41 protein-coding genes, 1 tRNA gene and 2 pseudogenes are annotated in these 53,670 nt (G+C 58.1%); 19 read left to right on the top strand and 25 right to left on the bottom strand.

Annotated elements, in window-relative coordinates; translation table 11 throughout:
• Nucleotides 1-388 (bottom strand): annotated as a pseudogene (locus PH5382_RS17485) (hypothetical protein); the annotation flags it as partial.
• Nucleotides 389-570: 182 nt separating this feature from the next.
• Between PH5382_RS17485 and PH5382_RS17480 the strand changes: the two are divergent.
• Genes PH5382_RS17480 through PH5382_RS17470 form a run of 3 tightly spaced genes read left to right on the top strand, consistent with a single transcriptional unit; the run spans nt 571 to nt 5,694 of the window.
• The gene (locus tag PH5382_RS17480) at nt 571-2,277 is read left to right on the top strand and encodes an ABC transporter transmembrane domain-containing protein (RefSeq protein ID WP_082645744.1); all 1,707 of its coding nucleotides are present in this window, start codon (nt 571-573) and stop codon (nt 2,275-2,277) included.
• Entirely contained in the window at nt 2,274-4,364 is a 2,091-nt protein-coding gene (locus PH5382_RS17475; RefSeq protein ID WP_058335679.1) for a peptidase domain-containing ABC transporter, read from the top strand. Before PH5382_RS17480 ends, PH5382_RS17475 begins: the two co-directional genes overlap by 4 nt.
• Before the next feature lies 1 nt (nt 4,365).
• The gene (locus PH5382_RS17470) at nt 4,366-5,694 is read left to right on the top strand and encodes an HlyD family type I secretion periplasmic adaptor subunit (protein WP_058335678.1); all 1,329 of its coding nucleotides are present in this window, start codon (nt 4,366-4,368) and stop codon (nt 5,692-5,694) included.
• Nucleotides 5,695-6,015: 321 nt separating this feature from the next.
• On the opposite strand, the gene PH5382_RS20200 is transcribed toward PH5382_RS17470, so the two are convergent.
• Nucleotides 6,016-6,261, bottom strand: coding sequence for an FAD-dependent oxidoreductase (locus PH5382_RS20200; RefSeq protein ID WP_058335677.1), 246 nt, complete (start codon nt 6,259-6,261; stop codon nt 6,016-6,018).
• A gap of 597 nt (nt 6,262-6,858) precedes the next feature.
• On the opposite strand from PH5382_RS20200, the gene PH5382_RS17460 reads away from it, so the two are divergent.
• Complete coding sequence (locus PH5382_RS17460) at nt 6,859-7,287, top strand: hypothetical protein (protein WP_156414954.1); 429 nt, start codon at nt 6,859-6,861, stop codon at nt 7,285-7,287.
• Nucleotides 7,288-7,390: 103 nt separating this feature from the next.
• Here PH5382_RS17460 and PH5382_RS17455 read toward each other — a convergent pair.
• From PH5382_RS17455 to PH5382_RS17440, 4 genes and pseudogenes are all read right to left on the bottom strand, one after another.
• Nucleotides 7,391-8,136: pseudogene (locus PH5382_RS17455) on the bottom strand (ZIP family metal transporter).
• A 733-nt stretch (nt 8,137-8,869) separates the two neighbouring features.
• Nucleotides 8,870-9,892 (bottom strand): 50S ribosomal protein L11 methyltransferase, encoded by a 1,023-nt coding sequence (locus PH5382_RS17450; protein WP_231751926.1) that lies wholly within the window; start codon nt 9,890-9,892, stop codon nt 8,870-8,872.
• A gap of 464 nt (nt 9,893-10,356) precedes the next feature.
• Nucleotides 10,357-10,998: a DUF1826 domain-containing protein gene (locus tag PH5382_RS17445; RefSeq protein ID WP_231751925.1), complete on the bottom strand. Its 642-nt coding sequence runs from the start codon at nt 10,996-10,998 to the stop codon at nt 10,357-10,359.
• Complete coding sequence (locus PH5382_RS17440) at nt 10,998-12,209, bottom strand: GTP-binding protein (RefSeq protein WP_058335675.1); 1,212 nt, start codon at nt 12,207-12,209, stop codon at nt 10,998-11,000. The genes PH5382_RS17445 and PH5382_RS17440 overlap by 1 nt, the downstream gene beginning before the upstream one ends.
• Nucleotides 12,210-12,741: 532 nt before the next feature.
• Here PH5382_RS17440 and PH5382_RS20195 point away from each other — a divergent pair.
• On the top strand, nt 12,742-13,065 hold the full coding sequence (locus PH5382_RS20195; RefSeq protein WP_231751924.1) for a hypothetical protein: 324 nt from the start codon (nt 12,742-12,744) through the stop codon (nt 13,063-13,065).
• A 39-nt stretch (nt 13,066-13,104) separates the two neighbouring features.
• Here the strand turns inward: PH5382_RS20195 and PH5382_RS17430 are convergent.
• Nucleotides 13,105-13,191: transfer RNA gene (locus PH5382_RS17430), tRNA-Leu, on the bottom strand.
• Nucleotides 13,192-13,430: 239 nt separating this feature from the next.
• On the opposite strand from PH5382_RS17430, the gene hemN reads away from it, so the two are divergent.
• The 4 genes from hemN (at nt 13,431) to PH5382_RS17410 (ending at nt 17,659) form a co-directional block, all read left to right on the top strand.
• Nucleotides 13,431-14,786, top strand: a complete 1,356-nt coding sequence (gene hemN, locus PH5382_RS17425; protein WP_058335685.1) for an oxygen-independent coproporphyrinogen III oxidase — start codon at nt 13,431-13,433, stop codon at nt 14,784-14,786.
• A gap of 174 nt (nt 14,787-14,960) precedes the next feature.
• Nucleotides 14,961-15,773: a UDP-2,3-diacylglucosamine diphosphatase gene (locus PH5382_RS17420; protein WP_058335673.1), complete on the top strand. Its 813-nt coding sequence runs from the start codon at nt 14,961-14,963 to the stop codon at nt 15,771-15,773.
• Between the two features lie 15 nt (nt 15,774-15,788).
• Entirely contained in the window at nt 15,789-17,006 is a 1,218-nt protein-coding gene (locus tag PH5382_RS17415; RefSeq protein WP_058335672.1) for a BtaA family protein, read from the top strand.
• Between the two features lie 5 nt (nt 17,007-17,011).
• Nucleotides 17,012-17,659, top strand: a complete 648-nt coding sequence (locus PH5382_RS17410; RefSeq protein WP_058335671.1) for a class I SAM-dependent methyltransferase — start codon at nt 17,012-17,014, stop codon at nt 17,657-17,659.
• Nucleotides 17,660-17,826: 167 nt separating this feature from the next.
• Here PH5382_RS17410 and PH5382_RS17405 read toward each other — a convergent pair whose 3' ends face one another.
• The 5 genes from PH5382_RS17405 to PH5382_RS17385 all read right to left on the bottom strand — a co-directional run bounded on the left by PH5382_RS17405 (nt 17,827) and on the right by PH5382_RS17385 (nt 25,477).
• Nucleotides 17,827-20,337, bottom strand: a complete 2,511-nt coding sequence (locus PH5382_RS17405; RefSeq protein WP_058335670.1) for a GcvT family protein — start codon at nt 20,335-20,337, stop codon at nt 17,827-17,829.
• Nucleotides 20,338-20,551: 214 nt separating this feature from the next.
• Nucleotides 20,552-20,932 (bottom strand): hypothetical protein, encoded by a 381-nt coding sequence (locus PH5382_RS17400; protein ID WP_058335669.1) that lies wholly within the window; start codon nt 20,930-20,932, stop codon nt 20,552-20,554.
• A gap of 128 nt (nt 20,933-21,060) precedes the next feature.
• The gene (locus tag PH5382_RS17395) at nt 21,061-22,470 is read right to left on the bottom strand and encodes an FAD-binding oxidoreductase (RefSeq protein WP_058335668.1); all 1,410 of its coding nucleotides are present in this window, start codon (nt 22,468-22,470) and stop codon (nt 21,061-21,063) included.
• Nucleotides 22,471-22,629: 159 nt separating this feature from the next.
• Entirely contained in the window at nt 22,630-24,450 is a 1,821-nt protein-coding gene (gene ggt / locus PH5382_RS17390) for a gamma-glutamyltransferase (RefSeq protein ID WP_058335667.1), read from the bottom strand.
• A gap of 40 nt (nt 24,451-24,490) precedes the next feature.
• Complete coding sequence (locus PH5382_RS17385; protein ID WP_058335666.1) at nt 24,491-25,477, bottom strand: 2-hydroxyacid dehydrogenase; 987 nt, start codon at nt 25,475-25,477, stop codon at nt 24,491-24,493.
• 242 nt (nt 25,478-25,719) lie between these two features.
• On the opposite strand from PH5382_RS17385, the gene PH5382_RS17380 reads away from it, so the two are divergent.
• Nucleotides 25,720-26,193, top strand: a complete 474-nt coding sequence (locus tag PH5382_RS17380) for an SH3 domain-containing protein (protein ID WP_231751927.1) — start codon at nt 25,720-25,722, stop codon at nt 26,191-26,193.
• 63 nt (nt 26,194-26,256) lie between these two features.
• Here PH5382_RS17380 and PH5382_RS17375 read toward each other — a convergent pair whose 3' ends face one another.
• The 3 genes from PH5382_RS17375 to PH5382_RS17360 all read right to left on the bottom strand — a co-directional run bounded on the left by PH5382_RS17375 (nt 26,257) and on the right by PH5382_RS17360 (nt 31,696).
• A complete protein-coding gene (locus tag PH5382_RS17375) occupies nt 26,257-28,908 on the bottom strand; it encodes an AAA family ATPase (RefSeq protein WP_058335664.1) in 2,652 nt (883 codons plus the stop codon).
• Nucleotides 28,905-30,068, bottom strand: a complete 1,164-nt coding sequence (locus PH5382_RS17370; RefSeq protein WP_058335663.1) for a metallophosphoesterase family protein — start codon at nt 30,066-30,068, stop codon at nt 28,905-28,907. The genes PH5382_RS17375 and PH5382_RS17370 overlap by 4 nt, the downstream gene beginning before the upstream one ends.
• Nucleotides 30,069-30,250: 182 nt before the next feature.
• Nucleotides 30,251-31,696 (bottom strand): glycosyltransferase, encoded by a 1,446-nt coding sequence (locus PH5382_RS17360; protein WP_082645742.1) that lies wholly within the window; start codon nt 31,694-31,696, stop codon nt 30,251-30,253.
• A 356-nt stretch (nt 31,697-32,052) separates the two neighbouring features.
• Between PH5382_RS17360 and PH5382_RS17355 the strand changes: the two genes are divergently transcribed.
• Nucleotides 32,053-34,266, top strand: coding sequence for an NADP-dependent isocitrate dehydrogenase (locus PH5382_RS17355; protein ID WP_058335661.1), 2,214 nt, complete (start codon nt 32,053-32,055; stop codon nt 34,264-34,266).
• 436 nt (nt 34,267-34,702) lie between these two features.
• Here PH5382_RS17355 and PH5382_RS17350 read toward each other — a convergent pair whose 3' ends face one another.
• Complete coding sequence (locus PH5382_RS17350) at nt 34,703-35,194, bottom strand: GNAT family N-acetyltransferase (protein WP_231751923.1); 492 nt, start codon at nt 35,192-35,194, stop codon at nt 34,703-34,705.
• Nucleotides 35,195-35,229: 35 nt separating this feature from the next.
• The gene (locus PH5382_RS17345; protein ID WP_058335660.1) at nt 35,230-35,541 is read right to left on the bottom strand and encodes an ETC complex I subunit; all 312 of its coding nucleotides are present in this window, start codon (nt 35,539-35,541) and stop codon (nt 35,230-35,232) included.
• Nucleotides 35,542-35,823: 282 nt separating this feature from the next.
• Between PH5382_RS17345 and uvrB the strand changes: the two genes are divergently transcribed.
• Together uvrB and PH5382_RS17335 are read left to right on the top strand one after the other, a co-directional pair.
• Complete coding sequence (uvrB, locus tag PH5382_RS17340) at nt 35,824-37,986, top strand: excinuclease ABC subunit UvrB (RefSeq protein WP_156414956.1); 2,163 nt, start codon at nt 35,824-35,826, stop codon at nt 37,984-37,986.
• Nucleotides 37,987-38,185: 199 nt separating this feature from the next.
• Nucleotides 38,186-38,665, top strand: a complete 480-nt coding sequence (locus tag PH5382_RS17335) for a YdcF family protein (protein WP_058335658.1) — start codon at nt 38,186-38,188, stop codon at nt 38,663-38,665.
• A gap of 13 nt (nt 38,666-38,678) precedes the next feature.
• Here PH5382_RS17335 and PH5382_RS17330 read toward each other — a convergent pair whose 3' ends face one another.
• The gene (locus tag PH5382_RS17330) at nt 38,679-39,068 is read right to left on the bottom strand and encodes a hypothetical protein (RefSeq protein ID WP_058335683.1); all 390 of its coding nucleotides are present in this window, start codon (nt 39,066-39,068) and stop codon (nt 38,679-38,681) included.
• A gap of 306 nt (nt 39,069-39,374) precedes the next feature.
• Between PH5382_RS17330 and PH5382_RS17325 the strand changes: the two genes are divergently transcribed.
• Nucleotides 39,375-39,983: a hypothetical protein gene (locus PH5382_RS17325; RefSeq protein WP_058335657.1), complete on the top strand. Its 609-nt coding sequence runs from the start codon at nt 39,375-39,377 to the stop codon at nt 39,981-39,983.
• Between the two features lie 70 nt (nt 39,984-40,053).
• On the opposite strand, the gene PH5382_RS17320 is transcribed toward PH5382_RS17325, so the two are convergent.
• Nucleotides 40,054-40,461: a universal stress protein gene (locus tag PH5382_RS17320; RefSeq protein ID WP_058335656.1), complete on the bottom strand. Its 408-nt coding sequence runs from the start codon at nt 40,459-40,461 to the stop codon at nt 40,054-40,056.
• A 145-nt stretch (nt 40,462-40,606) separates the two neighbouring features.
• Entirely contained in the window at nt 40,607-40,933 is a 327-nt protein-coding gene (locus PH5382_RS17315; protein WP_058335682.1) for an antibiotic biosynthesis monooxygenase family protein, read from the bottom strand.
• Between the two features lie 152 nt (nt 40,934-41,085).
• Here PH5382_RS17315 and PH5382_RS17310 point away from each other — a divergent pair, with 152 nt between their 5' ends.
• On the top strand, nt 41,086-41,865 hold the full coding sequence (locus tag PH5382_RS17310; protein ID WP_231751922.1) for a hypothetical protein: 780 nt from the start codon (nt 41,086-41,088) through the stop codon (nt 41,863-41,865).
• A gap of 64 nt (nt 41,866-41,929) precedes the next feature.
• The gene (locus PH5382_RS17305) at nt 41,930-42,433 is read left to right on the top strand and encodes a HugZ family pyridoxamine 5'-phosphate oxidase (protein WP_058335654.1); all 504 of its coding nucleotides are present in this window, start codon (nt 41,930-41,932) and stop codon (nt 42,431-42,433) included.
• Between the two features lie 52 nt (nt 42,434-42,485).
• Here PH5382_RS17305 and PH5382_RS17300 read toward each other — a convergent pair whose 3' ends face one another.
• The 3 genes from PH5382_RS17300 to PH5382_RS17290 form a co-directional block, all read right to left on the bottom strand.
• Complete coding sequence (locus tag PH5382_RS17300; RefSeq protein WP_058335653.1) at nt 42,486-44,771, bottom strand: glycosyl hydrolase family 28-related protein; 2,286 nt, start codon at nt 44,769-44,771, stop codon at nt 42,486-42,488.
• Nucleotides 44,772-44,974: 203 nt separating this feature from the next.
• Nucleotides 44,975-46,612, bottom strand: a complete 1,638-nt coding sequence (locus PH5382_RS17295) for a lysine--tRNA ligase (protein ID WP_058335652.1) — start codon at nt 46,610-46,612, stop codon at nt 44,975-44,977.
• 126 nt (nt 46,613-46,738) lie between these two features.
• A complete protein-coding gene (locus PH5382_RS17290; protein ID WP_058335651.1) occupies nt 46,739-47,632 on the bottom strand; it encodes a LysR family transcriptional regulator in 894 nt (297 codons plus the stop codon).
• Nucleotides 47,633-47,747: 115 nt separating this feature from the next.
• Here PH5382_RS17290 and PH5382_RS17285 point away from each other — a divergent pair, with 115 nt between their 5' ends.
• The 3 genes from PH5382_RS17285 to PH5382_RS17275 all read left to right on the top strand — a co-directional run bounded on the left by PH5382_RS17285 (nt 47,748) and on the right by PH5382_RS17275 (nt 51,036).
• A complete protein-coding gene (locus PH5382_RS17285) occupies nt 47,748-48,242 on the top strand; it encodes a cupin domain-containing protein (protein WP_058335650.1) in 495 nt (164 codons plus the stop codon).
• 159 nt (nt 48,243-48,401) lie between these two features.
• Complete coding sequence (locus PH5382_RS17280; RefSeq protein ID WP_058335649.1) at nt 48,402-48,833, top strand: tellurite resistance TerB family protein; 432 nt, start codon at nt 48,402-48,404, stop codon at nt 48,831-48,833.
• 154 nt (nt 48,834-48,987) lie between these two features.
• A complete protein-coding gene (locus PH5382_RS17275) occupies nt 48,988-51,036 on the top strand; it encodes a molybdopterin-dependent oxidoreductase (protein ID WP_058335648.1) in 2,049 nt (682 codons plus the stop codon).
• Nucleotides 51,037-51,080: 44 nt separating this feature from the next.
• Here the strand turns inward: PH5382_RS17275 and dacB are convergent, their stop codons facing one another.
• Both dacB and PH5382_RS17260 read right to left on the bottom strand, forming a co-directional pair.
• Nucleotides 51,081-52,589, bottom strand: a complete 1,509-nt coding sequence (dacB, locus tag PH5382_RS17270) for a D-alanyl-D-alanine carboxypeptidase/D-alanyl-D-alanine endopeptidase (RefSeq protein WP_058335647.1) — start codon at nt 52,587-52,589, stop codon at nt 51,081-51,083.
• A 240-nt stretch (nt 52,590-52,829) separates the two neighbouring features.
• On the bottom strand, nt 52,830-53,438 hold the full coding sequence (locus tag PH5382_RS17260) for a nicotinate-nucleotide adenylyltransferase (protein WP_058335645.1): 609 nt from the start codon (nt 53,436-53,438) through the stop codon (nt 52,830-52,832).
• Nucleotides 53,439-53,670 lie beyond the last annotated feature (232 nt).

Genomic DNA, 53,670 nt, shown 5'->3' with positions numbered 1-53,670 from the left:
CCACCTCGAACCGGTCATCCGAGACCTCGAAGGTATGGCTGTCGCCTGCGTCCGGATCCACCACCGAGACCGTGCCGACAACCGCCCCGACGGCGTTTTCCGCAACCGGGGCCCCGTCCAGCGTCACCGCTTCGGGGGCTTCGTTCACATCCGTATTTTTGATCTCAGGCGGAGTGGCTGCCGGTTCAGTCGGCGCGCCGCCTTCATAGGCGCGTTCAAGGGCCTCACCAGAAGCCCCTCCTTCACCCGTATGCAGCGTACTGCGGCTTGGGTCATCGCTCAGGTCATCAGCGTTTTGAGATAACAGGGTGCCCAGATCTTCTGGCTCCTCCTGCTCTCCCGGCACCGAAATCAGATATGGGTCGACTTCGTTTTCTGTATTTCCCATATCTCAAGGGCCTCCCAAATGCCGATAAAAGTCTCTGCCATAGGAATAACCTTTCAAACCCTTAAATCTTACTAAACACTTGCAGTTAAATACAATTTTCACGACTTTCCCCACACGCTTAACTTGCAGTTTAAACCTGTCGCGCTCTATGGGGGCAGCGAATTAACTGGGCGGTGAACGAAATGAGAACGCAGGGATTTATCGGCCGGACCTCGGCGTGGAAAATCGATATTCCCTTGGGGGCCGCGTCGGTTTCCTTGAATGTTCTTTCCCTGCTGATGCCAATTTCCATTTTGTTGATTTTTGACCGGGTCATCCCGTTTCAGTCTGCCGAAACCTTGAGAATGCTCACTCTGGCGCTACTGATCAGCACCGCAATGGAGCTTATTTTGCGTTGGACCCGCTCTGTTTTGCTCAATGTTTCGGCCGAAGAGGCCGCCATCTCAAACCACCACCGCTTCATGTCCAGGGTCCTGCAAGCCAACACGGTCGACTTTGCCAAAGATCCGGGCAGCTCTTACATCGAGCGCTATGCCGCAATCGGCCAGCTCAGGGATCACCACGCAGGCCAGAATCAGACACTGGCCATTGATCTGCCCTTCACCTTGCTTTTTGCGCTCATGATTGGACTGATTGGCGGCGGGTTGGTTCTGGTGCCGGTTGGCGCCTTTTGCGTGGCCCTTATGTTTACCTTCTTCATGAAACGCGCCCAATGGGCGCTGTTTGGCGCGCGCAAGAAACTGGACACGCGCCGATATGCATTCCTGTCCGAACTGCTGTCTAACATGTCGACAATCAAAGCCAACAGAATGGAGCGGCAGATGGCCCGGCGCTTCGAAATGCTGGAAGACCAAACCGTTGATATCAGCAGAAAACTCATCCAGTTTTCCGGTCTGGCCCAAAGCTTTGGCGCCGTTTTTTCGCAGTTGACTGTGGCATCGATGGGGCTGTTGGGCGCCTATCTGGTCATTACCGACATGATCGGCATAGCGGAACTGGCGGCCTGTATGCTGCTGAATGGTCGGATCATCCAGCCCCTGACAAAATTGATGACCCTTTGGGTGCAGTCGGAAAGCCTTGCCGTCTCCCGGGCCCGCTTGGATGAGATGGAAGCTCTTGAAACACAATCCGAGACACTGCCCGACGCGCAGATTTTGCGCGGCGACATCTTGGTACAGGGGCTCAGCATGAAGCGGCGAGACCGCACAGGTCGCTCCTTTGCCAACGCCAGCTTTCATGTACCTCAGGGCTCGACAGTCTTGGTCAATGCCCGTGACGCCTGGATGATAAGGGCTTTCTTCAGTGCCCTGGCAGGTCAACGCAAGCCGGACCGGGGCGAAATACTGATTGGTGACATTCCCGCATCCCAGCTCACCGCCTGGCGCGGCAAGGATGCAATGGTCATCCTAGAGTCGGATCCCGCAATTCTGTCCGGCACCTTGCTAGAAAATCTCAGCGCCTTTGGAGGTGTCGCGCAAATCGAACGCGCCAAGCATTTTGCTGCAGCCCTCGGCCTGGAAGAGCGCATTCACCGTCTGCCCAAGGGCTACAACACCAAGCTCAATACCGGAACCAGTTTCGAGAGAGATCCCGTCAACCGACAGCTAATTGCGCTGACACGCGCGCTGGCCGTGCAACCCCGGGTGCTGTTGATGAACGAACCCAGCGCTATTTTGGACACCCCGGAGCGCCATGCTCTGGCAACATGTCTGCGGTCACTCAGCCCGCGACCGACAATCCTGATGGCCAGCCCAGATCCGCGCTTGAAACATCTTGCGGACGACACCGTCATGCTTGAGGCCGAAACCGCCGCAGAAATTGCGGCCTGGGATGCAGACGCCGAACAAGAACGCCTGGATGCAAACACCCAGAGAAAGGGAGCGGCATGAATACCCTGACGACCCAGTCCGCAAGCCGCTTGCTGCAACAGCTTCTTCTGGTTGGAGGTTGGAGAAACAGCGAGGAGACCATTCTGGAAGCCTTTCCGCATATGTCGAAAAGCCTGCATCCGGAAGAGATCGTTGATACGCTGGACAACCTCAAGATCCCCTACACCAAGATCCGTTGTGCTGAACAGGACATCACGGCTGACGAATGCCCAGCACTGGTCATACCTGAAACCGGGGCATGTTTCATGGCTCTCGGCAAGGAGGGGGACGCGCTGGAAGTCTGCTACAGTCAGGACGCGGACACAGAGCTGCGCAAGCCTTCGCATCGCACCTGTCTGGTGGTGCGCATAAACCGTTTTGCCCATCGGCGTTCAGAGAACGAATTTGCAACCGTGCGAGATTCCTTTCGCGAGCTGAGGCCTATGATGCCCTGGCTTCTGGCCTCCTCCCTGTTGACGAATTTTCTTGGACTGCTGGCGCCGCTGTTGATCATGGCCATCTACGACCGGGTCATTCCTTCGGGATCCGTCAACATGCTGGCGTCACTGGTGGTTGGTGTGATCGTAATCGGGGCCTCCGATTTCTGCTTTCGGTATGCGCGCATCAGGGCTTTGGCCTATGTCGGGTGGCATGGGGAAAGGCAATTGACCGTTTCCCTGTTTCGCAAGCTGATGGCCCTGCCTCTGGCCCAACTGCAAAAATCAGACATCAACCAGCAGCTGGCCCGTTTTCGTCAATTCGAAGCGCTGCGCGAAGTTTTCACCGGCCAGATCATGACCACGCTGATTGATCTGCCCTTTGCACTGATCTTCTTTTCGGTCCTCATCTACCTTGCCCCTCCGGTAGGGCTGTTGACGCTTGGCCTTGCGGTTTTTCTGGTTGTACTTGCTGTCATAACCATCCCTCACCAGCAGCGACTGGATCAAAATGCAGCCGAAGCGAACGCGGCGAACCAGTCTGTGGTCCATGATGCCATTGCGAACCAGCGGGCCATCGCCAATCTTGGGGTACAGAACCAGTGGCTTGAGCGGAGCATACCGCTGGCAAAAGTCGCCGAACGCAGTACCCGGCACGCTCGACAGTTCCAGGCCTTTGTCCAGTCTATGGCCCAGACAGTAGCAGCCCTCGCAACCGTTGGAGCCGTCGTTCTGAGTGCACAGGGCGCATTGGCCGGAGAGCTGAGCTTTGGCGCCTTGATCGCCTCTATCGCACTCGTTTCAAAGGTGCTTGCGCCGCTTCAGGCGCTGTATTCAAACATGCCGCAGCTGCTCTCATTCCGGAGCAGCCGCACCCAGGCTGACCGCATGCTGAGCCTTACCGAGGAAATGGAGTTGGGGCTTGAACAATCCCACCAGAAAACACTGAGCGGCGCGATTAGTTTTGCTTCGGTAACCCATCGCCCTGACCCGTTGAACGCGCCGGTTCTGTTGCAGGCAAGTTTCAAATGCGAGCCCGGCGAAGTGGTTCTGATCATGGGCAGCGATACCTCTGCGCGCACAGCAGTCCTAGACCTGATCGATGGTCTCTATACGCCGCTGGCCGGTACGATCGAACACGATGGCATTGATATTCGCCAAATCGCCATGGACGAGCTGCGCAAATCCGTCACCTATGCAACCTACGATAAATCCCTTTTCTATGGCACTGTTGCGCAGAATTTCCGTCTTGCCGCGCCGTCGCTGTCTGATGCAGAAATCGACGACGCACTCGTCGGCATTGGACTAAAGGACGATCTTGATCTGCTGCCGCAGGGGGCCGATACGCGCCTGACCGATACGGTTCTGGCAAACCTGCCAGAAGAAGCCGTCAAATCGCTGACCTTGGCGCGTGGCATGGCACGCCCCTCCTCAATCCACCTCTTCTCGGAGCCGACAAACGGCTTGGACGACTTGCGCCGCGATTGTTTCAAGGAGTGGGTGAAAAACCAACGCGGTCACAAAACAGTGGTCATTGCGACCGCTGACCGCTCCTTCATTCAATTCGCGGATCGTTTCATTTTCCTCAACGGTGACAGAATCGCCGTTCAGGACACCGGGGCCGCCGGGCGCAAAAAAATCGAAGCCGTCTTGAAAACTTTCGGAGCTTAAAATGAATAGTTTTTCCAACAAGAAACCAGCAGTCGGCCCAATGGAACGCGCCAAGCGGAAAAAACATGCTCGTCCGCCACGCTTTGCAGCGCTCCTTTCCCTGACGTTTTCTGCCATGGTCGCCATCCTCGTTCTGCTGGCCAGCCAGACGGATGTGCCGCAAATCACCCGAGCTCCCGGGACCATCACCCCTCTCGGCGACTATCACGAAATCGAAAGCATGGAGGGCGGGATTGTCCAGACCGTGCACGTGCGTGACGGCCAAACCGTCGAAGCCGGGGATGTGCTGATGGTGCTTAAACATCCCGACCTGAAACAGCAAAATGACGTTCTGAGCGGGCAATTTACGGCCGTTGAACATGAGCTTGATAATGCAAAGGCCATTCTCGCGGCCCTCAACCACAGCTCTTCTTTGACCTTAGCTGACATTCGCGATCTGGAAACTCATGGATTCTCCGGCGCCTCTGCGGCACTGGAGCTGTATCTTGAAAGCCAAAAAATCCAGAAAAGCTCCATTGCCCAGCAAGAAGAAACCCTGGAGATCCTGCAGGCTGCGGTGAATTTCAGTTTGGAACGCGTGAATAAGAAAGAAGAAATTCTCCAGAAATACGCAAAGCTATATGATCGCGGACTGAAGCCAATCAATGAGGTTCTGGAAGAAGAAGACCGGCTGGACAGCCTGCGCGCTGCAGCTTCAGACGCCCATGTGCGCCTGGCTGAAGCCAAGCGAGATCTGAGTTTGGCTACGGCAGCACTTGCGACAGAAACACTGACCCTGCGCGAAGAAGTTCTTACTCAGATCACTGAACTGGATCGGGAACTGGGGCAGCTGAAGGTCTCGCTGGCAACCGTGGTGGCCAAACTGCAGGACCTGCGTCTGGTGGCACCTGCACGCGGCGTTGTGCAATCCGTAATTCATCCGAACCCGGGCGAAGTCATTGCCCCGGGCGAGACAATTTTCGAGCTGCTGCCGACCCGGCAGGCGCTTGTTGTCGAAGCTCGCATTCCGAATTCCGAGGTTGGTCATATCGGCTCCGAACACCCGATCTCCGTCAGTATCGACACCTACGACGTCCGCAAATTCGGCAAGGTTCAGGGGCGGCTGCAATCCGTCTCTCCGTTGCCTTTGGTCGACGAACGCACCGGAGAGACTTATTTTCGCGCCTCCATCGAGCTGGACGACACCCGTGTCGGAACCGGTCACTTTCAGCGCCCTCTGCAGGCCGGGATGACGGTCGTGGCCGAGATGACAACCGGTGAAAAGACCTTGCTGGCCTATATGCTGAAGCCAGTCCAGCTGACCATGGAACGCGCCTTTAACGAAAGATGACCTTGCTAAGCAGAACCAATTATAGGCGGCCCAAGTCTTGGTTTGGTTTACGGTCGGCTTAAAGTTGGGGCACCGGGTCGGCCATCACTTTTCCGGTAGTGGGGCCCAGCTGGAAACCATGGGCTGAATAGCCAAAGGCACGGAAGCCACGGTCCGTATTCGCGGCGGGGCTGATAACCGGCAGATTGTCCGGCGTGCAGATTGTCCTGTATACAGGTCTCGAGTACGGTCCGCATCCGGTTGACCGAAGCCCGCGCCCCCTTGGCCCCGCCGCCAATCAATACGATGCCATTGTCGACTGTTTGAAGCTGAGCTGACGGCTCACGGCGCCGACGGCAGGTCCGGCGAAATGCGGCATGCGGGCCGTGATCCTGGGGGCCGCATGGCTGAGAGGCCCTTCAGCGATGTCACGGCCAAGCAGTCGCACCCTCCGGCATTCACCCCAGAAGCATGCCGCGCCTCGTTGTCCTTTTCCAAGACAATGACAGAAACACTCTGTTTTGCCAGATGATAGGCAGTGGCACATCCCTGAATGCCACCAACGATGATCAGAACACCCAAATTCATTCTACGCGCCCCCTGCCGACAGGCCCGATACAGATCTCAAAACGGCTGCTGATTTGAGCGGGTATCCAATGACCGCTCTGCTGCAATTGCGACCCGGCTACTGTCTGCGGGTGTATCCGGTCACAACCCCGACCTCTTCCCGCTGTGTTCCGAAAGATTCAGCCCCGTGTTGTCCTCAATGCCTCTATTCTCCAACCTTCCCCCGTCTGCCCATACAAAGAGTTTTGCCGCCTTCTTGTGTCAGGAGCTGCATCACATTCATGAGATGGTGTGCAGGAGATGGTGTGGCAGACGGTGAGCTACCGGTAATTGCCTGCTCCCGTTGGCTGGCGTGGCGCGATTTCTGCAGCCTTCCTGCACCCTAGCTATCCCCCAGGCCCGGTCCTGCCCGCTCAACAAGGTTGTTTCTTGGCCTGTGCACTCACGAATTGACAGAGGTCAATTCCAACCCTGCAGGGCGTGGCATAGTGGGGCGGTCTGATCTCCGATGACCCATTCCCCGGCCCAGACTGCCATTTGCAGCCCGCCCAGATGGAATACATCCCTCAGGATCATCGGCTCAAAACCGATCGTGATAACCAGCAACAGGAGGACGCAATGCCTAAACTCAACGATGCAACCAGCGGAATGCAAGGCATGATAAAATCTGCCCAAACCATGTTTGCCGCTGCACCTATGACAGGGGCGCAGAGCACACATTTCTGGCAGGCACAGGAACAATTTCTGGAGAAGTTTGAAGACTTTTCAACCGCTTGGTTCAAGCGGCGTCATGATGGAACACGGGCTGCACTTGAAGCAAGCAGGCAGCTTGCGGATGGAGCTATGCAGAATCCGCAAGCCGCAATGGGCATCCTTACGGATTGGCAGGCCCATTCGATGGAGAGGCTCGCTGAGGATGCGAAAGACTGCACCGAAATGCTGACACACTGCGCTGGTGCTTTTGTCACCAACGAGGTTGAGGCGATTGAGGAAACCGTCGAGACCGCGAAGCGGGCGGTGAAATCGGCAAAATCGGAACCAGTCTGAAAGCTGCCCGGCGTGGTCCAAAATGATTTGAGTCATCAGCAACGGCACCCGCAGGACCAAAGAACGGCCACATTGGCCCAACTCACCCGCCAATCGCCCCAGTCTAGCTGAGGCTCACATCCGGAAAAAGTATCAGGACCAGCCCAATCATCAGTCCGATTGTTGCCGCGTCCTGATGCCCGCGCCTGTGTGTTTCAGTTATGATCTCGTGGCTGATCACATAGATCATCGCGCCAGCCGCAAAGACCATCCCCCAGGGCAGGGTCAGCTCGGATACTTCCACTGCAGCCGCTCTGACTGCGCCCGCAATGGGCTCAACCAGTCCAGTCAGCGCGGCAGCCACAAAGGCATAGTGTTTCGAGCAGCCTTCGCTTTGTTGCGCAAGCGCCACCGCGAGACCCTCCGGAGCGTTCTGCAAACCGATACCGATTGCCAGTTCTAGCCCCCCTGAGTTGTTCCCACCGCCAAAACCAATGCCAACGGCCAGCTTCTCTGGAATGTTATGAATGGTTATGACAATCACGAAGAGCCATATCTTTTTGAACGCATCGCGAGATGGCCCCTCCCTTCCCGTCCCGACACGAAATGCCTGGATGGGACGGCGCGACCAATGGCAAGAATAGCGGCGCCCCCAAGCAGTATCCCGGTCACGGCGATCAGTGCCGGTTGCCATCCAAGCGCCATAAAGGTGTTCGGACCCCTCAAGACTGGGGCCACACGACTGGGGATGATAAGCGAACAAAACGAGGCCGCGAGCATCGCGCCAGCAGAAAACTCCAGCAACACATCCTGTGTTCGTGCAGTCACGCGACGTTCAACAAGCACAGGAAAAGCGCCAATCACCGTCATCAATCCGGCGACTGTGATTCCCAGAATCCCGGCAATCAATGGCGTTATGATCCACTCTTTAGCTTAGCGCTGCAGATATCAGACGGGCCCAAATTCAGTCCCAAGTGATACGCCAATCAAACAGAACTGAGGCTCTAGGCTCATTGATTGCAGCCAGAAATACCTTTGGGTCTTCTCTGCTAACAGGCGATGCATAGCACCGCCGAAGCGCGAGACTAGTCGTCGCGTTCGGGCTGAGTGAAGTCGTTCAGGTCTCCGGTCAAGAGGCCTTCACCCAGCTAAACAAAAGAACGAGGCTGGACCGCACTGCATCCAAATGCATCGGCTTAAGTGGCTGGTTTGCAGGTCAGGAAGCGTCACCCGGAGACCGAGAACTCATAGGTGCAGAAAACGTCAACGACCGTTCGCAGCCGATTTAATTGAAGCCTCCAGCGCAGCAGCGGTGGTTTTGTCTGACAACATTTGAAATGTTCGTATCTTCTGCTTTCGGTCCACACAGATAGCTTGCCATTGCCAGAATGTCCGCAGCTCTTTTCACTAGGCAGCCCGCGTGGCGGTGCCCTGCAGCAGGCGCACATGTTGCGCAAACAGGCCGCAAGTAACGCTTTCGCCCGGCTTGGGGCCCAATAGGAGATTTGCGACGGACACCGATCAGCAGAGGGCACGCCATCTGATTGCCGCGCCTGACACTGGCAATAGTTTAGGGATGGCATGTCCCATTCCTGCACTTGTTCTAGTGGTAAGAATGACCATTCCGAGCATCTGTCGGGTGCCATTTCGACTGGGCCATAATGCTAAGGTCGCAATCGTCTCGCAGGGGTGGCTGCGTATGTAAGGCTTGTTTCGCCCGCAGGAGGGCCTGGGTCGCATCATCCGTGCCGGAAACAGGCGCGTGCACGGACAAGCTCAGCTGCGCCGAGTCATGCTGAGCCGTCACTTTGACGCGGTCACCCGCCAAAGCAGATCTGGGATGATCCAGCAGGAAAGCCGTTCGTCCCCAATGGCCGCTGGACTGCAATCCGTTTGTCACTATGATGTCGGGCGCCAGTTCCATCTCAAAACTAACAAAGACGGCATGAATGGTTCCGCAACCGGAACAGCTAAGGGCTTCTGTTGTGCGCGCAGGTCTGACATTTGGCTTGGTGAAATCAAACTGAAACAGATCTGTCGCAGGTCCCAGCGGGCGCAACCCACAGGCCGCAAAATCGTTCGGCGTAATCTGCGCGACGCTGGCCAAGTGATGAAACCCACTCAGGTCAAACCCTTCTGCCTCTAGTGGCTGCCACAAATCCAGGAGCTGGTCGCTTTCGACGAGCTGCGCAAACAGTGTTCCCCTTTCGGGAACCGCCCGCGCATCCGGCTTGGCCAGCGCGGATATCGCATGCGTGAGTGTCGCAAGTGCTCCCTCGCCAAGCAGAACGGTATCGACGATTTCCGAAATCACCACATCCGCCAGTTCCGGAATGTCCACACCAATAACTAGATTGTGCGACAGTTTCGGAATAACGGTGATGCGATCACTGAGCCCGTTCTTTTCGATGACCTTGAGTGCCGCCTGCGCGATCAGAGGCTGCTGTTCGCAGGTATAGACATGTTTTGCACCGGCACGTGCCGCCAGCATTGCTGTCAGCCCGGCACCGCAGCCGATATCAAGGACCACGTCACCGGGCCTTACCTTTGCTGCAATGGCCTCGGCATAGGCACTGTTACGCGCCGTGTCGGCCAGCATTGGAAAATGCCAACGGGGAACGAACATCTGATGAAGCCGCTCCTGCAACACCTGCGCTTCGTGATGGTGGGGATCTATGGTGAGAGCTGCCGAAAGAAGCTGCGATGTCTGAATGCCGCCATCAGTTAAGGGTTCAGCTTTTGCAAGCTGGACAAGGCTGTCTGCTTCTCGAGCACCTTGGTGATGCTCTTGAAACTCAAGGCGCCTTGGAGAAGCGGGCAGTGGCTGTTTTTCTAACAATTTTAGCTTTCCTCATTTTAAGCAAATGCTGTCGATTGGCATATTCACCATGAGCATCTAAAAATTGGTAAAGGAAAGCCTCGGCGGAACAGGGAATAACTCGTTGTTCTTGCTCCTGCCTTTGAGCCTCCGCGCACGAACTGCTCTCCCAACACACGCAGCGGGCAGTTCTAATCCTACCTCCGAACACTCTCCGTTTCCCGTAATCTCTGTTTGAAAGAGAGAGCTTTTGCCAGGCAGCTCAGGAAAGCTCAAATCTCGTCTGCGGGATCAGTTATCGGGTCAATAACAATGACCAGACGCGTCTCGCCCGTGCCCTGAATAGGCGGCGAGCGGTGCAGAATGCCAGACCGGGGCTTCTCTTGCCATTGCGTCCCACGCAGAAGGATCGGTGCGCCTGTGGGGACAGTGAAAATGCGCTGCGGATCATCGATGTCTTGTTCGGTTCCGAATTGCGTTCCAGTTCCGCGATAGGTGCAGACGAGCCGTGCGGTCACGGCGTCAACATGGAACTTGCGGCACGCATTCGTCGTCACCACGTCGAGGCGCAACCTCAAGTTCCGCGCCTGCATCAGGTCCGCGAAAACCTCGGCCAGCGCGGCAATGTCATCGATCAGGTTCTTGCGCTCCTTGCAGTCAGGGGTTCCCTGGCTGATGCAAATCTGATGAACAGTGTCTCGCACACAGTGCGGGCGCAGGATCGTTCGACCTTTCGGCAGATGTTTGGGATCAAGCTCATCGATCCAGGATTGGAATGACGGCAAGGGAGACCTTTGCCAGATAGCAGCAGCACATCCCGGGCGGTGAATCGCCGATAAACCTGTGGCGGTTTCAGTGACACTGACTCCGGCGGGGATGTCCTGCATCAGCTGGCGCATGATGGCTGCTTCCATCAGCCCTGCCCCCAACGCGGGAAAGGATCGGACAGATTGGCCCATGTATCAGGCAAGAAATCATCCGCGTCGACCAAAGCGGCGTTCAACCGATGGCAGATGGCAGCGCGATCCAGCCCGACGCCAATAAAGACAAGCTCTTGCCTGCGGTCACCCCAGGGTTCCGACCAGTTGCGGGCTATTTCAGCCTGCGCCTGCGGGTGGGTCGGAAGACGATCTTCGGGTACTGACGCCCACCAGCGGCCTAAGGGCGTGATGGAAGACAAAGCACCTGCCAGACTATATTCTGCCGCCCAATCCGGGCGCGTGGCGATCCAAAAATGCCCCTTGGAACGGATCACGCCAGGCAGGTCACCATTCAGCACCGCATGAAGTCTTTGCGGGTGAAACGGTGCACGGGCGTGGTAGGTGAAAGAGGTGATCCCGTATTCTTCATCTTCGGGCGTGTGGTTGGCAAAACCGTAAAGCTCCTTGGCCCACATTGGATGCTCATGTGCGGTGTCAAAATCGAACAGACCGGTGTCCAGAATGGCCTCGGCTGGCACCTGCGAGTGATCTGTTTCGAGGATCTTGGCATCGCCATTTAAGCTGCGGATGATCTGTCGTGCACTGTCCGTACGCGCGCGCCCGGCATCCGTGACCTTATTAAGAATGACTACATCGGCAAATTCGATCTGTTCAGTCAGCAGGCTAACTAGGCTGCGGTCATCCTGGTCACCCAAGGATTCCCCTCGATCCGTTAGGAAGTCATGGCTGGAGAAATCCTGAAGCAGATTCACCGCGTCCACGACCGTGACCATCGTATCAAGGCGGGCTACATCCGAAAGACTTTGCCCCTGTTCGTCGCGGAAATCAAAGGTGGCAGCCACAGGCAGTGGTTCGGAAATTCCGGTGGATTCAATCAACAAATAGTCAAAGCGCCCCTCTTCGGCCAGTTGCCGGACCTCTTTCAGCAAGTCGTCCCGCAGGGTGCAGCAAATGCAACCATTCGACATCTCGACAAGTTTTTCCTCTGACCTCGACAACTCTGTGCCTTCACGCACCAGATCAGCGTCAATGTTTACCTCGGACATGTCGTTCACGATGACCGCCACGCGACGCCCCTCGCGGTTGTTCAGCACACGGTTCAAAAGCGTAGTCTTCCCGGCGCCTAGAAAGCCGGACAGGACTGTTACGGGAAGGCGGGTATCTGCTAGCCGACGGTCTTTCAATGGTTTCTCCTGGATGCTGAAGTTTGGAAATTAAAAATATGTAATAACATTACATATAGTTTGTGCAACCCGCCAAAATGGTATCGAACAAACTATGCGCAGAACCTAAGGACTTTTGCCTGGACTTGCCTAGAAGTTACAAAACGGCTCACGGTAGGATCCGGCCATCTTTCCGGGGTGATTTTAGTAGGTGGACCGCGCAATATTGGCAAAGAAATGTACTGCCTTCTTCGTATATAAATTCCAATTTCAGCGCGAGGCCGATGTAGGGGTTAATCCGCATACTAGCCAGTCCATGTACAAATCATCGAAGGACTGCCCTCAGACGAACCTGTCGCCTCGATTGTCGAAGAGGCGTTCGAAGGCTATCCGCGCTGAGAAAGTTGAAGCTGGGTTTGAGAAGGTTCTGAGCGCCACGACTCCAACCGAAAATATTCTCGCAGTGGCGATGTCGATGCTGAGCGACGCATCAAGCCAGAGTTAAGAACAAACCAAACAGGCCAAAACTGCTCTGAAACGCAAAATCACTGAGTTGGATAAGAAGCAGGACGCTATGGTGGAGCGGTTGGTCGAAACATCGAACCCAAAAGTCATCGCAGAACTCGAAACCAAGATTGCAAAGCTGGATGAAGACAAGCTGCGCATGAGTGAGAAAATCACGCAAAACTCAAAACCGAAGGCGAGCATGGGTCAGATTTTCGAACTTTTGCGAGAGCTCCTGTCAAACCCTTGGAATATCCACGATAAGGGGCCGTTGGAAGTGAAGAAAACCATCCTCAAAACAGCATTCAAAGCACCTTTGGCCTATGACCGCCAAAACGGTTTTCGAAATCCGCAAGTGTCTGTAATATTTTAGTTTTTTAGTTTTTGAGATTATGTACATCTGAATGTAAAATGGTGCCCAGGAGAGGACTCGAACCTCCACATCGTTGCCAATACTAGCACCTGAAGCTAGCGCGTCTACCAATTCCGCCACCTGGGCAGGTGTCGTGAGGGGGCGTATATGCGGAGTCGCACAGAGCGTCAAACGGAAATCACCCGGTGATAGGAAAAAAACTTGCGTCATTCCACCCCTCCCTGATGCTCGGAGAATTCATTCGCCTTTTCAGTCCACTAGCCATCAGCATTCCTTCCTCAATCCGAAATTGGAGCCAGGCTGACAATGTCTTCTATTTGATCCTGCGCAAAGAACGGACACAAAAAAAGAGACAGATGGGAGTCATGAAACATATTGATCGCCTTGCTGCTCTTGGGCTGTTTGACAGCCGTGTGCCCCGCTACACATCCTATCCAACCGCGCCGGTTTTCAGCCCTGCTGTAGGCCCGGAGATGCAAAAGCACCAATTGGCGGCGCTGGATCCTGCCATTCCGGTTTCGGTCTATATCCATATTCCTTTCTGCGAGCGGCTCTGCTGGTTTTGCGCCTGCCGCACCCAGGGAACCCAGTCTCTCAGCCCAGTCGAAAGTTACATAGCCACCCTTGAGGCAGAACTGGCGCTTTTGGCACAAACCCTGCCTGACGGGCTGCAGATGGGGCGGCTACATTGGGGCGGTGGCACGCCGACTATTCTGCCTCCGGAACTAATCCACCGGCTGGCGCGGGCGGTAAAATCAGTGTTTCCACACACAGCCGACTGGGAATTTTCTGTGGAAATTGACCCCACATTGGTGGACCGAGACAAGATTGCGGCACTGGCTGCCGAAGGCATGACCCGGGCCAGCATCGGCATTCAGGATTTTGATCCATTGGTGCAGGAGGCCATTGGTCGTCAGCAACCCTATGAAGACACTTTGGCCTGCGTGGAAGATCTGCGCGCCGCTGGGATCACTTCACTCAATGCGGATCTAGTCTATGGGTTGCCGCATCAGACCAGCCGTCGCATGGGGGACACGCTGGACAAGGTGCTCAGCCTCAAACCAGATCGTATTGCGCTGTTTGGCTATGCGCATGTGCCCTGGGTTGCCAAGCGGCAGAAACTGATCGACGAGGCCGTGCTGCCCGATGATCTGGCCCGTCACGCTCTGGCTGGGCAGGCCAGTGACGCCTTTGCAGAGGCTGGCTTTGATGCGATTGGCATCGACCACTTTGCCCTGCCACAGGACAGTCTGGCCGAGGCCGCAAAGACCGGGCATCTGCGGCGCAACTTTCAGGGCTATACCGAAGACACCTGCCCCACTCTGATTGGTATCGGCGCCTCGTCGATATCGCGCCTGCCTGGCGGCTATGTCCAGAATGCACCCGCAACACCTGCCTATGTCAAAAAGATCGAGGCAGGCACGCTGGCAGGCAGCCGTGGTCACGAGATGACCACCGAGGATTTGATGCGCGCGCGCGCCATTGAAATGATCATGTGCGATTTTTCACTGGACCTGCCTGCCCTGCGCCAGCAATTCGGCATGCTCTGCGATACGCTGGCTGCTGACATTCACAAGGCAGAAGCCCGTTTTGGAGATTTGATCGCCACTAAGGATGGCAAAATGGAGATCATGCCTGCGGGGCGGGCGCTGACGCGTCTCATCGCCAGTCTTTTTGATGCGCATATGCCTGCGGATGCAAAGTTCAGCCGAGCATCGTGACTGCATGGAGCGATAAAGGCTTCTGTTCTTTCATAAAAAAAACCGAACTTCAGGCGTCACTGCCCCGAGGTCCGGCAATCTGGTCGACGATTTTCTATGAGAAAAGCTGCGTCACGGTTCTGTTAACCTGACGCGATATGCCTGCCCTCAGCGAAACAAGCTGGGACACGCAAGGTGAAATACCGCAGCATTTTCCTTTCTGACATTCATTTGGGCACACCGGGCTGTCAGGCCGAACTGCTGCTCGACTTTCTCACCAAACACGAAGCCGAAACCTACTATCTGGTCGGGGATATCGTTGATGCCTGGCGCATCCGGCGCAAAGGTTTCCTGTGGCCACAGGCCCACAATGATGTGGTGCAGGCCCTGCTGGCCAAGGCGCATGATGGCGCCGAGATCTACCTGATCCCCGGTAATCATGACGAATTCCTGCGCTCTTATCTGGGTACGCATTTTGGCGGCATCGAGGTGGTCAACACCGCCGATTTCACCAGCGCCGATGGTCGCCGCTATTTGGTGACCCATGGCGATCAATTCGATTCTATCGTGGTCAACGCCAAATGGCTCGCCCATCTGGGGGATCGCGCCTATGATTTCATTCTTTGGCTCAACACCCGGATCAACCGGCTGCGTCACCTTTGGGGTGGGCAGTATTGGTCGCTGTCCAAATGGGCAAAATATCAGGTCAAACAGGCTGTCAACTTCATCAGCGAATACGAAAATGTCCTGACAGCTGAAGCCCGACGTGGCGGCTATGACGGGGTGATCTGCGGCCACATTCACAGCGCTGCGATCCGCGACATGGACGGCATCACCTATGTAAATACCGGCGACTGGGTCGAAAGCTGCACAGCCGTGGTCGAGTTGGAAGATGGCCGCCTGTCCCTGATCGACTGGGAAATTTCAGCACGCCTGTCGCGCCATCGCGACCGCACCCGCCGTGCCCGCCGTGCCCGCCGCAAGGAAAAGCAACTTGAAAATGTATAAAGAGGCAACTGTTCGATGAGTATTTCCGTACAGGCCCAACTGGACGCCGCAGTCCTGCAAGAGGCCGATCATGCAACGGGGCGCCTGGAGCGCCTGTTTTCGCGCCTGTTTCTGGGGCTGGTCTACCCGCAGATTTGGGAAGATCCGGTTGTCGATATGCAGGCGCTAGAAATCACCCCTCAGGACAATCTGGTCTGCATTGCCTCTGGCAGCTGCAACATGCTGTCCTACCTTGCTGCGGGTCCTGCCTCGGTGACGGCGGTGGATCTGTCTCCGGCACATGTTGCCCTTGGGCGTTTGAAACTAACAGCGGCCCAGCATCTGCCGGACTACGCAGCATTCTACCAGTTCTTTGGCTGCGCCGATTTGGCCAGCAACGCAGACCTCTATGACCGTTACATCCAGCCGTATCTCGATGCGCCAAGTCGCAGCTTCTGGGAGGCCCGCGCACCGTTCAAGCGCCGAATTTCCGTTTTCCAAAGAGGCTTTTACCGACGCGGGCTACTGGGACGTTTCCTTGGCGCTGTGCATCTGGTGGCGCGTCTGGGTAGGGTCGATTTCGCCCCTCTTCTGGCCGCCCGCACCCTGCAGGAACAACAGGCGTTTTTTGATCTGAAAATCGCGCCGCTCTTTGACATGTGGCTGGTCCGCACGCTGGCCGGGTTTCGCGCCGCCCTGTTCGGGTTGGGCATTCCGCCCGCGCAATACGATAAGCTGGCAGCCGATGGGGATGGCGATGTCCTGCCTGTACTGCGCGAACGCGTGCGCAAGCTGATGTGTGATTTCCCCATTCAGAAAAACTACTTCGCCTGGCAAGCCTTTGCCCGCCGCTATGATCCCTCGCCCGCGGGCGCGCTGCCGCCCTATTTGCAACAGCACAATTTCACAGCCCTGCGCCGCCATGCCAGCAAGGGGCGGATCGTCAACCGCGCGCTGACCGATGTGCTGGCCGAAGCCCCCGATGGCTCCAAACAGGGCTATGTACTGCTGGATGCACAGGACTGGATGAATGATCAGCAGCTGAACGCGCTTTGGGATGAAATCACCCGTACGGCCAGCCCGGGTGCTCGGGTAATTTTTCGCACCGGAGGCACTGCAGATATCCTGCCTGGTCGGGTCAAACCTGAAACGCTCAACCGCTGGACCTACGATGAAATGGAATCGGCGCGCGGCACAGCGCAGGACCGGTCTGCGATCTACGGCGGCTTTCACCTCTACCGGTTTCAGGGGTAAGAGACATGTTGGATACCACCTCAAGATCCCATGCTGATTTGATGGACGAAACCTACCGCCACCAACGCATCATCTATGATCTGACCCGCAAGTATTACCTGTTTGGCCGTGACCGGCTGATTGCCGGGCTGGCCCCTAAACCCGGATCGCACGTACTTGAGGTCGCCTGCGGCACCGGGCGAAATCTGCACCTGGCGGCCCGCAAATACCCTGAATGCGCTTTTTACGGACTGGATATATCGGCTAAAATGCTTGCCACGGCCAGTGACAAACTGGGCAGCCGGGTGCAGCTGGCACAGGCGGACGCCTGCGATTTCAACAGCTCTGCCCTGTTTCATCGCCCCAGATTTGACCGAATATTCATCTCCTACGGCATCTCAATGATCCCTGCCTGGAAAAGCGCCCTGCGCATGGCCTGTCGACAGCTGAGTCCCGGTGGCCAGCTGCACGTGGTGGATTTTTCAGACCAAAGCGGCCTGCCACGCCCTTTTGGCAGGGCCCTGCATCGCTGGTTGGCAAAGTTTCACGTCAGCCCGCGACTGGAGCTGAAACAGGCCCTGTCCGCCTGCGCGTCTGGCATCGGCGGCATCTCGCAGCATCAGGATCTGTATCGCGGCTATGCTCAGTACGGGGTGATTTCAAAACCCTACTAACTAAGCCTTCGAAAGCCCTTTGACAGGCCCAAAGCCTGCCCAGCAATATCCCTCTCGGCCCCCGATTTGAAAGAAAGCCCTAAAAAAACCTGCCGCACAGATATGCGGCAGGTTCGTTATCTTACGCCCAAAGGCAAACCTCGAAAGCGCGGATCTAAAGCCAGGGCTTAGCCGTTTTGACGGATGGTCGCATTGGTCGGATCATAGGGGCTGTCGCAGGTCACGACCGCATCCCACAGCTTGTCCTGCAACTTGACCTTCAGCTTAGTGCCTTCAACAGCCAGTTCTGGCGGTACATAGCCCATACCGATCGACTTCTCGAAGGCCACCGAATAGCCGCCCGAGGTCAAACGTCCCACGCGGGTTGCGCCATCTTCGGTATAGAGTACTTCGCGGCCCCATGGATCGGCATCATCCGGACCGTCGATCAGCAGGGTGCAACATTTGAAACGCACGCCCTTTTCAACCATGGCGTCTTTACCATGGAAGTCTTTCTCCAGATCGATAAAGCGCGGCAGGTCCGCTTCGGCAGGCGTTGCGTCGCGGCCCAGCTCGGTGCCAAATGCCCGGTAGGATTTTTCCATCCGCAGCCAGTTCTGAGCGCGGGCGCCAACCAGCTTCATACCGTGCTTCTCGCCAGCCTTTTCGAGCAGATCAAACAGGTAGTTCTGCATTTCGATCGGGTGGTGCAGTTCCCAGCCAAGTTCACCAGTATAGGCCACACGGATCGCATTGACCGGGCACATACCCAGCTCGATCTGGCGCGCCGAAAGCCAAGGGAAGCGCTTGTTGCTCAGGGCTGTTTCCGGATCCGCATCACTGATGATTTCTTTCAGTACATCCCGCGATTTTGGGCCCGCGATGGCAAAGACGCCCCACTGGGTGGTGACATCCTGGATCTCGATGTAGCCGAACTCTTCCATCTTGTCTTCGGCAGCCTTGCGCAGGAAGTCCGCGTCGTATTCAGTCCAGGCACCCGCTGAGACCAGATAGTAGTTGTTTTCTCCGTTGCGCACGATGGTGTATTCGGTACGGGTGGTCCCCGCCGAGGTCAGCGCATAGGTTAGGTTGATACGGCCAATCTTGGGCAGTTTGTTACAGGTGAACCAATCCAGGAACTGGGTGGCACCGGGGCCCTTGACGACATGCTTGGTAAAGGCGGTTGCATCCACCAGGCCAACACCTTCGCGGATCGATTTGGCTTCCTCAACCGCATAGTTCCACCAGCCACCACGACGGAAGGAGCGCGCGTCGTGGTCAAAGGTTTCTGGCGCATCCAGCGGGCCAAAGTAGTTGGGGCGTTCCCAGCCGTTGACCCAACCAAATTGCGCGCCGCGCTCTTTTTGGCGGTCAAAGGCAGGCGAGCACCGCAAAGGGCGTGCCGCGGGGCGTTCCTCGTCGGGATGGTGCAGAACGTAGACATGCTCGTAGCACTCTTCGTTTTTGCGGGCTGCGAACTCGGTGGTCATCCAGTTCTGCGAATACCGCTTGGGGTCCAAGCTTGCCATATCGATCTCAGCTTCGCCATCGACCATCATCTGGGCCAGATAGTAGCCAGTACCGCCACCTGCAGTGATCCCGAAAGAGAAACCCTCGGCCAGCCACATATTGCGCAGGCCAGGAGCTGGGCCAACCAGCGGGTTACCGTCCGGCGTGTAGCAGATCGGGCCGTTGAAATCGTCTTTAAGGCCGGATTCAGCGCAAGAAGGCACCCGCTCGGTCATCGCCATATACTGTTCAGCAATCCGGTCCAGATCCAGCGGGAACAAGTCGGCGCGGAAGCTGTCTGGAACGCCGTGCTCAAACCGGGCTGGCGCGTCTTTTTCATAGATACCCAGGATCCAGCCGCCACGCTCTTCGCGGGCATAGGACTCATTGTCGGCATCGCGCACAACGGGGTGCTCGGGGTTGCCAGCTTCGCGCCATTTGACCAGCTCCGGGTCTTTGTCCATGACGATGAAGGTGTGTTCCACCGGGATTGCAGGCATCTTGATACCCAGCATCTTGGCGGTGCGCTGTGCGTGGTTCCCAGAGGCGGTCACAACATGCTCAGCGGTGATGACAACTTGCTCATCCGAGGGCACCAGATTGCCGCCCTGCTCGACCATTTTGGTGCAGGTAACTTCCCAATGGGTACCGGTCCAATGGAAGGCATCGGCCTGCATCTTACGCACGATTTCAACGCCGCGCTGACGGGCGCCCTTGGCCATGGCCTGGGTCACATCTGCGGGGTTTATATAGCCGTCCTCGGTGTGGTAGATCGCGCCTTTCAGATCGTCGGTGCGGATCAAGGGCCAGCGTTCTTTGATCTGGTCAGGTGTCAGCCATTCATAATCCACATCACAAGTTTCTGCTGTCGAGGCATAGAGCTTGTACTCGTCCATACGCTCTTCGGTCTGCGCCATACGCAGATTGCCGACGACCGCGAACCCAGCGTTGAGACCGGTCTCCTCTTCCAGCTGCTTGTAGAAATCGACCGAGTATTTGTGAATGTGGGTGGTCGCATAGGACATGTTGAACAGCGGCAAAAGGCCCGCCGCGTGCCAGGTCGAGCCAGAGGTCAGCTCGTCACGCTCTATCAGCATGACGTCATCCCAGCCGGCTTTAGCGAGGTGATAGGCGATTGAGGTACCAACGGCGCCGCCGCCGACGACCAGTGCTTTGACTTGGGTTTTCATGAGGCCGTTCTCCGGAACAAGTGACTCGGTTTTGCAATGTTATGCCCGCGCCGCAGAGATTTCCGCTAAATCCATCCGACGCAAAAAAACACAAAACCGACCTTTCCCCCGGCTAAATTCAAAATGCGACAGCCAGAACGGCTGGCGCGTGCCCCAATACGCATCAGAGGCGCTCCATGGCGCCCCTTGCTTTTGGTCTGAAATTTCAATCTTGCTAGTTGCAGTCCAGCGCAGTGCCACGCCGGATACAAACCGGCGCTGGGGCTTCAGATCCGGGAGTGATCTCGGCCTTGGCAAGATCTTCCCTTCCGGTCGCGCGCGCCGCGAGCCCAGCACCACCCCCGGTGCCAACCCCGGAGCCAACCTGAGAGCCAACCCCGGAAAGCTTGCCCCACAGCCCCGTGGTGCGCGTCTCTTCTGCTACAAATTGAATACTCTTTGGGGCCTCGTAGCGCTTTTGCACAATGGCGGCGTATTCGGACATGCTCAGCTCGCCCGGCTGCAGGCCCGCTTTTTGACTTTGCATGTTATAGTCCACGGCAATGACTGCCTGCGTCGAGAAAGCAAGTATTCCCAAAGCTTTTCGCACTCCCATCTGCACCCTCCAAATTTCGCACCGGCACCCCGTGCCGCAAGGCTAAAGGATGATGCGGTGCAAAATTATGGCAGAGGCAAAGAGGGCAAACCCGAAGAGCGCAGTCCTATTGCCTCACCCCTTTGGGTTCAGCCCTTGTCGCTGAGGATCTTGCCGGGGTTCAGGATATTGTCAGGATCAAGGGCTGCTTTGATGGCCGCCATATAGCGGGTCGCAGCACCCAACTCCTTTTGCAGATAGGGGCGTTTGCCCTGCCCGATGCCATGTTCCCCGGTGCAGGTGCCATCCATCGAAATCGCCATATCATTCAACCAGCCGATGAACTCATCCGCTTTTTGCCGTTCATCAGCGTTTTCCATGTCCACCAGAACCAGGGAATGGAAATTGCCGTCGCCGACATGGCCAACAATCGGCGCGATCAGGCCCAGCTCATCGGCCTTGGCCTGGGTTGCCGCGACGCATTCCGCCAGCCGCGAGATCGGAACACAGACGTCGGTGGAAATCCCCTTCGCTGCGGGACGGATCTGCATGCAGGCCCAGTACATGTCATGACGCGCCTGCCAAAGCTGGTTGCGCTCTTCCGCTGTGGAGGTCGCGGCAAAGTCAAAACCGCCGAACTCTTCGGCGATCGCGTTGAACACTTCTGTCTGTTCAACAACACCCGCGTCGGATCCGTGGAACTCCAGCAGTAGCAGCGGCGTTTCCGGCAGTGACAGCTTGGAATAACTGTTGGCGGCCTTGACGCTCATCTCGTCCAAAAGCTCCATCCGGGCCACCGGGATACCATATTGGATGGTCATCATCACAGCCCGGCAGGCATCATCCACGGTGCGAAAGGAACAGCGCGCCGAGCGGATCGCTTCGGGGATGCCCTGCAGGCGCAGGGTGATTTCGGTCATAAGACCCAGGGTGCCTTCGGATCCGACCATCAGGCGGGTTAGATCATAGCCCGCCGAGGATTTCTTGGCCCGCTGTGCCGTGCGGATCACCTCGCCATCGGCCATAACCACCTCAAGCGCCAGTACGTTATCTTTCATGGTGCCATAGCGCACCGCATTGGTGCCCGAGGCCCGCGTCGCGGCCATACCCCCAAGGGAGGCATTGGCACCGGGATCAATCGGAAAGAACAGCCCCTGATCGCGCAGGAAGGTGTTCAGTTGCTCGCGGGTAACGCCAGGCTGCACCACGACGTCCAGATCTTCGGCATGGACTGCCAGGATCTGATCCATTCGCATCATGTCGACACAGATCCCACCGGCGGGTGCGTTCACATGGCCCTCCAGCGATGTTCCTGTGCCAAAGGGAATGACCGGCACGCCATATTCGGCGCAGCATTTCACGATGTCAGACACCTCCTGCGTCGTGGTCGGAAAGACCACCGCATCCGGCGCCTGATTCGTAATCCAGGTGGTGGTGTGACCATGCTGTTCGCGGATCGCCTGACCCGTTTGCAACTGCTCGCCAAACTGCTGTTTGAGTACGTCAATCGCGGCTTTGATCCCAGCCTCATTCCGCGGCAATGCTGTGGCTTGCACCATGTCCTGTTCCTCTTCTTCCCCCGACCCACTTGCGGGCCGCCTTCATTCCACGTGTTGTCATGACAACACGTACGCCCTTATGACTTAAAAAAAAGGCGCAGACAAGTGATGCCCGCGCCTTTGCCCCCTCGCGCATGCAAGGTTATTACGCCGGATATGTCATTCCCCGAGAGCCACGCCTTCGCGACGCGGGTCGGCGCCGCCCTTAAGGGTCTCGCCGATCTCAATCGCATGCAGCCCAGAGTTCAGATCGCGGATATTGACCTTGTAGCCCATTTCGCTGAGCGCGCCCTCCAGACCCGCGGCAGCGGTCCCAGCCTCAAGATCATAGGTGCCGAAACGGTTAACCGCATGGGGCAGCGAAAGCGCCTGCTGGACATTCATCCCCCAGTCGGCCCAGGCTACGATGGCACTGGCCACGTAGCCAATGATACGGCTGCCACCCGGAGAGCCAATGGCCAGAACTGGCTTGCCATCCTGCAAAACGATGGTTGGCGCCATCGAGGACCGCGGACGCTTGCCGGGCTCCACCCGGTTGGCAATCGGCACCCCGCCGCGGTGGCTGCGGAAAGAGAAATCTGTCAGCTCATTGTTCAGCAAAAACCCATTGGTCATCAAGCGCGAGCCAAAGCCGTTTTCAATCGTCGTAGTCATCGACAGCACGTTGCCATACTGATCCACAATCGACAGATGCGAGGTCGAGGGAAACTCGATCGAGGCATCATCAGCCCAACGCGGTGTCAACGCCGCGTGGTCGAACACCGGCTTGCCCGGCACCACTTCGGGCAGGGCATCATCCCCCGCCAGCAGCTGGCCGCGCGCCGCCAGATAGTCCGGATCGACCAGCCCCTTAGCCGGCACTGGCACATAGTCGCTATCGGCCATGTAGCGGCCCCGATCCGCAAAGGCGAGCCGCGAGGCGTCACCGATCAAACGCCAGGATTCCGGGTTTTCCGCCCCCAGCGCTGCCAGATCATAGCCACCAAGCATGCCGAGAATCTGCCCCACGGTCAGCGCCCCCGAGGACGGCGGCCCCATGCCGCAGACCTCAAAGCTGCGGTAACTGGCACAGCTCGCAGCGCGTTCCTTCACCTGATACAGCGCCAGATCCATCTCGGAAAGCACACCGGGGTTATCTGAGACCGTGGTGACTGTCCGAACGATATCACCTGCAATCGGACCAGAATAAAATCCATCTGCGCCCTCGTCTGCAAGGGTGCGCAGAACCTCCGCATAGGCCGGATTGGTCAGCATATCACCTGCAGCCAGCGGCGTGCCGCCGGGCAGAAAATAGTCGGCGGTTGCCGAAAACCGCGCCAAACGCTCCGCGTCACGCGCGATGGAGCCTGCCATTCGGGGCGAGACCTCAAAGCCGTCGTCAGCCAGTGCGATCCCCGCTTCAAATAGAGTGCCCCAGTTGCTGCGCCCCCAGCGCCGATGCGCAGCCTCCAGCAAAGCAGGTGTGCCGGGGGTGCCAACCGAACGCCCACCGACGACAGCATCAAAGAATTTCAGCGGCTCACCCGCGTCGTCCTGAAATAACCGAGGCGTTGCCGCCAAGGGGGCTGTTTCGCGCGCGTCCAGCGTGGTCACTGCACCCGATTTGGCATCATACCAGACCAGAAAGGCCCCACCGCCAAGGCCCGAAGACTGCGGCTCAACCAATCCCAGAACGGTCTGCACCGCTACCATGGCATCAGCCGCCGTACCGCCCTGACGCAGGATCGCAGCACCTGCCTCAACCGCATGAGGATTGGCGGCGGCAATCATCCAGTTTTCAGCTTCAACAGGTCGCCCTGCCGCCTTTGCCGCCAATGAAGTGGCTACCGCCTCGGAAATGGCAGCCATGCCACCGGCGCTGGCGCCTTCCGGGGCAACCGCATCCGCAGCCTCCTGGGCATGTGCAACAGTCGTAGACAAAACAGCGGCAACAAGGGCCGAGCTCGAAGCAGCCAGACAGGCGGAAAGAATCGGTCTCATGCAGATCTCCAATCACAGCTCTCAGATGTGATACGGCACCCTACAACATGGCTGGGACCACCAGATCAGGTGGCCGATGTCCATCCTCGAAGGTTTTGATATTCAACAGGACTTTTTCGCCCATTTCGATCCGGCCTTCGAGAGTTGCAGACCCCATATGAGGAAGGAGTACCACATTCGGCAACTCGCGCAAACGTGGATTGATATCGGTGCCATTCTCGTAAACATCGAGACCCGCGCCAGCAATTTCATTATTGCGCAGCATCCGCGTCAGCGCGTTTTCGTCAATCACCTCACCGCGCGATGTGTTCACCACCACCGCTGTTGGCTTTAGCAGCTTCAGGCGGCGTGCGTTGAGCAAATGAAACGACGAGGGTGTCGAGGGGCAATTGACCGAGATCACATCCATGCGCGCGATCATCTGGTCCAGGCTTTCCCAATAGGTCGCCTCCAGCTCGCTTTCGATCTCGGGCCGGCGCCGACGGCGATTGTGATAGTGGATCTGCATGCCAAAGGCGCGCGCCCGGCGGGCAACGGCCTCGCCGATCTGACCCATGCCAAGAATGCCAAGACGCCGCCCCGCAAGACGCCCGCCCAGCATCGCCGTAGGTGCCCAGCCTTGCCAGTCACCCTTTTGCATAACGGCGAGCCCCTCGGGGATGCGTCGCACCACCGCCATGATCAGCGCCATCGCCATATCTGCGGTATCATCGGTCAGAACACCCGGCGTATTGGAGACCAGAATGCCGCGCTGGCGGGCCGTGGCCACATCGATGTGATCCACCCCGGCGCCGTAGTTGGCGATCAGCTTTAGCTTCTCTCCGGCCTGACCCAGCAGGGCCGCATCAAGGTGATCGGTGACCGTGGGCACCAATACATCTGCTTCCTTCATGGCGGCGGCCAGTTCCTGGCGGCTCATCGGTGCATCATCGCTGCGCAGCCGTACATCAAACAACTCGCTCAGCCGCGTCTCGACCGGCTCCGGCAACCGTCGCGTAACGACAACACTCAGACGTTCTCTTGCCACTTTTGCTCTCCCCTGGCTTTGCAATCCATTTGCCTTGGTGGCATGGTGGCGCAGGACGGAACCGGGCACAAGAACCGATCCGCCTGAACCGGAACATGTGACGCGGCTTTTTCCCCTCTTGGCAAAAAGCTGCGGCAGAATCGCGGTACAAGAACTGAGCAGGCCGAACGACGGGCAAAAGTGAGCAGGCAGTGACAAGACTATCTTTTGGATGGCACCGTTTTGCGGTGACTCTTTGTGTAATTTCGACAGCTTTTTCAGTAACCTCCAACGCCTGGGCCAAGGAGGCGCGCGGCGCTGTCACCAATCTGCCGCTGCCGCGCTACGTCTCGATGAAAGCCGCCGAAGGCAATGTCCGGCGTGGACCATCCTTGACGCATCGCATCGACTGGGTCTTCAAACGCCGAGGCATGCCACTGGAAATCACAGCGGAATACGGCCACTGGCGGCGCGTTCGCGATCAGGACGGTGCTGGTGGCTGGGTCCATTACGCGCTGCTGTCTGGCGCCCGTACGGTACTGGTTCAGGAAGACATGCTGACCCTGCATGCCCAGCCTGACGACAAGGCCCCGGTGACTGCCGCGCTGGAATATGGCGTCGTGGCTCGTCTTGGCGATTGCTCGCAGACCTGGTGCGAAGTCAGCGCAGGTGGATTCAGCGGCTGGGCCCCCAAAGGCAAGCTCTGGGGGGTTATGCCCGAAGAGATCCGCGACTAAGCCGCCCGGCTGCTACTGTCAAAACCGTTGGAACCACTCCATCAGGCCCCTGCAAGGCTGCAATCAGGCTGTCTGCACAGACCGTATGGCGAGTTGCGTTCCGCCCAGCGCCCTGAAACTTTTTTGACGACAGGTGAAAACCAAAATCTGCAAATCACTGCTCTGCAGCGTCAAGGCGTCAAACAATCGCTCAATACGCGCGTCATCGGTATAGACAATCGCATCATCCAGAATAACCGGCGCCGCCTCGCCGCTGCGTGCCAACAGGCGGGCAAAGGCAAGCCGGACCAAAAGCGCGATCTGCTCCTGCGTGCCCCCGGACAGGCTCTCGAAGTCTTCGCCGCCGCCGGTGTCACGGTGCAAATGATGTGGCAGCACCCGGTCCGCATCAACCTGCAACTGCGCGTCTGGCCACAGATGACGCAGCAGCGGCTGCAATTCCTTCAGGACCGGCGCCACATAGGCCTCCTGTGCGGCGCTTCGGGCCTGATCCAGCGCCAGATCGAGACGGCGCAGTACCGCAACTTCGAATTCGACTGCCGCGAGACGGTCCTGCGCTGCCAAGAGCTGATCCGAAACCTCTGCCAGCTCCTCTTCCACCGCCTCTCCGGCGGTGGTGCCAATTCGGGTATCCAGAACCGCCAGATCCCGTCCCAGTTCCTGCAGGCGTGACATCACGGCCTCCTGAGCCGATTTCGCCCGAACAACCCGCGCCTGCACCGCAGCAAGGTCCGGGGCCGCTTGTTGCAGCAGCTCCAATTGTGCCTGCGCCTGATTGAGCTCCTCCTGCAAGGCAGTTGCCTGTTGTTCCAGCACCGCAAGGCTCACTGCTGCGTCGACCTCTCCGGCCAGCGCCGCCTTGGCCCGTTCCAGCCGCTGTTGCGCTGCCTGATGACGGACATTGGCCCCTTCAAAGCCAAGCCGCAGGGTCGCTTCCTGTGCCCGGGCAGCCTCCAGCGCCGCGCTGGACTGATCCATCGCAGCACGGCAGCGGGACAAATCAGCCTCTACCGTCGTGCGCTCCGGCAATTCTGGCGGTTCTGGCGGTTGCGCACTCGCCGCCCCCTCTGCCGCACGTTCCTCCAGACTGTCGTGTTCCCCCAGACTGTCGAGCTGGTTGATCAAGGCCAAAAGCCCCTCCGGAGCCAAGGCCTGCAACTGCACATCTGCCTGTTGCAGACGAATGGCGGCCTCTTCGCGGCTACGGTGACGTGCGCGCGCCTCTGCCACTTCTGCACAATCGGCATAGGCGAGCGCTGCCGCCAGTTCCGCCTGTTTTACAGCCAACTGATCCGAGGTGGTCGCCTGCCCCGGGTGCAGGGCTATCCGCCCCAGCCCAAGGGCTTCAATCTGTCCGCCACGCGGCAAGGACAGACGTTCACCGGCTGCAACAGCCTGTCCATCCAGGCGCAGACGTCCCTCCTGCCCCGCCTCATAGGTGACCGTTATCGCAGGGGCCGCGAGATGTTGCGCCTGTTCAGCAAGACCAAGCGCCTCGCGGGCTGCTTCAATCCGGTCCATGGCCTTGCGGTCCGGTCCCTGCCTTGCCTGCTGCGTCAGTTCTGTCACCTGCGCCTGAGCCGCTCGGGCCTGTGCGACAGTCTTGCTCAGGGTTTGGCGCTGTGCCTGCTCCTGTGCCTCTACTGCGGCGCGCTGCACGCGTGCCAACAAAACCTCTGCCTGGCGCAGGGCATCTTGATCCGCAGCTGATTGGGCCAGACATTCCCGCAGGCGCTGCTCCGCCGGAGTAAGCCTTGTCGCCACCTCAGCTACATCGCTCTGCGCTTGCTCACATTCGGCCAGTGCCGCCATGTGTTCTTGTTGCCGGGCCCGCAGCCCCTGAACTGTGCTCTGGTGGTTTTCCTTTATCAGCCGAGCGGTTTTCACCGCCGCTGCCGAAGTATCTAGTTTTTCCTGATAGCGTTCTGCCGCTGCCAACGCCTGTCGCGCGGCCTGCATGCGCGCCTCCAGCTCCTGCTGTGTGTCAGCTTCTTGCAGGCCCGCAAGCTCCGCGCGCAGTGCACGGCGCTGGTCGAGCTGAGAGCGCAACTCCTGCACCCGGGCCTGCAGGCGCTGTTCGTCGGCCTGCAACTGCGCAACTTCGGTGGCCGCAAGATCGAGTGCCCCCCCCTTTTTGGCACCACGCGACGTTACCAGCCGATCCAGCGACTGGCGCAGGTCGCGACGGATTGCATCCATACGCTGCCCGCCAGTGACCGCATCGACCTCACCAGTGATCGACGACAGCAAATCCTGGCGCGCCGACAGCGTCTCCTTTGCATCGGCAAAATCCGTGAGCCCCTGACGCACCCAAAGCAAGCCCGCAGGGCCACCGTCTTTTGGTGACTTGATCAAATCCTGCAGCCAGGCTTCGGCGGCGTCAGATTGCAAATAAAGGGTGTCGCCCTGCCAGATCCGGATCTCGCCTTTGCCTGACGCCTTCTGGAACTGTTTGACCAGCCGATACCTGGTGCCATCGCGGTCGATCTCAACTTCGATGCGCGGCTCCCCTCCAGCCCGGGGCGCAAGCGCGCGGATCTCTTTGTCCCAGGATTTGGCATCTTTGAAAAACACGGCGTGCAGCGCATCAAAGATGGTAGATTTACCCTGTTCATTCGGAGCGGCCAAAACATTCAGCCCAGGCCCTATGCCGGTGATTTCAACGGCCTCGGTAAAGCGGCGAATGTTTTGCAGGCGGATGGCACAGATCTTCATGTTTCAGCCTCCGCGCTGCACGCCGCTGAGGCTGTCATTTCCTGGCCATAGGCAAACAGCCGGTTCAACGCGGCCGAGGCCACGTCCCGTTCGACCTGCGCCAAAGCCGTGTCTTCAGCGGCCTGCAACAGGTCTTCGGCTGCGACCCGCAGGGCGCCATTTGTCGCGATGAGGTCCAGATCCTCGACCTGATGCTCACTCCGCAGACCGGTCTCATCCAGATGGAAGAAACAGAACTCAGGTCCGACTTCTGCGATCACCTGTTGCAAGGCCAGCCGTTGCGGCGCTGTGATCCAGCCCTGTGCCCTGATCTGCAGCAGATGTTGATGCCAGCCTGGACGATCTGACGGCAGCTGAGCCCGCAGCAATGCCCCAGCATCCGCCGCCGGAGTGAGATCAAGCGAAAGATCCTGCCAGTGAAGAGCCCCGGTCTCTATTGCCTCAACCTTTGGGTCTTGGCCAACACTTGACAGCTCTACCAGCAAGGCCTGACCGCGACCGGCATGTTTGAAACGATCCGCCTCGGGCGTGCCACTGTAACGGCTGCGCGCGTCCAGCGTGAAGGTGCCATGCCAGTCGCCCAGCGCCAGATAGTCCAACCGGGCAGACCTGGCACGATCAGGTGCGATGGTTTCGCCGCCTGCCTCGTCGCTGCCAAAATCAAGTACCCCCCCATGGGCAAGCCCGATGCGCAGATCTCCTGTCGGCGTCTCAGCGGCATCCATCCATTGCGTCAGATCCTGGCCAGCAAAGCGGTGACGGCAAGGTGCAGGCAGCAGCTGCACCCCCGGCGCCATCTGCACGACTTCGGACCACATCAGCAGGTGTACGTTGGGCGGGGCATGCTCGGCCAGAGAGGCCCAGAGCGTTTCAGCGGCTGCACTGTCGTGATTGCCCGGGATGATCCACCAGTGCAGATCCGACGCAGCCCGCATCGCAGCAAGTGCCTGGCGCAACACACGCTCAGACGGTGTTTCGGTGTCAAACATATCCCCGGCGATCAGAACATGCTCCGCCGCGTGCGCCTGGGCCACTGCCGCCAGCCCTGCAACGATCTGCTGGCGGGCCTGCTGCAGGGCGATCCGCGTCTCCTCGGGAAAGCGGCCAAAGCGCTTTCCCAAATGCAGATCAGAACAGTGCAGAAAACGAAAAGTGCTCATCGGGGCTCCGGTCAAAAGACAGATCAGGGAACAAACCCAGGATCTGCATAAGGCTGACCGGACCAAACCGGACTGCCCCATGAGTGGCAGAGCTGCAAGAGAGGGTCAACGCAGCTTTGCTATCGCCAAGAGTGATGCCACCCCCAATTTGACCGCCACCCATTGGTTGTCATCCGCACGCCCTAAACTGCACCGCCATTTCCAGAGGAGCTGCTGAGAGGCCAACCGTTGAGAGCTGGGCTGTCCAGCCTGGCCGCCCCCACCCCCCCGCCCCGCCGCTGCGGCGATGTGTGATGCCTGCCCTTGTTTTCAGGATGCTGTTTCGCCGCACCACGGTCAGGGCCCGGCAAATGCTGTTTCAGAATGTCAGAGCGGTGGGCAAAAACCGACACATCCGTAAAGGGTGCCCCATCTGCATGGGCCTTTCGAATCATCGCGGCGAGACGCGTGCGATCCGCATCCAGGCAGGCGACTTGCTGAGCCAAAGCGTCGGTATCTCCTCGCCGCACCAGCCTGCCACCGCCGTGGTTCGCAATCAGGTCACGGGCATAGGCTCCTCCGTAGCCAAGAATAGGCGTGCCGCAGGTGAGCGCCTCAATCAGACAACGCGGCGATTCAGGTGTTTTATGGCAAAACAGGAACAGATGCGCCGCGCGCAGTTGTTTTAGAACCTCTGATTGATCTTCAACAAAGCCCGCAAAATGAACCCGGTCCGCCAATCCGGCCCGTGCAATCCGGGCCCGCATTTGTGGCAGCGCCGCGCCAGCCCCAAGCCAGGTCGCCTCGAAATCTACGCCCATGACCTTCAGACGTTCCAACACTGTGGTCCAGTCAATCGGCCCCTTCATCGCCTCGGCCCGCCCGGCATAGACCAGCCGCAATGGCCCCTTGGCTACCGATGCGGCCTTTGCGGCCAGGCTACTTTCATCGATGTGATCGCGGGACGAAATATGGATGTCGTGAACCAGCTGAGGGTTGCGGCAAAATCCCCGGTAGGTCTCAAAAGTTTCCGCCCCATGAAACAGTCCCAGGTGCGCGCGCCGGATCACCATCTGCTCAAGTCGCGCCATTGGCCGGTGATACAGGCGCGCGCGCAATTGACTGCGCCAAATCCCGTGATCAATCCCGTTATCGTCGCCTGCTTGCGCCCTGTTCGAGCCCTGTTCCAGCTGTTGGCGCATCACTTCGGATTCGACCCGATCGGTCCAAACAGCAAACGGACGCTGCATCTGATGTGCTGCCAAACAAGAGACCGCCCCCCAATCCCCGAATAGCCCGCCGATGGCAAAGCTGAGGTAGTCCGCCTTGTCGATTAGGGCCCGAATCTGACGCAGAGTGCGCGGCAAGGCACGAACAAATTGATCAGGCCGATAAGCCATCGGAACCGGTTCGATCCGCACTCCGGCAAGATCTTCGAGGTGGGTTCGCACCGGAACCCACCCCTGAGGGGGGGGCGTGTTACGCGGGGCAGCGTCCAGCGGCATCATCACAGTCACTGGGTGAAAATGCTGCGCCCAAAGCCTCAGCCCGTTTACCGCCTGACGTTCGACGTAATACTCCCCAGCGCAGAAAAACAGCGGCACCGGAGCGTAGATCAGGAGGGACGGCAGGTTCTGGGTGACGGTCATCGGAATCTCCTTGCTGACGGAAGACTAGAGGCTTCCTTTTTGCAACAAGGTTAAGGTGCGTTAACCCTGATCTCCAAGAACGCCTCCGAAGTGAAGAACTGTGCAAAATCACGCAAGCCCCCCCAAAGGGATAGGAAAACGCACAGAAGTGTTGATAAATGCTGCGCCGCGTCAATCTGCCGAAGCAAATGCACAAGCTGGTGATTGCACCGGCGGCGCTCCTGCTCTACATGGGAGCCATAAATGGCCCCGCCAGAAAACCCTCTGCGGTTCAGGGGCCGTTCAGTCTTGTATGAGATGTAGCGCTGCTACGCTAAGTCAACAAAGCTTCCGTTATCGCTGAAAGGTTATGAAATATGACAGAAAATTCAAACCCCGACATTCTGTATACCATCGTAGACGAAGCCCCCGAACTGGCCTCGGCCTCCTTTCTGCCGATCATCCGCAAGTTCGCATCGGCGGCAGATGTCAGCGTAGGCACCAAGGATATTTCCCTTGCTGGCCGCATCATTTCTGCTTTCCCTGAAGGTCTGAGCGCCGAGCAGCGTCAGACAGACGATCTGGCCGAACTTGGCAAATTGGTCAAAACGCCCGATGCCAATGTCATCAAGCTGCCAAATATTTCGGCCTCGGTGCCGCAGCTGGTCGCCGCCATCGAAGAGCTGCAGGCCCAAGGCTATGACATCCCCTCTTACCCCGAAGAGCCAGCAACGGACGCAGAAAAAGACGCCCGCGCGCGCTATGACGGCCTCAAAGGTTCTGCTGTGAACCCGGTTCTGCGCGAAGGAAACTCGGATCGTCGCGCCGCCCGTGCCGTCAAGAACTACGCCCAGAACAACCCGCATTCGATGGGCGCATGGGCTGCTGACAGCAAGACCAAAGTTTCGTCGATGCCCGGCGATGATTTCTACGCCAATGAAAAAGCCGCAACCATCACCGCCGCGCAGGCCGGTGATGCAAAGATCGAATTTGTTGCCAAAGACAGCAGCGTCACTGTGCTGAAAGACAGCTGGCCCCTGGAGGCAGGCACCATTGCGGATGCCACCTTCATGTCGGCTACGGCTCTGGATGCGTTCCTGGCCGATGCCATCGCGGACACCAAAGCAGACGGCACCATGTTCTCGCTGCACATGAAGGCCACCATGATGAAGGTCTCGGACCCGATCATCTTTGGCCATGCGGTCAAAGCCTGGCTGGCGCCCGTCTTCGACAAATTCGGCGCCGAAATGGACGCGCTGGGTGTCAATGCGAACTCCGGCATGGGCGATCTGCTGGACCGCGTCAAAGACAACGCCGATATCATGGCCGCCATTGACGCTGTCACCGGTGAACGCCCCGCCATGTATATGGTCGACAGTGACAAAGGCATCACCAACCTGCACGTGCCGTCCGATGTGATCATCGACGCCTCGATGCCAGCCGTGATCCGCGCTGGCGGCAAGGGCTGGGATGCGGCTGGCAACAAGGGCGACACCAACTGCGTCATCCCCGACCGCTGCTATGCCACCATCTATGACGAGACCATCAACTTCTTCAAAGCCAATGGCGCGCTGGATGTGACCACTGCAGGATCCGTCGCCAACGTCGGCCTGATGGCACAAAAGGCCGAAGAATACGGCTCGCACCCGACTACGTTTGAAGCCGCAGCTGCGGGTACCATCCGCGTGGTTCTGGCCAATGGAGAGACCCTGCATTCGCATGACGTTGAGGCTGGCGACATCTGGCGTGCCTGCACCGCCAAGCAGGCACCGATTGAAAACTGGATCGAGCTGGCCCGTGACCGTCAGCGCCTGACCGGATCCGAGGCGATCTTCTGGCTGGACGCAAACCGCGCCCATGACGCCGAGCTGATCAAATATGTGACCCCTGCCCTGGAGGCTGCCGGTGTTGCCGACAAGTTCCAGATCATGGCCCCGCGTGAAGCAACAGCCCAGTCGCTGAAGACCATCACCGCAGGCAACGACAGCATCGCCATCACCGGCAACGTGCTGCGCGACTACCTGACTGACCTGTTCCCCATCCTGGAACTTGGCACCTCGGCCAAAATGCTGTCGATCGTGAAGCTGATGAAAGGTGGCGGCTTGTTTGAAACCGGTGCTGGTGGGTCTGCCCCCAAGCACGTGCAGCAGTTGGTTGAGCAAAACCACCTGCGCTGGGATTCGATGGGTGAATTCTGCGCGCTTGGTGAAAGCCTGAATTTCCTGGCTGACAGCAAGGGCAATGCCAAAGCAGGGGTCCTTGGCGCCGCTGCCGAAGTTGCGACCCAGGGCATTCTGGACAACAACAACTCACCTTCGCGCAAAGTCGGTGAGCCCGACAACCGCGACAGCCACTACTGGTTCGCCCGCTACTGGGCCGAAGCGCTGGCAGCACAGAGTGATGACGCAGAGATCGCCGCCTATTTTACCCCGATTGCCAAAGCTCTGGCAGAAGGCGAGACAAAGATCCTGGCGGAATTCGCAGCGGTACAGGGTCCGGCAGCTGACATTGGTGGTTATTTCCACCCGGATGCCGCCAAGAAGGCCGCAGTCATGCGCCCAAGCGCAACACTGAACGCGATCATCGGCTGAGCCCTTTCGGGCGAAAGGCAACCTCCGGCATTTTGCTCATCCAATCTGTGTAAAAGTGAATGGATGGGCCCCAATATGCCGGAAGTGAAGGAACATTTTAGGGTCGCAACTCTTTGAGTTGCGACCCTATTGGTTTTGCCTACCCTAACCGCCCTCAGACCTTTTCGAGCCGAAGACAGCCCAAATCAGGCCAGCCTCTATTCTCTCAGGAGTTCCCTTTCCCGTTTCTTCCGATCTCGATCACTTTCTTTCGCGAACCAAGTGATCAAGGGGACGACTGCGTTGCGAAAGCATCAACGACATCCAAGCCATGTGTCAGCACATGGAAACGTCAGACTGTCGACGGGATAGCGCGGCGCAGGGAGGGCGACAGTGAGGGCCACAACGTCAAGACAAAGGCCGGAAGGGGCGAGAATTCCGTGTGACGACTTCCGTCCTAGCCCTCAGAAAGCAGCGGCAATCGCATGAAAACGCTCATTGGGTCTTCGGTGTAGCCTTCGATCGGAGGGCAATATGCGTAACCCAGTCGCTCATACAGAGCGCGGGCGGCGTCATATTGCGGACAAAGCTCAGACCCTGTTTCGAGAACCAGAGCAGAAAATCCAGCCCCGGCAGCCTCTCGTGCCAGATGTTCCATCAGTCTGTGTGCAAGCCCGCGACCGCGTGCATTTTCGCAGACAAAGACCGATTTCACCTCGGCAGTGCCATCGCTCAACGCTTTGAAAGCGCCACATCCCTGGGCTATTCCGGCCTCAAAGGCCGCATAAAACTGCACCCCTGGTTGACGCAGATCTTCCACGCCGAAGGTGTGATCGCTTTCGGAAGAGGTTGCGGCGGCACCATGGCTTTGGTTGCCCTCAATCAAAGGGCGCAGCGCCGACAGCCCCGGGTCGGTCTTGCGGATTTCCATGCGGTCGCTACCTGCCATTACTACCCGTCATCAGTGCCCGTCACCAGTGCCCGTCAGTGGGTCCAGGGCACGCGCCGGTTGGTGGCAAAATTCTCGCCATAGCCGCCATTGCGGATGTTGGCTTTACGCGCTTTGGGCTCGACCACCTCCGCATTGATGCCGTGATCCTGAGCGTATTCCAGCGCCGCTTCTTTGGTGTCAAAGCGCAGGCGGACCTGGCTTTGGGTGTCCGAAGAAGACGTCCAGCCCATCAAAGGATCCACTTCCCGCGCAGTTTCCGGCGCATAGTCCAGCACCCACTTGCGGGTCTTGGCCATTCCGGAAGTCATGGCGTTTCGGGCTGGCCGGTAAATCCGCGCTCGCATGGGTGTCTCCTCGTGACTCGTCTCGGCATCTATATGCGGCTCATATATGCGCCGAATACCCTTCTGTCACAAGAAGACAAATCCAGCGCATTCAACAGGTTTGCATCGCGGCAACAAAAAGAAGCTGAAAAGGCGTCGAATGCCCCTTGAACAAGAACAAAAACAGACCAAAATCAGCAAGGATCAAAGGAGAGCCGGATGCCCTACGCCCATTCAGACAAATCTGCGGCCCAGATGGGCGATCCGCTGCCAGAGACCTCACCAGAGGCTTTGCCAGAAAAAATGGTTGAGCGCGCACCAGCTGCCCGCCCCAAGCTTGAAGGCGGTCGTGCCTTTGTGATGCAGACGGAGTTTTCTCCGGCGGGGGATCAGCCCACCGCCATTGCCGAACTCAGCGCCGGCGTGGCCGAGGGCGAGCGCAATCAGGTTCTGCTGGGGGCCACTGGCACCGGCAAAACCTTCACCATGGCCAAAGTGATCGAAGAAACCCAGCGTCCTGCCATCATTCTGGCCCCAAACAAGACCTTGGCGGCGCAGCTATATGGTGAGTTCAAGGGCTTTTTTCCTGAGAACTCGGTGGAATACTTCGTCTCGTTTTATGACTACTACCAACCCGAAGCCTATGTGGCGCGCTCTGATACCTTCATCGAGAAGGAAAGCCAGATCAACGAACAGATCGACCGGATGCGCCACTCTGCCACGCGGGCGCTGCTGGAACGCGACGATGTGATCATCATCGCGTCCGTCAGTTGCATCTACGGGATTGGTTCCGTCGAGACCTATTCGGCGATGACCCAGGATCTGAAGGTCGGTGAAGAATATGACCAGCGGCAGGTCATGGCCGATCTGGTGGCACAGCAGTACAAACGCAACGATCAGGCCTTTCAACGCGGTTCGTTCCGGGTGCGTGGTGATACGCTGGAAATCTTTCCCGCCCACCTTGAAGACCGCGCCTGGAAGCTGTCCTTCTTTGGCGAAGAGCTGGAGGCGATCACCGAGTTTGATCCACTAACCGGCGAACGGACGGGTGCGTTCGAACAGATCCGCGTCTATGCAAATTCCCACTACGTGACGCCGAAACCGACATTGAATCAGGCGGTTATCTCGATCAAGGAAGAGCTTCGCAAACGGCTTGACCAGTTCGTCAGCGAGGGCAAGCTACTGGAGGCGCAACGGCTGGAACAGCGCTGTAACTTTGATATCGAGATGCTGGAGGCCACCGGCTATTGCAACGGCATCGAAAACTATTCGCGCTATCTGACGGGTCGCGCGCCCGGTGAGCCGCCCCCCACCCTGTTTGAGTTCATTCCTGACAATGCCATCGTGTTTGCCGACGAAAGCCATGTCTCGGTGCCGCAGATCGGCGGCATGTACAAAGGCGATTTTCGACGCAAATCGACGCTAGCAGAACATGGCTTCCGGCTGCCGTCCTGCATGGACAACCGTCCACTGAAGTTCGAAGAATGGGACGCGATGCGGCCCCAGTCGGTCTTTGTCTCGGCGACGCCGTCCGCCTGGGAGCTGGATCAGGCCGGCGGTGTTTTCACCGAACAGGTGATCCGCCCCACCGGCCTGCTGGAGCCCGAGATCGAGATCCGTCCGGTGCAGATGCAGGTGGATGATCTGTTGGACGAAATCCGCAAGGTCAGCGCCGATGGTATGCGCACGCTTGTTACCACGCTGACCAAACGCATGGCCGAAGATCTGACCGAATATCTGCACGAACAGGGCATCAAGGTGCGGTACATGCATTCGGATATCGACACGCTGGAACGCATTGAAATCCTGCGAGATTTGCGGCTTGGCGCTTTTGACGTGCTGATCGGCATCAATCTGCTGCGCGAGGGTCTGGATATTCCCGAATGCGGGCTGGTGGCCATTCTGGACGCCGACAAAGAAGGCTTTTTGCGTTCGGAAACCTCGCTGGTGCAGACCATTGGCCGCGCCGCGCGTAACGCCGAAGGCCGCGTCATCATGTATGCGGACAAGATTACCGGTTCGATGGAGCGCGCATTGGCAGAAACCAATCGCCGCCGCGAAAAGCAGAAAGCCTATAACCTGGAACACGGCATTACGCCCGCGACTGTGAAAAAGAACGTCGAAGATGTTCTGGCGGGGCTCTATCAGGGCGACGTGGATATGAACCGTGTCACCGCAAATATCGACAAGCCAATGCACGGCGCCAACCTGGAGGCCCATCTGAACGGGCTGCGCGACGAGATGCGCAAGGCCGCCGAGAACCTGGAGTTCGAAGAAGCCGCCCGCCTGCGCGACGAGGTGAAACGGCTGGAAGCGGTTGATCTCGCGGTGTCGGATGATCCCCTGGCGCGGCAATACGCGGTGGAAAAAGCGTCGGAGGCCGCGGTCAAATCGCGCGGTCGCTCCAGTGCAGGCAAGGCCGGAACGCGGGCCTATCGTGGCAAGTCGCAAAAGAAGTTTTCGTGAGATGTAGCCGCTTAACAGAGAACCCCGGCTGGCTCTGGACGGGGGCTTTGGCCCTCCCTCGCAGAAGCCGAGAGTGCCGTGTCGAAAACATGGCATTTCGTTCAACAAACGCGGGGCGCTGGCCAAACGGAAACGCGACCCTGCTTTTGGACCCTTTACCTTGGTTTCGCACGACACAGGAACTGACAGGACACCCACCATGACCGTAGCGATAATCCTTGGGGCCGCCGTAAAGCCCGATGGCAACGCATCGCCCACGCTGCGTCGGCGCACGTTACAGGCTGTTAAGCTATTCAAAAGCGGCGCGGTGACCCATGTGATCTGCTGTGGTGGTTTGGGTCGCTTTCCCCCGACCGAGGCTGACGTGATGCGCAGCATTTGCCTGGCAGAAGGTCTGCCAGTTGCGGCAATACGGCTGGAGGATCAATCGCACTCTACTTTGGAGAACCTCGCAAATACCCTCCCGCTGTTGGCTGAACTCGGTGCGCCCGAAGTGGTGATCGTCACCGATACCTACCACAAATGGCGCGCCGCCATGACAGCGCAGCATCTGGGCATCAAGGCCCGCGTTTCATGTCCACCAATGACCGGCACAGCCAAACACAAGGTGCTGAAATCCTGGCTCCGGGAGATCCCCGGATTGATCTATTACTGGTGGCGCCTGCGCCGATCAGATTAGCAGGTAGCTCAGATTAGCGGGTAACACTGACCCGGACGTAGTCGCGCGCGCCACCATCATAGACATCGACCTGCACCATCACACCGCCCTTGACGATATTGCGCCCCGCCGATGCCTCGATCGAGCCGTACTGGATCATGCTTTCCATTGTCGCACGGTTATTCACATCCTTGAAGATCGGGTCCCATTCGTCACCGGGCTGTGAAATGCCGAAGCGGTGAAAATTCGCACGATCCTGCCGCAGGATCTGCCAGGGCTCCGTCAACCGCGCGCCCTTGGAATTGTAAAGATCATCCCGACCGATGAAGGCCACATAGCTGGCCAACAGCTCATCTGCCATTGCACAGGGCGTTGACAAAGCCAGCGCTGCGACAGCCGCCAAAACAGTTTTTCCAATTTTCATGATGCACCCCTGAAAAAGACTTCGATAAAAGTTTGCGATCCAAATATTGAAGACAATGCTGCGAAGGACAACCCAAAACATACCCAAAAATGGCGGGGAAACTGCGTCAAACAGGCAAGAGAAGCCTTTATAAACAGGCATTTCTGACTGAGCTTTTCTTCGGCTTACTCTTTCTATGCGAAAACTATGCAAAACGCTTGAGGACCGTAGTTTCGCGAAACCCGCGTCAGGGTGGCCTGCCCTTTGCCCGCCCCTTGCATCATGAACGCCCCGTGCTAGTTTTCAAACCATAGTGAGGAGATTTTTATGAGTGGATTTTGCAAGGCAGCCCCCCTCTGGGTCGCGCTCTTTATGTGGCAATTGACTGTTCCCGTGCTCGCAGGAGGCGATGCCGGCAGCGGCTACGGAAGCGGCGGAAGCGCGAAGGCCGGGCTGTCCTTTGGCGTGACCAAGACCGTTGCCAAAACCCTGTCACGCGGGTTCAGCCGCTGTTCCCGACTCGACTGGTCATACCGCTATGACTGCTATCGATTGGTCTACAAACGCTCTGCAGACCTGCTGCGCGGCAACCCGGCATATTCCGAGGCTCTTAAGGCGCTGGTGCTGGTCGAAGACACACTAGACACAGCGGTGAAGAAAAACCGTGACCCGGCGCAGAAACCCAAACGGCGCGGGTTCGAAGTCTATCAACCGATCAAACCCGAAGCGGTGCCAAAAGTGACCCGACAAACCGAACAAGCCATTGAAAAGGCAGAAATAATCCTTCTACGCTCTCCGGCGAACAAGCAGGAACATTATACCCGCATCGCCGAGGCCCTGAACTCCAACAAGGTTTTGCTGCGCTCTGCCCTGCTACCCGGGAGCATCATCCGTTTTGCCGCCCATGTTTTGGGCCATGCGCTGCAGCGCGGCTAGCGACACCCAGACACCATCCCGGCGGGCAGCAACAGCACGCCGGGATCACGTGAGATCAGGTTGGCAAGACCTAGCGTACAACATGCACAGCGCAGGCGGCGTGACGCACAACCTGACTGGCGGTGGAGCCCAGCAGCAGGTCCTGCATGCCCGGGCGGTGCGAAGCCATGATCACCAGATCTGGCTTGTGCTCTTCGGCCCAATCCAAGATTGAACGCCCCGAATGGCCTTCGATCACGATGCCGGTTGCATTTGGCAGGGTCTTGGCCAGACCATCCAGCTCGCTCTCCAGAGCGGCGCGCGCCTGCGCCATGTATTCCACCGGCATATAGGAAATCGCATAAGCCGGGATTTGCTCCACCACATGCAGCAGGGTGATTTTGGCCTCTGGCACGGCCAGCAGCTTGGCTAGCTTCAGGGGGGCCGAGACATCCCGGTCCGGGTCAAAGGAAATGGGTACGAGAATGTTGTGATACATTTGAAGCCTCCTTGGCGACGCGTTTTCAAAAGAATGGACCGAAGTCAAAGACCCAGCCTTGATCCAGGTCAGAGACTTTGCAACGGCCTCAACAACAGATCAAACCCACCAACCTGCGCTTTACCTCCGCCACATCCGGCTGATTTCACTTGGTTTCAAATGTCGCGGCCACATCATACATGACCGGCTCAAAACTCCGGCAAAGCTCGTTTATCTTGCGGTTTCTTTGCCGCATCTCAGACGAGCGCAGCATCTCCATAAAATCCTCGCGTCGCCGCCATTGCGAGTAATTGGCAATCCGGGTTTGTGCATCATTCACATGCAGCCCGGCCGAAATGAAGCCCGGCTGCTTTGAAATGAATTCGGAATAGGCGTCGTTCAACGCCTCCAAAAGGTCCTGACAGGTCCCCGGTGTCATTTCAAATGTGGTAATGACTGTCTGGATTTCTGCGCCTTGCACGATCTTCGGCATCAGCTTCTCCTTTGGCTGTATAGCTAGGTGTGACCAGCCTACGATGGTTGCAGCAAAAATCAGACAAGTTTTTGCCATGGGATAGTTTTGGCAGAAAAACTCTCCTAAAACGGGTGTATGATTGACCTGATTTCAGCCATAGGTAAAAAGCCGTGAGCCGCTGCCTGCTGCTGCTTTTGTGCGGTATGATGCTTGGTACGCCCGCCATCTCTGGCGCCTGGAAACGTCCCCAGGGCGAAGGCTTCGCCTCAGCCAGTATCAGCCTGCGACGCCTAGAGGGCGGCCATTCACAAGAGCTGAGCTATTATGGCGACTTCGGCATCACCGAACGCTTTGATCTGGGGGTTGATCTGAACCAGGTTGATGACTTGTCCGGGCATGCGCTGGTTTTTGCACGCCTGCCACTGTGGCAATCGCCCCGATGGGGGCAACTGGCCACCGAGCTGGCCCTTGGCGGTAGTCACTACAAGGGCCATTGGCGTGGCATGTATCGTCTCACGCTGTCGGCAGGAAAGAATTTCAACATACCCTGGGGCAACAACAAACGAACTGACAAACGGACAGGTTGGGGCAATATTGATCTGCACTATGAACAGCGCAGCAGCCAGACGGACCCCCTATGGAAACTGGACGCCAGCTTTGGATTGAACACTCCGGGACGCATCTCGCCCGTACTATCGATCGAGACCTCAAAATCCGCCAGCCAAGCCTTTTCTTATACCATCATCCCCGCCCTGCGGATTAAGCTGGCGGATCTGAAGCTGTTCAACAGCCCTGCCAAGCCGCGCGCCCGGCCTGGCGAGGCACCTTTCGGGCGCCAGGCATCTGGCGCAGGCCTGTTTGATCAAAGCGATCTGCTGATCGGGCTGAGCTACCGCCAGGCAAATACACATAGCCTTGGCCTCAAGATCTCGCTGTGGCACAGGTTTTAAGCTCCGCTATACTGTTCGATAGCCGCCCCCGCAGCCCCGACCTGCTCTCTGTGAAAGCTCGACCATGACCAACCCGACACAGCGCACCGACCCGATCCGCCCTACCGATGATGAGGCCCGCAGCCTGGCGCAGACCCTGATGCAAAGCGCAGGATATGCCGCCCTCGCCACGATCACCGCAACTGGTGCCCCGCTGGTGACACGCGTGGCTTTTGGTCTTTGCCCCGCCGGCCAGCCCATCAGCCTGATCTCCAGCCTCGCGGCGCATACGCAGGCGTTGCAGGACACTCCTGCCGCCTCTTTGCTGGTCGGAGAGCCGGGTGAGAAAGGCGACCCTCTCACCCATCCGCGGCTTAGCCTGATGGCGCAGGCGCTGTTTGTCGACAATCAAAGCCCGCAACATGCGGACCTGGCCGCGCATTATCTGCGCAGCCACCCCAAGGCAAAGCTCTATATCGGGTTTGCCGACTTCAGCTTTGTACGGTTTGAAATCAGCGAGGGCTTGCTGAATGGAGGCTTCGGCAAGGCGTTTCACCTGACCCCTGCAGATCTGTCGCAACCCGGCTAAAAAGGCCCAGCGCGCCTGCCCTGATAGCCTACGCCCTAGGCCATGGCGATGCTCACTTGTCGACCCGCACCACTACCTGGACCTCGCCGCGCAGCGCCTCGGGCCAGACCAGGTCGATCTCATCATCATTGCTGCCCCGTTCCAGCCGAACATAGGGGGTAACAAACCGATCACTTCCACCGCTGGTTTCAATCGGGCCTATGGCGGTCACCGCATCCACGGCCCGGGCTGCGCCCTCAAAGGGCAGCTTTCCAGCTGTCTCGATCCGCCAGCTCGTCGCAACAGAGGCCTGCTCATGGCGCAGGCGCAGGGGGCTGGCGACGGCAGTGGTGATGCCATGAAAGGTATTGCCTTCAAAGAACACTGACTTGCTGCGGGAAAAGTCGAGACCCGAGAAACTGGTATCCACCCGCTCCGCGCGATCAATACTGCCGTTGATCGAGCGAAATTTATTGTCAGACACGCTGACCCCATTGAGGAAATGCCCAGTGCCATAGGGTTTGACCACCACATAGCTGAACCAGGGCGCCACATCGCCCGACAAAAAGACATTGTCGGCAATGGACAAGGCACTAAAGGAAAACCCGGTGGTAAAGTCTGGCGTCGGATCCTGTTCATTGGTCCACTCAATAAAGCAGTTGTCGATATAGTTGTCAGACACCGTGGTGGAACAATAGGTCGAAGCCAGGATCAGCCCCGCCGTGCGCACGCCACCCGCAACGTCATCGCCCTGAAAGAAGTGATTGCCCGCCACCGTATTATTGGCCCCGGCCAACAGCGCGAAATGGCGGAACTTGGTCACCCGGTTGTTGCGCAGCTTGGCATCATTGGCATTCACATTCAGCGCAATACTGCTGCGGTCCGAGACCGCCAAAGGCTCTTCCGCTGACAGGAACTGACAATTGTCGACCAGAATGCCCTGACAGCCAGTTCCGATCGAGGTAATCCCACGATCCTTGGGCCGCGAGATAAAGCAATGGTCAAGGCTGAAGACGGTCCCGGCGGAAGGCAGGCGCAGCGCCGAGCAATGAGAATTACACTGGATCTCCACCTCGGTCATGCCGAATTTACTCAGCGCACTGAAACCACTGAAATCGAGCATGTATTTGAAGCTTTTGAACGTGAAATTCTGCGTGCCGGCGGCATCATAAAGCGGCGCACTCAGCGTGATCTCTGCCGCGCCGACATTCTTGCTGCGCACATAAATCTCGCGCCCGACCCCACTGCCTTCGACCAGAGCCCCCACCGGAATACTGGCGATATTGGCCACCGACGTCAGCTTGCGCGAGTTGCCGGGATCATAGCTTGCCTGTTCGGTCCAGGTCTCGGTATCCCAGGCGGCACCGCCGGTGGCCGAGATCTGCCCGTTGCGGATCACCCTCCGGGTCGCATAAGAACTGCGATTGGGCACGGCCGCTTGCATATCAATGGGTTCCGTCACGGTGACCATGCGCCCGGCCAGATCAAGCGAGTCATGATCCGCCGAATTCAACAACGCCTGAAACGCCTTTTTGAACCCCAGTTCTTCGCTGTCAAAGGCAGAAGCATAGCTTGGAAAGTCAAAATTCTTGCGTAGCAACAGCATTCTATTCGTGGGCATCCGCAGGCTGCCCTCAAAGCGGATCGGATGATTGATCGAGATGGTATCATTCAGATAAAATTTTCCGGCAGGCACCAGGATCACACGCCCATCCGCATCGGCATCCGCCGCTTCAAAGGCCGCCGAATTGTCTGTCGCATCATCTCCGATGGCACCATAGTCTGTGACATCCACCAAGCTCAGCATGTCGCGCAAAAAGGCGCTGGTGATATCGGTGATCTCAATATCGTCAATCCGCACGATGCCGCCATTGGACCCCGTCAAATCGAGGCCAAAATGGCCATAGCGCGCATCGCGCCCCCAGGGCATGTCGACCCCGGTGCGACTACCGGTGCCAATGATAGCCGTGACCTCGACGACGGAGCCATAGCTGGTCAACGTCGTACCAGACCCGACCTCAGTGACACCTGCAACATGGTTTTCATTGCTGTCGCCCGCCCAGCCCGCGATCCGGACCGTCGGCAAGGCACCACTCACCGCTTTGATGCGGGCCTTGACCTGCAGATAGCAGCCCGGCAGCAGTGGCACCTGCCCCATATAGCGCAGCCTTTGGGTCGCCTGCAGTTTTTGCAACTCCATACAGCCGGCGAAATCCGCATCCGCCACCACGATGGCCGCATTGGCGACCCCGTCATAGGTATCGGAGCCCGGCGTGCCATTGCCACTGGACCATTGATCCAGCCCAGCCTCAAACTCTGGCGGCATCAGTTGAATACCTGCGGTGATCACCTTGTTCATCCCAAAACCCTTTCCTGCAGCGCGCACGCCAATTGCTGCACAGAGCTAGGGGTTCGGGATTAAGGCCAGCCAAGCAGGGCGTACGCAGGCCATGCACCCTCGATCGCCTTGCTTTGCTTTGCTTGGGCAGGTCCCGGCGCGGAAACAGTTCAAACAAAAAGAGCGCCCCAAAGGGCGCTCTTCAAACCTTATATCTTGCAGACCTATTCGGCCGCCAGCGCCTTTTCGATCAGCGCGATAGTTTCAGCGACGCCGTAAAGCGCAATGAAGCCACCAAAACGCGGCCCCTGGCTGGCGCCCAGAAGCACCTCATAGATGGCGGTGAACCAATCGCGCAGCGGCTCAAAACCGTGGATCTTGCCAATGGCAAAGACCACCGATTGCAAAAATTCTTCATCCGCGAAATTGGCCTCCGGCAGGGTATCATCCTTGCCGACAATCTCGTTCTTCTTGGCAATCGCGGCCAGCGCAGCCTCAGGCGATTTCAACGCATCCGCCAGGTCCTGCAGTGCTGTCCGTTCCTGATCAGAAGGGGCGCGGAAGACTTTAGTCGGCTTCACATAGTCATTGAAATAGGCGACCGCGAACCCTGCCGCCTGATCCATGGTCGGGTTGCTTTCAGGCGTCGCATCGGGGGCGTATTTGTTGATAAAGCCCCACATGGTTGCCTTGTCTTCAGCACTAGAGGCCGAGGCCAGGTTCAACAGCATGCTGAACGGCACCACCATATCCGACTGCGGCACGTCACCGCCGTGGATGTGCCAGACCGGGTTGTTCAGCTGCGCCTTCAGATCCTGCGTCGCATAGGCACGCAGTTGCTGGTGATATTCATCCACTGCTTTTGGGATCACATCAAAATGCATCCGCTTGGCGGTTTTGGGCTTGAGATACATGAAATACGACAGGCTTTCGGAACTGGCATAGGTCAGCCATTCGTCGATCGAAATCCCGTTGCCGGAGGTTTTGGAGATCTTCTGCCCATTGGCATCCAGGAACAATTCATAGGTGAAATGATCCGGCGCGCGATGGCCCAGAATGCGGCAGATCTTGTCATAGATCGGTGTGTTGGTGCTGTGGTCCTTGCCGTACATCTCGAAATCAACCTCGAGTGCCGCCCAGCGCGCGCCAAAGTCCGGCTTCCACTGCAGTTTCACATTGCCGCCGGTGACCGGCAGCGTCCATTCCTTGCCGTCTTCGTCATCAAAGGTGATGGTGTGGTTTTCAGCATCGACCTTTTTCATCGGCACATAGAGCACCCGGCCGGTTTCAGGATGAAACGGCAGAAAAATCGAATAGGTCTGACGACGTTCTTCGCGCAATGACGCCAGCATCACTTCCATGATCTCGTCGTATTTCTCAACGGCGCGCTTGAGCACCTCGTCGAACTGGCCAGAGCCATAAAACTCAGTCGCGGAATAGAATTCATACTCGAACCCAAAGGTATCAAGAAACCGGCGCAGCATGGCATTGTTGTGATGACCAAAGCTTTCATGGGTGCCAAAGGGATCCGGTACCGAGGTCAGCGGCTTTTGCAGATGCTCCGTCAGGCTTTCGGGGTTGGGCACATTGCCCGGAACCTTGCGCATGCCGTCCAGATCGTCGGAAAAACAGATCAGTTTGGTGGGGATATCGCTGATCACCTCAAAGGCGGTCTTGATCATCGTGGTCCGTGCGACTTCGCCAAAGGTGCCGATATGCGGCAGGCCCGAGGGGCCATAGCCGGTTTCAAACAGCACATAGCCCTTTTCTGGCGCGCCCTTGGCATAACGTTTGAGCACCCGACGGGCTTCTTCAAACGGCCAGGCCTTGCTCTTGAGAGCGGTGTCGCGCAGTTCAAACATTGCTGTTCTCCATCAGCGGCCCCGATGGCCGCATATTCGTGCCCCGCTGCCCAGTGCAGCAGGTCGGCTTGATCTATTGCGCAGATGCAGCATGAGTCAATGAAGAGAGCCCGCCGCGCACAGGTTTCAGCCAGGAAAATGCGCCTTTTCGACAATCCAGTCCAGAATTTGCCGTACATCCTGTTGGGCAGCAGCCCCATCCCGCAGCCCGGCAAAGTAGCCGCGCGCCGATGTGGTGACTGGCGCCTGTAGTTGCAACAAGGCGCCAGTCTCGATGAAACTGTCAAGAATCCCGCCCCAGGCGAGAAAGATCCCCTGCCCCGCCAGCCCGGCATTGACCAGCATGGCATAAGAGCTGAAGTCCAGCACCCGCGCGCCGCGCGGCATCACCTGACCTGCAGATTTGAACCAGCTTGGCCAGTCATGCCACTGGCTGCGGGCAGCCTCCATGGTCAACAGGGTCATGCGGGAAAAATCATAGTCCTGTGCCGTCATGCCGAGACGCGACAGATAAAGCGGGCTTGCCGCAGCATAGACCTCATCGCTCAGCAGGCGCGTCTCTGCGTCCCCGCCGCCACCGGGCAGACCAAAGCGAACGGTCAGATCACCTGGGCGCACCGCCTCTCCATACTCTTGGCTTATGATACGAATCGTTACTTCGGGAAAGGCCTGCTCCAATTCACCCAAGCGTGGAATGAGCCAAAAACCAACAAAACCAGAGGGGGCCGTCACCGTCACGACCCGCGTTTCTGCCGCTTTTCTGATTTGTGAAACTGCATCTTCGATCTGGCCAAAACCACTGTGCAAGGCCTGCAAAAGTTCCTTACCAGCATGGGTAATACGGGCTGGCTTATGAGTTCTGTCAAACAGATCACAGCCCAGATCGGCCTCCAATGTCGCGATCCGACGCGAAACTGCCGGTTGCGAAACATTCAACTCATCCGCAGCCGCTGTCAGTGTACCATGGCGTGCCGCCGCGTAGAAAGCCGTGAGCCCCGAAAAGCTGGGAAGACGCTCCATCTATCATAACCTCAGTGTATATTATACTGCAGCTTTAGCGCATTGAGTGAAACACAAAAAGCCCCTTATCTGAGATCAGTCATCACTCACACAAACCTCACGGAGGCCTCAGCACATGCAACAGGAAATGCCCCAGGATACTGCAACGGACATGACCACCCTTGCCATTGATCTCAGCGATACCGAACAGCTGCATCAGGCCTCCAACCTGCCACACGCCCCCCAGGACAACCTCCTGGTGGTGGATGCAGCACAGGTTCCCCTTTCTGGCGGCACCGATGCCGCCTATGGAGAGGTCCGCTGGCGTACATTGATCAACAGCTGCTCTGAAAAATCACGCGATATGGTGCTGGGCATTGCCGAGTTTGAACCCTATGGCCGCCTGCTGCCGCATCGTCATGACCCGGCCGAATTCTATTTTGGGCTCGAAGGGTCAGGCATCGTGACCATAGATGGCACACCGCATGAAATGCGCCCTGGCATTGCCATCTATGTGCCTGCCAATGCCGAGCACGATACCCAGGCCGGGCCGGATGGGTTGCGCTTTGCTTATGGATTTGCCGAAGCGAGTTTTGAGCAGATCACCTATCGGTTCAGCGCGCAAACCTAGCGCCTGCACCAGTGCCTGTGCACGCCGCGTCGGCAAATGACATTGCAGGCTGGGCCGTTTCCCGCCAGTTTCATAAAAATACGCCAGGGACAGCAGTTGAACCTTGCCCCTGGCCATGCCTATCCTGATCGAAGCATATATGCCCGAAAAGGATTTCCCATGCCCGAGCAAACGCCCCACTCACCCCACTCTATGTCTCCGCAGGACTGCCTGGTGGCCCTGATGGTGGCAGTTTCTGCCTCGGACGAAAACATCCGTACGGCTGAATTGGTCAAGATCCAGTCCGCAGTCAACATGCTGCCGGTCTTTGCCGATTATGACATCGACCGCATGACGCGGATTTCAAAAACCGTGTTGGATCTGTTTGAACAGGAAGACGGGCTGGAAGCACTTTTTGGTCTGATCCTCGATGATCTGCCGGAGCGGCTCTATGAAACCGCCTATGCGCTGGCCTGCGATGTTGCGGCAGCAGATGGAAAACTGGCCGAGACCGAGCTCGAATTCCTGGCCGAGGTCCGCTACGAGCTGAACATCGACCGGTTGCATGCCGCCGCCATCGAACGCGGTGCCCGCGCCCGCCACATGGTCTAGGCGCTGCCTTTTCAAGACGATTTACACCGACCACGTCTGAGCAGAACAGTTTCCAGCGCGCAATTGGTCTGCTCATTTTAATCTGTTTTGGCCCTTATTCGTCAAACCAGTTCCCCGCTACACCGGACTCCAGCTACTGCTTTCGGAGCCCGCCATGAACAAGCCACTTGAAATCCACTCCCTGCCTTCGGTCTGTCCGCTGGACTGCCCTGACACCTGCAGCCTGAATGTGCAGGTACAGGACGACAGAGTGGTCGCCGTCAAAGGATCAAAGGCAAACCCCTACACCGATGGCGTCATTTGCAACAAGGTGGCGCGCTACTATCCGGAATTCCTGCATGGCAAGGCCCGCCTGACACACCCGCTAAAACGTGTCGGCCCACGTGGATCGGGGCAGTTTGAACAGATCAGCTGGGATGCCGCGCTGGACATGGTCCATGCTGGTTTCACCCAGGCAATCGATACCCATGGACCGCAATCCGTGCTGCCGTTCAACTATGCCGGCCCGCACGGAGAGCTGGCAGCAGGATCCATGGATCGCCGTTTTTTCTATCATATGGGCGCAAGCCTGCTGAACCGTGGGCCGCTCTGTGGTGGTGTGCGCGGCGGGGCCTATGCCAGCGTCTTTGGCAACGCACCCGGCATGCCGCCGATGCAGGTGGTCCATAGTGATCTGGTGCTGGTCTGGGGCAACAATGTCACCGTCTCCAACCTGCATCTGGCCCCCTTGCTGAAACAGATGCGCGCGCGCGGTGGCAAACTGGTGGTGATCGACCCCAAGCGGATCAAGATCGCCGAACAGTGCGATATGCATCTGCAAATCAAACCCGGCACCGATGTTGTGCTTGCCATGGGGTTGGCCGCTGAACTGGAGCGGCGCGCAGCGCTCGACAAGGGTTTTATCGATCAATGGGTCACCGGGTTTGATCCCTATATGGCGCAGGCGCGGCTATATGATCTGGCAACGGTGACCGCGCTCTGTGGTATCGCCGCCGAAGAATTTCACGCCCTGGCGGATCTGATGGTCGCGGCGAAATCCATGGCCTGCGCCTTTGGCAATGGTATTGAGCGGGGGCGCTCTGGTGGCTCTGGCCTGCGGGCCGCCATGGTGCTGCCTGCGCTGCTGGGCCAGCACGGCCGCCTCGGCGCAGGTGTTCTGGCCAAATCCGGTGTTGCCACCCCCAAAACCCAGGCCCGCCTGCATGGTGACCATCTGATCAAGCCAGGCACCCGGTGCTTCAATATCGTGGACCTTGCTGCGGTGCTGCAGGATGACAGTCTTGAGACACCGATCAAGGCAACGATGATCTACAACCACAACCCTGTCGCCACCCACCCGGATCAGGCCAATCTGATCAAGGCGCTGATGCGCGAGGACCTGTTCATCGCGGGCTGTGATGTGGTGATGACCGACAGTATGGCGATGTGCGATGTAATCCTACCTGCCGCCACTCATTTCGAGTTCGACGATATCTATGGCGCTTACGGGCAAAACTACCTGCAACGTGCCGCTCCCGTCATTCCCTGTGTGGGTGAAAGCCTGCCCAATACTGAGATCTTCCGCCGTCTGGCGGCGCGGTTTGGCTATGACGACGCGCTGTTTCAGGCCAGTGATGCCCAACTGATGGACGAGGCCATTGACGCGGACCATCCGCAACTAGCCGGGCAACGCCCCAGCCAGATCCCACTGGACAGTGCCATCGAAATGACAGCCGCCAACGGCGAGAGCCTCATCCTGTGCCACAATGTCATGCCCGCAACCCCTTCTGGCAAGATTGAGCTGTTCAGTGAGGCCTATCAGACCCGCTATGGCTATGGCGTGCCGCGCTATGACCCCGTGGTCCGATCGCTGCCCTTCACGCTGATCACGCCGTCATCGTCAAAACGCACCAATGCCACCTTTGGCAGTGATCCCGCTTCGCAAGGGCTGGAAGAGGTCGAGATGCATCCTTTCGACGCACAAACGCGCGGCCTGCAAGATGGCACTGAGATCACGGTCTGGAACGCGCAGGGCGCGGTCACGCTACGGCTCAAAGTGAGCGATGCGACCCGTCCGGGGGTGCTCTATTCGCCGAAAGGCACCTGGCGCGCCAGCTCTGACACGGGGCTGACGGTAAACGCGCTGATCCCGGCAGATATCCGGACAGATATCGAGGACGGTGCCTGCTATCATGAGACCTTTGTGGATGTGAAATCGGCCTGAGCTCGATACGCAAACAGCTGGGGAAGGCTTCTGCGCAGTACCGACTAGCTGCCGTAGACCTGCCCCCAGCGTTCGATCATCTGTTGCTGCAACCGCTTGGCCTTCTTGTTCCAGGCCTTGCCCCCCCTGGGGCGTTCGCGCTCTGCCCGGCTGATACGGGCACGTGCCTTGGTATCGGCAGAAAAGATCGCAAGGGCCAAATCAGAACCATCCGGCGCCGTCATAAAACCGCCAAGCCCCGAGACGAAGTTCAACGTGCCGGTCTTGGCCGCGACCTTGATGGGGTGGGATTTGATCACCCGCCCCTTGGCATCGCGCAACGCGACTTTCTTGAGAAGCGGCTTCAGCGCCCCCGTCTTATGAGCCGACAACAGAACCGACAACATCGCGTTGGGGGTCACGCGCGAGGCCTCTCCGAGGCCGGAATGATCCACCATGCGAATGGCACTGGCGCCATATTTTGTTGCCGCCCAACGCGACATCTCAGCCGCAGAATCCTTCAAGCCCCTGGGGCGTCCCTTGCGTTTGCTGGTGGCCGCCATGCCGATCATCTCGGCCATGAGGTTGTTGGAATACTTCAACATCCCTTTCAGCATCAGATCCAGCGGCGGGCTGTGATGCTGCGCCAGCAGCTTTGCCTGGGGAAGTGATTTAATCCGCTTGGGCTTTTTCAACGTGATCCCATGCGCGCGCGCCATGGTGCGAAACACATCCGCCGCATAGTCGGCCGGACGGCGCACCGGCAGCCAACGTGACCCGCCCTTGCCCAGCGCCTGATTGGCCACGGTCCAGTGGTCCGCGCCGCCGCGTTCCGCATAGGTATAGACGGGCACGGCCCGCCTCGCGACCTTCATCCGCGCCATGCTGACCTCGGGGCGGTATTTTTCCGTGCGCGCATCCATGTTCACCGACCAGCCTTTGCCAGCCCGTTTCCATTCAAAATGCACTCGGTTGAAATTCAGCGCGATCCCCGAAACCGCCGGGCTGTAGCCCACGTGATCGGGTTGATCGCTATCAATCGTATGCACCTCTGGCAATGCTCCGTCCCAGATTTTGAAATCGCCCTGCACCTCGCGGATACCGGCGTTCTTGAGCGCCCGTGCCAGCTGGGCCAGATGATCCGTATTCAACATCGGATCCCCACCACCCGCGAGGATCAGATCACCACGCAGGCTGCTACCGCTCACCGTGCCGGTCGCCAGAATGCGGGTGGTAAATCGATGCCCCGCGCCAAGCGTGTCCAGCGCATAAAGCGCGGTCAGCGCCTTTGCCACACTGGCAGGTGGCAGAGCCGCACTGCCGTCCAGCGTTTCCAACACCTCGCCGGTTTTAACGTTTGCCACGGCGCAGGCCACCTGACCTGACAGGCCCGATTGTGACACCAGCGTTTTGAGGCTCAGCTTTGGGGCGACCGAGCCCGCACCTGCAGCCCCGGACCGGGCAAGGGGACGCAAAGAGGTTTGGGGCGCACTGGCCAGCGCCGCCGTCCCCAAAAGTGCGGGGGAAGCCAAAGCCGCAGATGCGGCGGAAAGAAAGGAGCGTCTTGAAATCATGTCAGTCAATATCTAGTAAAATTACTGCTAAAAAACAAATGCAGCCGAAACATATCGCCTGATCCATCTGCTTTCACCTGTTTTCTCTTTGCTGCCTGCACGCAGCCCACCATCACAGCCGTTGCTGCGGGCATTTTGCGCAGCTTTCGCCGCCCATGTTGCGTGCGAACGGGTCGGCAAGATGGCATATCTTCGTTTTTTTTCGAATGCCAAAGCCTGTGCTATGATCCCAGCCCTCCGTCAGCCTTTGCGCGACCAGGCGCCTTTTGCCCGGATCTCGGTTGAGCTGGCGTCCACCATCGGCACATTGACAAAGCACCAGGCCGGCGCAGTCTGGCCGGACAACAGCTGACTCTGTGCGCCTTTCAGCATGGCGGCGCGATATATCTGGGCCGCCGGAGACAGTCTGGCCGAAATCCGGTCCCCAGGACGCGCCAAAACGCCAATCGGAACGGTTTCCATGATGTTTTGCCAGTCCTTCCAGCGATGGAAATGCGCCAGATTGTCTGCCCCCATCAACCAGGTAAAGCGCACCCCGGGATAGACACGCCGCATCGCGCGCAGGGTTTCGGCGGTGTAGCGGGTCCCGAGCTGGGCTTCGATGTCACTGATCAGCACCTTTGGATCTGTCACCAGATCGCGCGCGGCCTGCACCCGCCGCGCCATGCTGGCCGGAGCCTGCGCCTTCAGCGGATTGCCCGGCGAGACCAGCCACCAAAGCTGATCGAGGTCGAACTGCTGCAAGGCGGCTTTGGTGATTTGCAAATGGCCCTGATGGGCCGGATCAAAGGATCCCCCCAGCAGCCCGATGCGCATTCCTGCCCGCAGATATGGAAACCCCTGTCTCATCCTTCAGGTGATGCACATATTCCGAGGTAAAATCAATGCGAAGACCCTGCTTGTGCCGACACGTTCCAACCTCACCCTTTACCGCTCTCGGAGGCAGATCAAGAATGCAGTCTGGGGAGACGAGGCGAGAGCGATAGAGATGGCTTTGTTGCACAAATCGGGTGAGGGATTCATTTTGTGAATCCAGCATGGTAGCTGGAGTATATGAGCAGTTGGGCCCCTACGAAGTACA

Origin of the sequence: Phaeobacter sp. CECT 5382 (assembly GCF_001457775.1) — a bacterium.
Taxonomy (GTDB): Bacteria; Pseudomonadota; Alphaproteobacteria; order Rhodobacterales; family Rhodobacteraceae; genus Pseudophaeobacter.
The sequence above is the reverse complement of the archived record's forward strand: the minus strand, read 5'-3'. Positions and strand labels throughout refer to the sequence as shown.

Excerpts from the sequence above, each read along its gene's own strand:
- PH5382_RS17290 (WP_058335651.1), bottom strand. The coding sequence starts at position 47,632 with ATGGAGCGTCTTCCCAGCTTTTCGGGGCTCACGGCTTTCTACGCGGCG.
- PH5382_RS17405 (WP_058335670.1), bottom strand. The coding sequence starts at position 20,337 with ATGAAAACCCAAGTCAAAGCACTGGTCGTCGGCGGCGGCGCCGTTGGT.
- PH5382_RS17475 (WP_058335679.1), top strand. The coding sequence starts at position 2,274 with ATGAATACCCTGACGACCCAGTCCGCAAGCCGCTTGCTGCAACAGCTT.
- dacB (WP_058335647.1), bottom strand. The coding sequence starts at position 52,589 with ATGATTTCAAGACGCTCCTTTCTTTCCGCCGCATCTGCGGCTTTGGCT.
- PH5382_RS17335 (WP_058335658.1), top strand. The coding sequence starts at position 38,186 with ATGACCGTAGCGATAATCCTTGGGGCCGCCGTAAAGCCCGATGGCAAC.
- PH5382_RS17260 (WP_058335645.1), bottom strand. The coding sequence starts at position 53,438 with ATGAGACAGGGGTTTCCATATCTGCGGGCAGGAATGCGCATCGGGCTG.
- PH5382_RS17470 (WP_058335678.1), top strand. The coding sequence starts at position 4,366 with ATGAATAGTTTTTCCAACAAGAAACCAGCAGTCGGCCCAATGGAACGC.
- PH5382_RS17375 (WP_058335664.1), bottom strand. The coding sequence starts at position 28,908 with ATGAAGATCTGTGCCATCCGCCTGCAAAACATTCGCCGCTTTACCGAG.
- ggt (WP_058335667.1), bottom strand. The coding sequence starts at position 24,450 with ATGAGACCGATTCTTTCCGCCTGTCTGGCTGCTTCGAGCTCGGCCCTT.
- PH5382_RS17370 (WP_058335663.1), bottom strand. The coding sequence starts at position 30,068 with ATGAGCACTTTTCGTTTTCTGCACTGTTCTGATCTGCATTTGGGAAAG.
- PH5382_RS17460 (WP_156414954.1), top strand. The coding sequence starts at position 6,859 with ATGCCTAAACTCAACGATGCAACCAGCGGAATGCAAGGCATGATAAAA.
- PH5382_RS17300 (WP_058335653.1), bottom strand. The coding sequence starts at position 44,771 with ATGAACAAGGTGATCACCGCAGGTATTCAACTGATGCCGCCAGAGTTT.
- PH5382_RS17285 (WP_058335650.1), top strand. The coding sequence starts at position 47,748 with ATGCAACAGGAAATGCCCCAGGATACTGCAACGGACATGACCACCCTT.
- PH5382_RS17415 (WP_058335672.1), top strand. The coding sequence starts at position 15,789 with ATGAGTATTTCCGTACAGGCCCAACTGGACGCCGCAGTCCTGCAAGAG.
- hemN (WP_058335685.1), top strand. The coding sequence starts at position 13,431 with ATGAAACATATTGATCGCCTTGCTGCTCTTGGGCTGTTTGACAGCCGT.
- PH5382_RS17275 (WP_058335648.1), top strand. The coding sequence starts at position 48,988 with ATGAACAAGCCACTTGAAATCCACTCCCTGCCTTCGGTCTGTCCGCTG.
- PH5382_RS17395 (WP_058335668.1), bottom strand. The coding sequence starts at position 22,470 with ATGGTGCAAGCCACAGCATTGCCGCGGAATGAGGCTGGGATCAAAGCC.
- PH5382_RS17325 (WP_058335657.1), top strand. The coding sequence starts at position 39,375 with ATGAGTGGATTTTGCAAGGCAGCCCCCCTCTGGGTCGCGCTCTTTATG.
- PH5382_RS17280 (WP_058335649.1), top strand. The coding sequence starts at position 48,402 with ATGCCCGAGCAAACGCCCCACTCACCCCACTCTATGTCTCCGCAGGAC.
- uvrB (WP_156414956.1), top strand. The coding sequence starts at position 35,824 with ATGGTTGAGCGCGCACCAGCTGCCCGCCCCAAGCTTGAAGGCGGTCGT.
- PH5382_RS17320 (WP_058335656.1), bottom strand. The coding sequence starts at position 40,461 with ATGTATCACAACATTCTCGTACCCATTTCCTTTGACCCGGACCGGGAT.
- PH5382_RS17480 (WP_082645744.1), top strand. The coding sequence starts at position 571 with ATGAGAACGCAGGGATTTATCGGCCGGACCTCGGCGTGGAAAATCGAT.
- PH5382_RS17400 (WP_058335669.1), bottom strand. The coding sequence starts at position 20,932 with ATGGGAGTGCGAAAAGCTTTGGGAATACTTGCTTTCTCGACGCAGGCA.
- PH5382_RS17345 (WP_058335660.1), bottom strand. The coding sequence starts at position 35,541 with ATGCGAGCGCGGATTTACCGGCCAGCCCGAAACGCCATGACTTCCGGA.
- PH5382_RS17295 (WP_058335652.1), bottom strand. The coding sequence starts at position 46,612 with ATGTTTGAACTGCGCGACACCGCTCTCAAGAGCAAGGCCTGGCCGTTT.
- PH5382_RS17355 (WP_058335661.1), top strand. The coding sequence starts at position 32,053 with ATGACAGAAAATTCAAACCCCGACATTCTGTATACCATCGTAGACGAA.
- PH5382_RS17410 (WP_058335671.1), top strand. The coding sequence starts at position 17,012 with ATGTTGGATACCACCTCAAGATCCCATGCTGATTTGATGGACGAAACC.
- PH5382_RS17315 (WP_058335682.1), bottom strand. The coding sequence starts at position 40,933 with ATGCCGAAGATCGTGCAAGGCGCAGAAATCCAGACAGTCATTACCACA.
- PH5382_RS17450 (WP_231751926.1), bottom strand. The coding sequence starts at position 9,892 with ATGTTCGTTCCCCGTTGGCATTTTCCAATGCTGGCCGACACGGCGCGT.
- PH5382_RS17330 (WP_058335683.1), bottom strand. The coding sequence starts at position 39,068 with ATGAAAATTGGAAAAACTGTTTTGGCGGCTGTCGCAGCGCTGGCTTTG.
- PH5382_RS17305 (WP_058335654.1), top strand. The coding sequence starts at position 41,930 with ATGACCAACCCGACACAGCGCACCGACCCGATCCGCCCTACCGATGAT.
- PH5382_RS20200 (WP_058335677.1), bottom strand. The coding sequence starts at position 6,261 with ATGAATTTGGGTGTTCTGATCATCGTTGGTGGCATTCAGGGATGTGCC.
- PH5382_RS17445 (WP_231751925.1), bottom strand. The coding sequence starts at position 10,998 with ATGGAAGCAGCCATCATGCGCCAGCTGATGCAGGACATCCCCGCCGGA.
- PH5382_RS17350 (WP_231751923.1), bottom strand. The coding sequence starts at position 35,194 with ATGGCAGGTAGCGACCGCATGGAAATCCGCAAGACCGACCCGGGGCTG.
- PH5382_RS17360 (WP_082645742.1), bottom strand. The coding sequence starts at position 31,696 with ATGACCGTCACCCAGAACCTGCCGTCCCTCCTGATCTACGCTCCGGTG.